Raw genomic sequence first — 41,142 nt, forward strand, 5'->3', positions numbered from 1 at the left:
GACGCGGCCATGGACGAAGTGCTGCACGCTTATGAACAGGCGCGCTCCATCGAGGTGCTGAAGATCCAGAGCGCGGCGCGCAATTCGATGGAGTGGTTCGAGAACGTCGACCGCTACACCGGCATGGAGGCGGAACAGTTCGCCTATTCGCTGCTGACCCGCAGCCAGCGCATCTCGCATGAAAACCTGCGCCTGCGCGATCCCGGCTATGTTGAGCGCTTCGAGCGCTGGATCGCGCGGCGCGCCTTCGATCAGGCCGGCCTGCCCATGCCGGAAGGCGGCGGGCCCATCCCGCCGATGTTCACCCCGTTCCGGGTGCGCGGCACGGTGCTGAAGAACCGCATCGTGGTCTCGCCGATGGCGCAGTATTCGGCTGTCAATGGCACGCCGGGCGACTACCACCTGGTGCACCTCGGCAGCCGGGCGCTCGGCGGAGCCGCCATGGTGTTCGCCGAGATGACCTGCGTCTCGGCCGACGCCCGCATCACCCCGGGCTGCCCCGGCCTGTACCGGCCGGAGCATACCGCCGCCTGGAAGCGCATCGTCGACTTCGTGCACAGCAGCACTGATGCGAAGATCGCGATGCAGATCGGCCATGCCGGCGCCAAGGGTTCCACCCGCTGCGCCTGGGATGGCATCGACCTGCCGCTGGACGACGGCAACTGGCCGCTGGTGTCGGCCTCGCCGCAGCAGTACATCGAAGGCGTGTCGCAGCGCTCGCGCGAGGCCACGCGCGAGGACATGGAGCGCATCCGGGACGATTTCGTGCGCGCCGCCCGGGCCGCCGAGGAGGCCGGCTTCGACTGGCTGGAGCTGCACTGCGCCCACGGTTATTTCCTCTCCAGCTTCATCTCGCCGCTCACCAACCGCCGCACGGACGAGTACGGCGGCTCGCTGGAAAACCGCTGCCGCTATCCGCTGGAAGTGTTTGCCGCCATCCGCGAGGTGTGGCCGCAGGACAAGCCGATCAGCGTGCGCATCTCGGCCCACGACTGGGTGGAGGGCGGCATCACGCCGGGGGATGCGGTACGGATCGCCCGCCTGTTCAAGGCGGCCGGCGCCGACATGATCGATTGCTCCTCCGGCCAGGTCAGCAAGCAGGAGCAGCCGCTGTTCGGCCGCATGTTCCAGACGCCGTTCTCCGACCGCATCCGCAACGAAGCCGGCATTCCCACCATCGCCGTCGGCTCCATCTTCGAAGCCGACCATGCCAACAGCATCATCGCCGCCGGCCGCGCCGACCTGTGCGCGGTGGCGCGGCCGCATCTCGCCAACCCGGCCTGGACCCTGAACGAGGCGGCGCGCATCGGCTACACCGACATGCCTTGGCCGAAGCAGTACCGCGCCGGCAAGCTGCAGCTGGAGCGCAATCTGCAGCGGGAACGGCAGCTGGCCGCCGCCAACGCCGGCCTGACGCCGCAGCAGATCGCGGCCAAGCTGCTGGAAGGCTGAGCATGGAAGCCCTGCGCGAACTGGCAGGCCGGCATGCTTTCATCACCGGCGGCGGGCGCGGCATCGGCGCCGCCATCGCCGCCGCCCTGCTGCGCCAGGGCGCCCGGGTGACGCTGGCGGGGCGGGACGCCGCCACGCTGGAGGCGACCGCGGCTTCGCTGCGCGGCCAGGGCGAGGTGAACGCCGTCACGCTCGATGTCGCCGAACCCGCCTCGGTGGCGCAGGCCATGGCGAGCGCGGCACAAGCCTTCGGACCCATCGCCATCCTGGTGAACAATGCCGGCCAGGCGTCGTCCGCGCCCATCCTCAAGACCGACGCCGCGCTGTGGCAGCGCATGCTGGACGTGAACCTGAGCGGCACCTTCCACGGCATCCAGGCGGCGCTGCCTGGCATGCTGGAAGCCGGCTGGGGCCGCATCGTCAACGTCGCCAGCACCGCCGGCCTGACCGGTTACGCCTACGTGTCGGCCTACTGCGCCGCGAAGCACGGCGTCATCGGCCTGACCCGGGCGCTGGCGCTGGAACTGGCGCAGAAGGGCGTCACCGTGAACGCGGTCTGCCCCGGCTATACCGACACCGACATCGTGCGCGAGGCGGTGGCCAACATCGCCGCCAAGACCGGCCGCAGCGCCGAGCAGGCGCGCGGCGAGCTGGCCCGCGCCAATCCGCAGGGCCGGCTGGTGCAGCCGGACGAAGTGGCGCAGGCGGTGGCCTGGCTGTGCTCACCCGGCTCCTCCGCCATCAACGGCCAGGCGATCGCGGTGGCCGGCGGCGAAGTCATGTAAGCGAAGAAGAACATCTGGAAAAGGAAGCGCCATGCCCCGCAGCTCAAACCTCAAGATCGACGACCCGTCTCCGGCGGACGATGCGATGCTCGACCTGGAGTCGCGCCTCACCGCCGACCACCACCAGTCGCTGCGCCTGTGGCTGCGCCTGCTGTCGACCACGCTGATGGTGGAGAACGAGATCCGCGGCCGGCTGCGCGGCGAGTTCGACATCACCCTGCCGCGCTTCGACCTGATGGCGCAGCTGGAGCGGCATCCGGAAGGCTTGCGCATGGGCGAACTGTCGCGGCGGATGATGGTTACCGGCGGCAACATCACCAGCATCACCGACCAGCTGGAGCGGGAAAACCTGGTGCAGCGGGTGCCGGACCCGACCGACCGCCGCGCCTACAGCGTCAAGCTCACGCCCGCCGGCCGCCGCGCCTTCGCCCGCATGGCGCAGGTGCATGAAGCCTGGATCGAGGAGCTGTTCTCCGGCATCGGCGCGGGCGACAAGGACAGGCTCTACGGCCTGCTGTCGCGGGTGAAGCAGGAACTCGGCCGCAAGCTCGGCCGGGAAGAATGAAATCAGCTGAACAGCTAAAGGACACAGACATGCGATACCTCCAGGGCCTGCCGCACCAGCTGCCCGGCAACCGCCAGCAGCTCGCCGCCTACCAGGCGCGCCACTTCCGCTTCGAGATGGAGAGCGGGGTGGCCACCGTCACGCTCGACCGTCCCGAGCGCAAGAATCCGCTCACCTTCGAGTCCTATGCCGAGCTGCGCGACCTGTTCCGCAGCCTGGCCCAGGCGGAGGACGTGCGGGCGCTGGTACTGGCCGGCGCCGGCGGCAATTTCTGCTCCGGCGGCGACGTGCACGACATCATCGGCCCGCTCACCAAGCTCGACATGCCCGGCCTGCTCACCTTCACCCGCATGACCGGCGACGTTATCAAGGCGCTGCGTGCCTGCCCGCAGCCGGTGATCGCGGCGGTGGACGGCGTCTGCGCCGGCGCCGGGGCGATCCTGGCGATGGCGTCGGACATGCGCCTCGGCACCGCCCGCAGCAAGACCGCCTTCCTGTTCAACCGGGTCGGCCTGGCCGGCTGCGACATGGGCGCCTGCGCCATCCTGCCGCGCCTGATCGGCCAGGGCCGCGCCTCGGAGCTGCTGTACACCGGCCGCTCCATGGGCGGGGAGGAGGGCGAGCGCTGGGGCTTCTTCAACCGCCTGTGCGCGCCGGAAGACCTGCTGCCGCAGGCCCGGGCGCTGGCGGCCGAGATCGCCGCCGGTCCGGCCTTCGCCAACGGCATGACCAAGAAGATGCTGCATCAGGAATGGAGCATGGGCGTGGACGAGGCGATCGAAGCCGAAGCCCAGGCCCAGGCGATCTGCATGGCGACCAACGACTTCCACCGCGCCTACCACGCCTTCGCGGCGAAGCAGAAGCCGGTGTTCGAGGGGGATTGAGCATGGCCGACACCCGTTATCTCGACTGGCCCTTCCTGGAAGACCGGCACCGCGCCCTGGCGCGGGAACTTGATGCCTGGGCCGCGCGCCATGTCGACCAGGAGCATGAGCACGACGTCGACGCCGCCTGCCGCGACCTGGTGCGCCGGCTCGGCGAGGCCGGCTGGCTGCGGCATGCGGTCGGCGGCACCGCCCTTGGCGGCGCGGGGGAAGCGATCGATACCCGCGCCATCTGCCTGATCCGGGAAACCCTGGCGCGGCATGCCGGCCTGGCCGACTTCGCGTTCGCCATGCAGGGTCTGGGCTCCGGCGCCATTTCCCTGTTCGGCAGCGACGCCCAGAAGCAGGCCTGGCTGCCGCGGGTGGCGGCCGGCAATGCCATCGCGGCCTTCGCGCTGTCGGAGCCGGAAGCCGGTTCCGACGTCGCCGCCATGCAGTGCGCTGCCGTGCCGGATGGCGACGCCTATGTGCTCAACGGCGAGAAGACCTGGATCTCCAACGGCGGTATCGCCGACTTCTATGTGGTGTTCGCCCGCACTGGAGAAGCACCGGGGGCGCGCGGCATCAGCGCCTTCATCGTCGAGGCTGGAACGCCCGGCTTCGAGATCGCCGAGCGCATCGAGGTGATCGCGCCGCATCCGCTGGCGCGGCTGCGCTTTACGAACTGCCGCGTTCCGGCGGCGTGCCGCATCGGCGAGGCGGGGCAGGGGTTCAAGGTGGCGATGGCGACGCTCGACGTGTTCCGCACCTCGGTGGCGGCGGCGGCGCTCGGCTTCGCCCGCCGCGCGCTGGACGAGGCGCTGAATCGCGCCACCGGCCGCCGCATGTTCGGACAGGCCCTGGCCGACTTCCAGCTCACCCAGGCCAAGCTGGCGCAGATGGCGGCCGGCATCGACGCCGCCGCGCTCCTGACCTACCGCGCCGCCTGGATGCGCGACGGCGGCCACAAGGTCACGAAGGAAGCCGCCATGGCGAAGATGGGGGCCACCGAGACGGCGCAGCAGGTGATCGACAGCGCGGTGCAGCTCTTCGGCGGGCTGGGCGTGGTGAGCGGGCAGCCAGTGGAACGGCTCTACCGCGAGATCCGCGCGCTGCGCATCTATGAAGGGGCGACCGAGGTGCAGCAGCTGATCATCGCGCGCGAACTGCTCAAGGAAGCGCAGGCTCAACAACAATGAAAGGACCAGGTTCATGATGCAGATACTTCAGCCGCCCGGCTGGGCCCGCCCGCGCGGCTATAGCAATGGCATCGCCGCCAGCGGCCGTCTGGTGTTCGTCAGCGGCATGATCGGCTGGGACGCCGAATGCCGCTTCAAGGCCAGGGACTTCGCCGGCCAGGTGCGGCAGGCGTTGCTGAACGTGGCGGCGGTGCTGGCCGAGGCCGGCGCCAGACCGGAGCATATCGTGCGCATGACCTGGTACGTGGTGGACAAGCAGGAGTACGTATCCTCCTATGCCGCCATCGGCGAAGCCTACCGCGAGATCATCGGCCGCCACTATCCGGCCATGACGGCGGTGCAGGTGATGGCACTGGTGGAGGACGAGGCGAAGGTGGAGATCGAGGTGACGGCGGTGGTGCCTGAAAAATGAGCAGGCTGCGGCGATAGACGCTGCAAGATTTGGTTACATCATGCATGCCTCTGTGATGTGTCAATGCGAACATAAGTGCCTGGAATACAGTAGTACCGGGCAGTAAGCAAGAGCACTTCACTTCACAGGACGATCATGACACTACAACAGGAAAAGCTGGAAACCGGCAGATTCGATCCCGACAATCTGCTCGACACCCTGATCCAGAAGATGGGTCTCAAGAACGATGCCGCCCTCTGCCGGGCGCTGGAGATCTCCCCGCCGATCATCAGCAAGATTCGCCATGGCCGCCTGCCGGTCAGCGCGTCGCTGCTGATCCGCATGCATGAGGTGTCGGGCATGAGCGTGCGCGACCTGCGCGACCTGATGGGCGACCGCCGCATGAAATACCGCATCAGCGATGTCCAGGGCAAGCCCAAGTCGGCCGCCAACGATGCTGCCCAAGCCAAGCAGATGATGGCCTGAGCATGGCATGCTCCGGGGCGGACGCCTTGATCCGCCCGGCATGAGTCGATCTCCTGCGCGGCGCCGGCACCCCAGTCCTTGCGCCGCATCAGTCCTTTTCCCTTTGTCTTCCCCTCTTCGGCGTTGAGCCGCCAGGTGCAGCTGTTTCCCTGCCGTCCGGCAACGTCATTTTCTTCGATGCGGGTTTGGTACCGAGCAGGCCTGACCGTGGATGACTTGGATGAGGTTCCAAGCCCGGAGCAAGACCCAAGGCAAGCCCCGATGGCGGTGTCGCCCAGCAGGGCAGGCTTCCTCCTCCGAAGCGAAGGACCGGGATGCGGCGCGGTTTCGCGACGCCACGCGTCGCGAAACCGCTGCTACGCCGCTTCCACCTCTCTCGTCAGCGGCCCGTTCCCGCTGAACCGATCCAGATACAGGTAGATCACCGGCGTGATGTAGAGCGTGATCACCTGCGAGAACAGCAGGCCGCCTACCACCGCCAGGCCGAGCGGCTGGCGCAGTTCGGCGCCGGCGCCGAGGCCGAGCGCGATCGGCACCGCGCCCATGAGGGCGGCAAAGGTCGTCATCAGGATGGGCCGGAAGCGCAGCACGCAGGCTTCACGGATCGCCTGCGCCGGCGCCATGCCGCGGTTGCGCTGCGCGTCCAGGGCGAAGTCGATCATCATGATCGCGTTCTTCTTGACGATGCCGATGAGCAGCAGGATGCCGATGGTGGCGATCAGCGTCAGTTCCATGTTGAACAGCTTGAGCATCAGCAGCGCGCCCACTGCTGCCGACGGCAGGCCGGCGAGGATGGTGAGCGGGTGGATGAAGCTCTCATAGAGCACGCCGAGCAGCACGTAGATCACCAGGATGGCCACCACGAGAAGCACCGCCTGGCTGCCCTGGGAATCCTTGAACACCGCCGCGTCGCCGCCATAGGAAGTGATCACGCTCGCCGGCAGGCCGATTTCGCCCTTGATCCGGTCCAGGCGCTGGGTGGCTTCGCCCAGGGGCGTGTCCGGCGCCAGGTTGAAGGACAGCGTCACCGCCTGCAGCTGGCCCTGGTGGTTCACCGCCGTCGGGCCGACGGTGCGTTCCACGGTGGCGAAGGTGGAAAGCGGCACCAGGCTGCCGGCCTTGCCGCGCACGTTGATGCGGTCGAAGGCGGTCTCGTCGCGGCGGTAGGGTTCCGCCACTTCCATGATCACCCGGTAGTCATTGGTGCTGGTGTAGATGGTCGACACCTGGCGCTCGCCGAAGGCGCTGTAGAGCGCATTGCGCAGGTCCTGCATCTGTACGCCCATCAGGTTGGCCTTGTCGCGGTCGATGCGCAGGCTGGCTTGCAGGCCCTTGAGCTGGGAGTCGCTGGTGACGTCGCGGAAGCCCGGCTCGCCGCGCATGCGCTCCATCATGCGGTTGCTCCATTCGTTCAGCTCCTCCGCCTTCACGCTCTGCAGGGTGAACTGGTATCGGCTCTTGCTGGCGCGGCCGCCGAGCTGCAGATTCTGCACCGGACGGAAGTAGACGTTGATGCCGGGCACGGCGCGCACGCGGCGGCGCAGGCTTTCCAGCACCTTCGGCATCTTGTCCCGCTGCGACTGCGGCTTGAGGTTGACGAACATGCGGCCGCTGTTCAGGGTCGAATTGTTGTTGCTGCCGACCGCCGAAGCCACGCTTTCCACGTTCGGGTCGCCGGCCACGATGTCGGCCACCAGCGCCTGCTTGGTCTGCATGGCGGGGAAGGAAATGTCCTCCGATGCTTCGGTGGTGACGCTGATCTGGCCGATGTCTTCCTCCGGGAAAAAGCCCTTCGGAATGGTCACGAACAGATAGGCGGTGAGGGCGAAGGTGCCGACCGCCACCACCAGCACCACGGGACGGTTGCGCAGGCCCCAGTCCAGGGTCCGGGCATAGCCGTTCAGCGTCGCCTCGAAGCCGCGCTCGAAAATCCGGCTGATGAAATTTTCCTGGTGGCCATGCTCCGACTTCAGGTAGCGGCTGCACAGCATCGGCACCAGGGTCAGCGACACCACCGCCGACACCAGGATGGACAGCGCCACCACCACCGCGAATTCATGGAACAGCAGGCCGATCACGCCCGGCATGAAGAAGATCGGGATGAACACGGCCACCAGCGACACCGAGATCGAAATGATGGTGAAGCCCATTTCCCTGGCGCCCACCAGCGAGGCCTTGAACGGCTCCATGCCGTCCTCGACGTGGCGCACGATGTTTTCCAGCACCACGATGGCATCGTCCACCACCAGGCCGACCGCCAGGGTGATGCCGAGCAGGGAAACGTTGTCGAGGCTGTAGCCGAAGGCGTAGAGCAGGGCCACCGCGCCGATCAGCGACACCGGCAGCGACATGGTCGGAATCAGGGTCGCCACCAGCCGCCGCAGGAACAGGAAGATGACCAGCACCACCAGCGCCACGGTGATGCCGAGCGTGATGTTGACGTCGTGCAGCGCCTCGCGGATGGAGACCGAGCGGTCGTTGAGCTGGTTGATCTGGATGGAGGCCGGCAGCTGCGCCTTGAACACCGGCAGCATCTTCTTCACCGAGTCCACCACCGCCACCGTGTTGGCGTTCGGCTGGCGCAGAATGGCCAGCACGATGGAGCGCTCGCCGTTGAAGCGGCTGGCGGTCTTCACCGACTCGTAGCTGTCCTCCACGTCCGCCACTTCGCGCAGCTTGACCGGCGCGTTGTTGCGGGTGGCGACGATCAGGTCGGCGAACTGGGCGGCATTCTGCAGCTGGCGATTGGCCTGAATCGTCAGCGTCTGCTGCGGGCCTTCCAGCACGCCGACCGGGGTGTTGGCGTTGGCGGCGCGGATGCCGTTCATCACGTCGTCCAGCGACAGGTTGCGCGAGGTGAGCATGGCCGGATTCACCCGCACCCGCACCGCGAAGCGCTTCTGGCCGAAGATGTTGACCTGGGCCACGCCGTTCAGCGTCGACAGGCTGGGCGAGATCAGGTTCTCGGCGTAGTCGTTCAGCTCCGACAGGTTGAGCGACGGCGAGGTCAGCGCCAGCAGCAGCACCGGCGCGTCGGCCGGGTTCACCTTGCGGTAGGACGGCGGCGTGGTCATTTCCACCGGCAGCTGGCGCTGGGCGCGCAGCAGCGCCGCCTGCACGTCGACGGCGGCGGCATCGATGTCGCGGTCGGGACTGAACTCCAGCGTGACCGAGGTGGTGCCCAAGGTGTTGGTGGAGCTGATGACGTTCAGTCCGGCGATGGTGGAGAACTGCTTTTCCAGCTGCAGCGCGACCGAGGACGCCATGGTTTCCGGGCTGGCGCCGGGCAGGGTGGCGGTGACGTTGATCACCGGCGTGTTGTAGCTCGGCAGCGCCGCCACCGGAATCTTCAGATAGGCCAGGATGCCCGCCACCACCACCGACAGGCTCAGCAGCACGGTCATCACCGGCCGCCGGATGCAGAGTTCCGAGATGTTCATGGCGCGATCTTCTGGGCGACGGTCTGGCCGCGTCCTTCTTCCTTGTTTTCCGCCTTGCTGCGGCCCTTGCCGCCTTGTCCGCCGGCTTCCGCTTCGCGCACCTTGCTGCCGGGGCGCAGGTTCTGCTTGCCGTCCACCACCACGATCTCGCCGGCCTTCACGCCGTTGACCACGGCGTCGGTGCCGAAGGAATAGATGACCTCGACGCGGCGCGGCTTCGCCGTCTTGTCGGCATCCACCACGTACACCACGCGGCTGTCGATGCCGGTGATGATGGCGGCCTGCGGGATCACGACCCCGTCCTTGATTTCGCGCACGGTGGCGCTGATCGGCACGTACTGGCCGGGCCACAGCGCCTGCTCGGCATTGGGGAAGATGGCCTTCACCTTCACCGTGCCGGTCTGGGGGTCGATGGCGTTGTCGACGAAGCTGAGCTTGCCTTCCAGCGGCGCGGGCCGTCCGGCGACATTGGCCGCCACCTTCACGCTGCCGCCCGCCTGGCCGTTGCCCAGCAGCGCCTGCAGCTCGGTTTCGGGCAGGGTGAAGGTGACGGCGATTGGGTCGAGCTGGGATATGGTGACCAGCGGCGCAGCGGTCGGGCTGGGCTGGACCAGGCTGCCCGGGAAGACGCTGATCACGCCGGCGCGACCGTTGGAAGTCGCGCGGATGACGTCATAGCTCAGCGCCACCCGGGCCGCCGCCACCGCCGCCTCGTCGGCGCGCAGGGTGGCGCGCTGGGCCTCGACCTGGGTCGCCACGGTATCGACCGCGCTCTGCGAGATGAAGCCCTTGGAGAACAATTCCTTGCTGCGGGCCAGCTGGCGCTCCTGGTCGGCCAGGGTGGCCTTGTCCTTCTCCAGCTGCGCCTCGGCCTTCTGCAGGTTGACCCGGTCGGCTCGGTCGTCGAGGGAGAACAGCACCTCGCCGGCCTTGACGAACTGGCCTTCGCGGAAATGCACCTTGACGATGGTATTGGTTACCTGCGGACGGATGTCCACGCTGTTGAGCGAGCTGACGTTGCCGTTGGCGGTGAGGCGCACCGGCACGTCCATCTGCCTGGCGGCGGCGGTGCCGACCGTGACTGCGGGCGGCTGCGCCGGCTTGGCGGACTGCTTTTCTGTCTCCTGCATGGTCTTTCCGTACCAAACAGCGCCTGCGCCCGCGAAGGCAACGACGATCGCGGCGGCGATCAGTTTCTTCTTCATGATGGCAAACCAGAAAGTGTGGGTTCTTCCCGCTCCCGTTCCGTTCCAGCATCGGAATTCCATGCTGTCCAGGCCTAAAAGTTGAGAACCGTCATTAGTTAACAATAGCAAGCATTCTAGCATCCGCTTACAATGATGAGTCTCAAGTTTCGGGGCGATTTTCGATGAAGATGAGCGAAATTTCGGTGCAGGAGCAGTTCGGGATCGCGATCGGCGAAGTCAGCCGGGCGTGGCGCCTGAATCTCAACAAGCGCCTCAAGCCGCTCGGCATGAGCCAGTCGAAGTGGCGCGCGCTGCGCTATGCCGACCGCGCCGGCGACATCGCCCAGGCCGATCTGGCGGCTCTGCTCGGCATCGAGGCGCCGGCGGTCACCCGCCTCATCAAGCAGATGGAACAAGAGGGCTGGATCACCCGCCAGGCCCGGCCCGACGATGCCCGGGTCAAGCTGGTGCGCGTCACCGCCAAGGCCCGCAAGATCATCGCCCGCATCGACCAGGAAGTCGCCCGGCTGCGCGCCGATACGGTGGCCCGGCTGCCCGCCGCCGAGGCGGCCGCCGGCTTGCGCGCCATGCTTACGCTGCAGCAGCTTCTGCAAGCGCTCTAGTCCTCCGCGATCCGGTACGTCCCGGAACCGGTTCCCAAGGCGCCTGGCGGCATGGCATTGCCGCCTTTCCTTCCCCCGCCTCCCCGCCATTTCGCACGGCTCCCCCGTCGTCGTTTTGCAATCAACCAGGGCCAAGCTGCCCGTCCGCCTGTTAGTTTTTTGATCATGATCAAGCCGGCAACCGGGTGGGTTGTGATTCCATGATAGCCAGTGGCACTGCTGCACCAGCCTGCAATGATGATGTTTTGCTAGCAGTCGGGCGTTATCAGGTTTATATTTCCCTGGCGTGTTTCACAGCGAGAAGGTCGCTCACTTCAATTAATCGGATTTTTCTGGAGAATCAAATGAATGATGTCGTTATCGTCGCGGCCGGTCGCACTGCAGTTGGCAAATTCGGCGGCACGTTGGCCAAGACGCCCGCCGCCGACCTGGGCGCCCATGTCATCAAGCACCTGCTGGCCAAGAGCGGCATCGCGCCCGAGCTGGTGAGCGAAGTCATCATGGGCCAGGTGCTTACCGCCGGCGTCGGCCAGAACCCGGCGCGCCAGGCGGTGATCAAGGCCGGCCTGCCCGACATGGTTCCCGGCTACACCATCAACAAGGTATGCGGCAGCGGCCTGAAGGCCACCCACCTCGCGGCGCAGGCCATCATGTGCGGCGACGCCGACATCATCATCGCCGGCGGCCAGGAGAACATGAGCGCCTCGCCGCACGTGCTGAACAATTCCCGCGACGGCTTCCGCATGGGCGACGCCAAGCTGATCGACACCATGATCGTCGACGGCCTGTGGGACGTCTACAATCAGTACCACATGGGCGTCACCGCCGAGAACGTCGCCAAGAAGTACGGCGTCTCGCGCCAGGAGCAGGATGAATTCGCCGCCGCTTCCCAGAACAAGGCGGAAGCGGCGCAGAAGGCCGGCAAGTTCAAGGACGAGATCATCCCGCTCGAGATCCCGAGCAAGAAGGGCTCGGTGGTGTTCGACTCCGACGAATTCATCAAGCCCGGCGTCACCGTCGAATCGCTGGCCAGCCTGCGCCCGGCCTTCGACAAGAACGGCACCGTCACCGCCGGCAACGCCTCCGGCATCAACGACGGCGCCGCCGCCGTCATCATGATGTCCGCCCGCCGCGCCGAGGAACTCGGCCTCAAGCCGCTGGCGCGCATCAAGGCCTATTCCTCCGCCGGCGTCGATCCCACCATCATGGGCATGGGCCCCGTCCCGGCCACCCAGCTCTGCCTGAAGAAGGCCGGCTGGACGCACAACGACGTCGACCTCATGGAAATCAACGAAGCCTTCGCCGCACAGGCCATCGGCGTCAACAAGGAGATGGGCTGGGACATCAGCAAGATCAACGTCAACGGCGGCGCCATCGCCATCGGCCACCCGATCGGTGCATCCGGCTGCCGCATTCTGGTGACCCTGCTGCATGAAATGATCCGTCGCGATGCAAAGCGTGGCCTGGCCAGCCTCTGCATCGGCGGTGGTATGGGAGTTGCTCTGGCAGTGGAGCGCTAAGAAAGGCCTTGGTACGGCCGGCAGCAAAGGCAGTTGCATCAATCGTCAACCCATCAGGAATAGAGAGAGAGAACAACATGGCACGAATCGCGTTGATTACCGGCGGCATGGGAGGGTTGGGTGAGGCCATCTGCATCAAGATGGCGGCATTGGGTTATCAGGTGGTGACCACCTACTCCCCCGGCAATACCAAGGCGGAGCAGTGGCTGGCATCGATGAAGGAGCAGGGCTACGACTTTCGCGCCTATCCCTGCGACGTGGCGAGCTTCGAGTCGGCCCAGGAGTGCATCGCGCAGATCACCCGCGAGATGGGTCCGGTGGACGTGCTGGTGAACAATGCCGGCATCACCCGCGACATGACCTTCAAGAAGATGGACAAGGTCAACTGGGATGCGGTCATCAAGACCAACCTGGACTCGGTGTTCAACATGACCAAGCAGGTGTGCGACGGCATGATGGAGCGGGGGTGGGGGCGCATCATCAACATCTCCTCGGTCAATGGCCAGAAGGGTGCCTTCGGCCAGACCAACTACTCCGCCGCCAAGGCCGGCATGCACGGCTTCACCAAGGCGCTCGCCCTGGAAGTGGCGCGCAAGGGCGTGACCGTCAATACCATCTCGCCGGGCTACATCGGCACCAAGATGGTGATGGCGATCCCGAACGAGGTCCTGGAGAGCAAGATCCTGCCGCAGATTCCGATGGGCCGCCTCGGCAAGCCGGAAGAAGTCGCCGGCCTGGTCGCCTATCTGGCATCCGACGAAGCCGCCTTCCTCACCGGCGCCAACATCGCCATTAACGGCGGCCAGCACATGCACTGAGCATCGTCGCCGGCCGCGGCCGGAATTCGCGACAAGGGCGGCCGGGTGCCGCCCTTTTTCTTTTCCGCTCCTCCCGGTTTCTGCCGTAGGCGAGGCGTTACAAACGCATACAACTTGACGTCAACAGCGTTCATGCGGGCTTCGTTAAACCGCCACGTAGAACACTTCTACGACACCCACTCAAACCAAGAGGACACAGCATGAACAAACTGATCGCCACCGTCATCGCCGCCACCTTCGCCATGGGCACCGCATTCGCGCAGACCGCGGCGACGCCCGCCACGCCGGCTACCCCGGCGGCACCGGCGGCTTCCTCTGCCGCGCCCGCCGCCCCCGCCGCTGCTTCCGATGCCGCCAAGACCGATGGCGCCAAGGCCAGCACCAAGGCCGGCACCAAGAAGGTAGCCAAGGCAAAGAAAGCGAAGAAGGCCAAGGCCAGCGCTGCCAAGGATAGCGCTTCCGCCAAGACCACCAGCGCCGCACCGGCTGCTTCTTCCGCGCCGGCCGCTTCCACCGCGAAGTAAATCGCCCCGCTGCCCCGCCTTCGGCGTACGAAGGCGGATACCAGCCGGCAGCGAGCCGCTGCAATGAAAAAACCCCGGGATGCATGGACGATGCGCCCGGGGTTTTCATTTTGCGGCCACGCATCGTGAGCCATGCGTCGCCTGCGCTCACGATGCGCCGCTCGATGCGCCGGCAAGATCAGTGCGGCGCATCCTCGGCCAGCAGCTGCTGCACGACATCGCGCAATGCGTCCGCCTTCATGTAGCCGGCGCAGACCAGGTCCAGCCGGTCGTCACGCGCCAGCACCAGGGTCGGGAAGCCGCGCACGCCCCAGCGCTGGGTTTGCATGAAGTCGGCGCGGGCGGCCGCCTTGCTGCTTTCCGCCTGCCACAGCTGGTGGAAGGCTTCGGCATCCACATCGAGGCCGGCATCCCGCAGCACCGCGCTGCAGATATCCGCCAGCAGCATCGGGTCGGTCACGTCCCGGCCTTCGGCATAGAAGGCGCGCTGCATCGCCAGGAAGGCCGGCAAGGCTGCCGCCGGCGACAGGCTGCGCACCGCCACCACCGCGCGACAGGCGGGCTCGGTGTCGTACACGAAGCCGGGGCGGCTGAGGGCGGCATCGTCGAAGGGCAGGCCGCTGCGTTCGGCGACGTGGTGCCAGTGCTCGAGGATGGTGCGGCGCTGCTCCTCGCCCATGGCCTCGGTGTTATAGGCGCGCAGTCCGCCGACGACGACATCGACCGGGATGCCGCCCATGCCGGCGCGCAGCGCCTCGAGTTCGGGACCGAAGCCGTAGCACCAGGAGCACATGGGATCGGCGATGTAGAGAAGACTGGTCATGAAAGGGAGCCTTGAAAGGGAAGCGGACCACCTTAGCACAGCGCCGTTCAGGCGGCCACGGAAGCATAGTCGGAAGAAAGCTTGCGCCAGTTCGCCTTTCGAGCATGGGCATCGAACTAATGCAAAACGCAAGCATCTACTGGCGGTAATTCGCTCTTGTGGATTACCCCTGGAAAAGAGCGCCGCTCGCGCTGCCGCCAGCGTTTGAGCAGACCCAGCGGGGCCGACGCTTTTTGCTGTCTTTCTGCCTGACCAGAATTCATTCATTCAGCCTGATTTTCGGAGAAGTCCATGCGCGGCGAGTATCACCAGAAATTCAATCCCGAACTTGTAGAAATGAACGAGAAGCTGCGCAAGGACGCCATGCGCACGCTCGAGCAGTATGGGCAGAAGCAGATTTCCGACCTGCCGGAGATGTCCGAGGGTGAGCGCTCGAAGTGGTTCTTCTGGAACATGCATGAAAACCTGGAGGAGTTCCGCCGGCTGGAACCGACCCTGATCGGCCAGGTGATGAGCACCCAGATGGTCATTACCGAGGGCCAGCAAACCGAATCGGGCCGCAACGCGGTGGAGAAGAAGGTGGTGCTGCAATGCCGCTGGCATCTGCGCGTGGCGTACGCCGGGATACAGAACGAGGAAACCTATCAGATCGGCGACGGCAAGGCCGAACTGACGGTGTGCGACGGCGGGCCGCCGCCGAATGCCTCGCTGCAGGACAACCAGCGCGGTTATCTGCATTCGGACAGCTCGCTCTATCCGAACCAGCTCTTCCTCGGCGGCTGGATCAGCGAAGGACTATGGAACGAGGTCCGGCAGCATCTGTACAGCGGCCTGCCCAACTGCCATACCGACATCCTGCTCAAGGACAATTATCTTTTCCCGGTGCGGGCCGGCTTCGATTTCGTGGTCGGGCCGCCGGCGTCCATCGGCATCACCAATATGGATTTCTGCGTCTCATCCTCTTCCGGCGAGCGCCGCAACAGCCGGCGCAGCGAATCCCTGCCACGCTGAGCGGGCGATTCCACTTCTCTATTGCAACGCACAAAAAATGAGCCTGTCGCAGCGCGTCTTTGCTATACAATAGACGCTGCTGCTGCGCAGCATATTTGCTGCATTCACTTCATCAAGCCTTGCAATCCGCATCCATTTTTTAGGAGAAGCCATGTTTCCGGCCCAACAGAATCCGTTTGCCAGCGCCGCCCGTAGCGGCATGGATAATCAGATCGCTTTCTACAATGCCCTCACCAGCACCGCCATCGAAAGCATGGAAAAGCTGGCGACGCTGAACCTGACCGCCATGCGCGCCTCGATCGAGGAATCCGCCGAAGCTACCCGCCAGCTGCTCGGCGCGAAAAATGTGCAGGAGTTCGTTGCGCTGCTCGCCTCCCAGGCACGCCCCACCATGGAAAAAGCCGTCGCCTACAGCGGCCATGTCAGCAATATCGCCACTGGCGCCCAGGCCGAACTGGTGAAAGCCACCGAACAGCGGTTTTCCGATGTCGGCCGCCGCACCACGCAGGCAGCCGCCGAAATGATGACCAAGCTGCCCGTTTCCCTGGACGACCTGACGGCGTACATCAAGGCCGGCTTTGAGAATGCCAATCCGAATCGCCTGTTCGCGGCCGCGATGCCTGCCGCCCGCGCCGCCCAGGAAGTGGTCAGCGCCAGTGTCACGCCGATGACCCAGGCTGCCGCGCAGACGGCTCAGGCCGCGTCGACCGCTGCCGACAAGAAGGACGGCACCTCCGCCTGAGCACTGCCAGCCGGATGAGATACGGGCCGCACATGCGGCCCGTTTTTTTTCATTGGAGGTGGAAGCATGGCGCCGCCTCGGCGCGCGGCTGGCGTGCCGGCTCAGCAGGCCAGCTGTGCCGTGCCGCCGCGCTGCCGGCGAACGGCGCGCGACCGGGTGAGCGGCCGCACCTTGAACCGGCCTTCGGCAAAAACGCGCGACAGGATGCGGTAAGTCTCGGGGTCGAATGCGGGCCGCGCCGGCGCATCTTCCAGCAGCGACCAGATGCCGCCCTCGTCGCGCGCCGTGCCGAGATGCCGCCAGTTGTCGAACACATGAATGTCCTGCCGGCCATCGGTGCCGGCCTCGATCACCGCCACTGCGCCGGCATGCGGCCAGGGCTGCAGGCGCATGCCGCGCAGCGCAGCCCTCAGGCGCTCGCCGTGGCCGTGCTGTTCGCCTTGCCCGGCGCAGGCCGGGCAGTGATGCAGGGAACGCTCGGTGAACGGCAGCGGCGGCGCTTCCCGTCCCGGCTCCAGTCCGAGCAGCACCGGGCACAGGCCGTCGCGCTCGGCCAATCCGCGCAGCGCCGCCTGCGCCTTGCGCGGCGACTGGAACAGGCCGTACAAGCCATCGTCCGGATCGAAGTCGTCATCGTCGGCACACACCAGGCGCGGCTCCAGCCCGCCCTGCGGCGAGGGTTGCAGCTGCCAGGCGCAGAATTGCGCATCCTGGAGCAAGGCGAGGTTGTGCACCGGCTGCAGCATGTGCGCCAAGCGCGCTTCCAGCAGCGCCGCGCCGAGTTCGCCCGCCGTTTCCTGCCAATCGATGCGCCGCAGCTGGCGCGCCAGCTGCGCATCCTTGTACGACTGGCGGCTGCTGGCGAAGTGGGCCATGACCCGCGCCCGCAGCTGGCTGCTGCGCCCGATGTAGAGCGGCACGTCATGCTCGCCATAGAAGAGATAAATGCCGGGGCCGTCGGGCACGTCGTCGAGCAGGTCGGCATCGAGATGGGCCGGCAGCGCCGGCTTCTGCAGCAGCGCCCGCACCGCTTCATGCATCGCTTCGGCCGGCACCGCGCGCTCCAGCTTGCGCCAGTACTGCCATAGCAGGTCGGCGTCGGCCAGCGCCCGGTGGCGCTCGGCGGCATGCAGCCCATGGCGGGCGATGATGGCATCCAGGTTGTGCTTCGGTTCCGCCGGAAACAGCCGCCGCGACAGCTTGACGGTGCACAGCGTCTCGGCGCGGAAGGTCATGCCGAGGCGCCTGAAGGCATGGCGCAGGAAGCCGTAGTCGAAGCGGGCGTTATGGGCGATCAGCAAGGCTCCCTCGAGGCGGCGCAGCAGTTCAGGCGCCACGTCGGCGAACGCCGGCGCATGGCGCACCATGGCGTCGCTGATGCCGGTCAGGCGCTGCACCGGCAGCGGCAGCGGCCGCTCCGGGTTGACCAGGGTGGACCAGCGCTCCACGCCTGTGGCGCTCACCTCGACGATACCGATTTCGGTGATGACATCGGTGGCCGGATTCACCCCGGTGGTCTCCAGGTCAATGAAAAGCAGTTTGCCGTAATGGTCGAACATCGGGCGAATCCATCCGCGCAAGGAAGGGGAAAAAGGCCAAGCTAATTCAGACCATGGCGCGGCGGCGGAGTTCACCCGAAAGGCGAATTCCGGAGCAGGGGAAAGCAGATCAGGGAGAGAGCGTCCGGCGGACCGGACGCGGAGGGGATAAAGGAAGCAGGAAGCTGCCGCGAAGAAACGAAGCAGTTGCCGGACTAGCCAGCCTTGACCGCAATGCGGGCATCGCCCACGGCCACCACCTGGCCGGCGCGGACCTTGCAGGTCTTGCGTAATTCCTGCTGGCCATCGACCGACACCGCGCCGCTGGCCACCATGGCCTTGCCCGCGCCGCCGCTGTCGCACAGGCCGGTGAGCTTCAGCAATTGATTGAGTTCGATGAATTCGCCATCGAGGATGAATTCGAGTTTTTGCATGTCAGGTTCCGTGGAGTTGCTGTCGCGCCTTCTGCAGCCAGATGGCGAGGTTGGCTTGCAGGTCTTCTTGGCTGAACGAGCAGCTCTCTTCGGTGAACAGGCTGCCGGCTTCCATCCGGCCCAGCATGTCTTCCATGACCGCCGTGTAGCGTGGCGGCAGCCGGGCCAGCAGAGCCGATTGCGTCCGCCATAGGCTGCAGAAGGCCGCGATCGACAGCCGCCCCTGCTTCAGGTCGGACAGGGATTGCTCCAGCAGCGGCAGGGATTCATGAACGGACATGGAGACTCGGGAAGACATTCGGCAAGCGGGTGGCGATTCTACCAGCCCCGCCTCACAACTGCTGCGCCTCGAAGGTGTTGCAGGCGGTGATCTGCCCGGTCTGGATGCCGCGCCGGAACCAGCGCACCCGCTGCGCCGAGCTGCCATGGGTAAAGGAGTCCGGCACCACATGGCCGGTGGCCTGGCGCTGCAGTGCATCGTCGCCGATGGCGCTGGCGGCATTGAGCGCAGTCTCGATGTCGCCCTGCTCCAGGATGTTGCGCGCCCGGTCGGCGTGGTAGGCCCACACGCCGGCGAAGCAGTCGGCCTGCAGTTCCAGCCGCACCGACAGGGCATTGCCCTGGGCTTCGGAGGCACGGCGCCGGGCGGCGTCGACCCTGCCGGATATGCCCATCAGGTTCTGCACGTGGTGGCCGACCTCGTGCGCGATGACGTAGGCCTGGGCGAATTCGCCGGATACCTTGAAGCGCTGCTGCATCAGGCGGTAGAAGCTGAGGTCGATGTAGATGCGCTGGTCGCCCGGGCAGTAGAAGGGGCCGGTGGCCGTCTGCCCGGTGCCGCAGGCGGTCGGCGTCGCGCCGGAGAACAGCACCAGCTTGGGATTGACGTACTGGCGGCCGCTCTGGCGGAACAGGCCGGTCCAGGTATCTTCGGTGTCGGCCAGCACGGTGGAGACGAAGCGCGCCATCTGGTCGTTGGCCGGCGGCCGGTGCGCCGGCGCCTGCTGCACCGGCGCTACCTGTCCGCCGCCGCCGCTGAGCAGGTTGAGCAGGGTGACCGGGTTGATCCCGAGGAAATAGGACCCGACCAGCGCCACCACGATGGTGCCGATGCCGATCGAGCGTCCGCCGAAGCCGAAACCGCCGCCGCCACCGCCGCCGTAGTCATCGCCGCGGCGGTCCTCCACGTTGTCGCTCTCGCGATTGCCTTCCCATCTCATGTCATTCTCCGGAATCGATAGGCGCGTGTGCGCCGGCAGGGATTGTTTACCAATGTGGGTGAATAAACAAGTTCCGTGCCCGTGGCCGCGAGGAAAGACTCACCTGCGATTCATGGAAGGGGCTCAGAGCGAGATGCGGTCGCGTCCGGCTTCCTTGGCCCGGTAGAGCGCGGCGTCGGCGGCGGCGATCAGCTCCGGCGCCGACTGGTCCAGCTGGAAGGTCGCCACGCCCAGCGACGCCGTCATGTGCGGCAAGGGCAGGCGCATGTCGGAAAAAATTACTGACTGGCGCAGCCGCTCGCGCAGACGTTCGGCCACCATCATGCCGCCGGCTTGGCCGGTGCCGGGCAGAATCACCATCAGCTCCTCGCCGCCGTAGCGCACCGCGAAATCGGTCGGGCGCAGGGCGCCGGTGATCGCCTTGCCGGCGGCCTTGAGCGCCTCGTCGCCGACCAGGTGGCCATGCTCGTCGTTGAAGCGCTTGAAGTGGTCGAGGTCGATCAGGATCACCGACAGCGGATTGCCGCCGGCTTGCGCCTCGTCCACCATGCCGGGGAAGTGGCTGTCCAGCCAGGCCCGGTTCTGCAGGCCGGTGAGGCCGTCGACCATGGACAGCTGGCGGTAGAACTCCCCCAGCTTCTGGCGCCGGCGCAGCTGGGCGTTGGCGGCGCGGATGCGGAAGGAAAGCAGGCGCAGCAGGTTGCGCGCCACGCCGTTGGAGGCATCAATCAGGCGCCATACGGTGGGGGCGTCGATCATCAGCAGTTCCGACTCCTGCAGGGCGCGGATGCGCTCGGCGCCGCTGTCCTCTTCCAGCACCGAAAGCTCGCCGGTGCATTCGCCCGCCAGCACCCGGCTGCTGCTGCCGTCGCTGCGCTCGTCGTCGGTGCCGACTTCAAGCGCGCCGCTCAGCACCACGTAGAGCCGCGCCGGCTGGTCGGCGCCACGTTCCAGCCGGGTTCCGGCGGCGATGCGCAGCACCGGGCAATGTGCGAGCAGCGGCGCCACGTCGGCGAGCGAGGCGCCGTCGAACAGTTGAACGCCTTGCAGGCTGTAGGTGCCGGTGCCGAAAGTGGACGGCGTTTTCGCCGGATGGGTAAGGTCGAGCATCAGAACACCTGGCGCGTGACCGCGACCTTGATGATGTAGGCGAACACCGCCAGCGCCGCGAAGAAGGCGGCGATGCGGATCTTTTTGGTCTTGCCGCGCCTGAGGGCGACGGTGCCGAGCAGGATGTAGAGGATCAGGCCGACCACCTTGGCCGTCAGCCAGCCCTGCGCAAAGGGATATTGCCCGCTCCAGACGGCCAGGGCGATGGCGGCGGCCAGCAGTAGGGTGTCGTTCACATGCGGCACGATGCGCACCCAGCGCCGCTGGAGCAGGGTGGAATCGCTCATCATCCACAGCCCGCGGATGAAGAAAAACATCCCGCTCAGCACGGCGAAGGTGATGTGAAGATGCTTGACAGCCAGATAACTCATCCGGAACTCCGTTGGCCGCTCATGGCGTGGTTTCTTGAATGCAAGTCATCATTCTAGCAATGGCGGCGTCCGGAAATCCGCGCCGCAAAAGAAAAAGGCAGACGCTGTCGCATCTGCCCCAATGTTGGCGAGCCGATCGAGCTCAGTCGTCATGCTTGTGCTTGTGCTTTTCCTTGTCGTGGCCATGTCCATGGCCGTGTCCGTTGCCGTGGCCATGCTGCTCGCGCCACGGGCGGCCGTAGTTCTGTTCGACGTAGACATGCTGGGTGTAGGGACGCTCGGTCTGCAGCACCACCGGCACGCCGCTGGTGACGTAGCCTTGGAACTGCACCGGCAGGTTGACGCCGACCTGCCAGCTGCCGCCATTGAGCCAGAACCAGCTGCGGGTGTCGGGGGCGTAGTAGACCTGCTGCGCCGGATAGTAGACATAGTTGTACTGGCGGCGAGCCGCTTCCTTGGCGCGGTGGCCGTGGGCCGGCGCCCAGGGCGGAGGATCGGCCTGGGCCGGATTGCCGGCGCCGAGGCCGAGCACGAGGACGGCGGGAAGGGCGATGCGTAGTGATTTGATCATGATGGCTGCGGAAATGAACCGGCGATGGTTCTTCAGTGAAACATATCCGCATTTTGCCGCATCCCTCCCCTGTTGGGGGAAACGGCGCGGTGAAAGCTGTAACAAAGGTGTATGTGTCTCTATCCAGCCCCAATCCAGCGGAAGGTGAGGTTGATGCGTGGCCCGCAAGGCGCGCTTTCCCTGGGCACCGCATGGCGCCAGAAGCGCTGCACGCCGCTTTCCATCAGCAGCAGGCTGCCATGGCTGAGCGCCAGCGAGAGCGGCCGCAGGTCGCGGCGGCGCGCATGGCGCAGGCGGAAGCTGCGGGTGGCGCCGAGGCTCAAAGAAGCGATCGCCGGGTCCGGGCCCAGTTCCGGCTCGCTGTCGCTGTGCCAGCCCATGGCGTCGGCTTCGTTCCGATAGAGGTTGAGCAGCACGCTGTTGTAGGCATGGCCGCTGGCAGCTTCCACTTGCTGGCGAATGCGGGCCAGCGTCGGCGACCAGGCGCGGGCTGCCAGGCTCAGGCCGGAATAGGCATAGCCGACGTCCCCGATCCAGGCGCACAGCCGCGGCTGCTGCCGCGCCTGGCCGGCGATCACGACGCTTTCCTGGCGCCAGTCGGTTTCCTTCAGCAGCAGGTCGAACAGGCGGTCGGCCTCGGCCGGGTCATAGAAGCGCGGCATGAAGCGCATCCTGGCGTCGGCCAGTTCGATTTCCTCGAAGCCCGGTGCCGCCGGATCGAACAGGCCGGCTTGCCGAGTCATTGGCGCGGCCAGAGGATCATCTGGGTGCAGCGGAAGGTGGCGATGAGCTTGCCGCTGTCGCGGTGGGTCACGAGAGCGTCCCATACCTGGGTGGTCTTGCCGAGGTGGACCGCCTTCGCTTCGCAATCGATGGTGCCCTCGGTGGCGGTGCCGAGGAAATTGCTCTTCAGCTCGATGGTGGTGAAGCTGCTCGCGCCGTGCGGCAGGTGGGCGACGCAGGCATAGCCGCAGGCGGTGTCGGCCAGGGTGACGATGGTGCCGGCATGGAGAAAGCCATTGGGCGCCATGTGGTCCCGGCGCAGGGCGAGTTCCGCGGTGAGCCGTCCTTCGCCGATCTCGCCGACGACGAGCCCGAGGTAGGCCGGCAGGTGATCCTGGCCGATGCGGTTGAAATAGGCAGCGTCCCTGGTCTGCGTCATGTCGTTCCTCCTGGCTGTTGTGCGGTCGATTGTACGCAGGATCGGCCGCCGCCGCCGGATTGAACTCGGCCAAGGCATCTTGCTCCAATGGCAAGCAATGCGACGGGAGGACAATATGGGACATCAGCCAGAGATGAAGCAGAGCAAGGCAAGCACGCGCAGCAGCGGCAACCGGACGGCCTGGGCGGCCGGCGTCGGCGCCGTCCTGGCGCTGGCGGCAATGACGGTGCGCCGCCAGACCAAGGCGGTGGAATGGGACAACCCGCCGCTGGGGCAATTCATCGACGTCGAGGGCATGCGCCTGCATTACCTCGAGCGCGGCAGGGGCCGTCCGGTGGTCCTGCTGCATGGACGCGGCGTGACGCTGCAGGATTATGCGATCAGCGGCTTGCTCGACAAGGTGGCCCGCAACTACCGCGCGATCGCCTTCGACCGTCCCGGCTACGGCTACAGCGCCAAGCCGGGTTTCGCCGGCTGGCAGCCGATGGCGCAGGCGCAATTGCTGCATCATGCCCTGGTCAGGCTCGGTATCGAGAACCCGATCGTGGTCGGCCATTCCTGGGGGACCCTGGTGGCGCTTGCCATGGCGCTGGAGTTTCCGGCGTACGTGGGCGGTCTCGTGCTGGCCTCCGGCTACTACTTCCCGACGCCGCGCCTCGATGCCATTCCGCAGGCGGTGCCGGCGATCCCGCTGTTCGGCACGCTGATGCGGCACACCGTGTCGCCGCTGCTCGGCCGCCTGATGTGGCCCGCCATCATCCGGCAGGCGTTCGCGCCGGCGGACGTGCCGCAGCGCTTCGAACAGTTCCCGCCCTGGATGGCGCTGAGGCCGGATCAGCTGCATGCCAGCGCCGCCGAAGCGGCGCTGATGGTGCCGGCCGCCATGCAGCTGAGCAGGCGCTACCGGGAACTGCGGCTGCCGCTGGCGCTGCTGGCCGGCGCCGAGGACAGGGTGGTGGATACCGGGGTGCACACCGAGAGCCTGCATCGGCTCCTGCCCCACGGCGACCTGCGCATCCTGCCGGGCGTGGGCCACATGCTGCATTACGCCGCGCCGGAGGAAATCGTGTCGGCCATCGATGCTGTCGCCCGGGCCGGTACGTCGGCCGCCCGGCGCGGCATGCAGATGCATCCGGCTCCGGCGGCGCTGCACTAGCCGTTCGCCGGCTCGTGGCAAAAGGGAAGGGACATCCTCCCTTCCTTGCCGCGCTCACTCGCCGCCCCTGGCCATGGGCGCCGCCCGTTCTCCGATCGCACCACGAAGCGCTGGTCAATACGAGGCGCGGTAGCGGTGGCCCCGGTAGTTGAGGATCATGCCGCTGCTGGTGATGCTTTCCAGCCTGAGCCCGGGCGCGACTTCCTCGCCTTCATGCATCAGCTTCTGGTTGATCAGCACCGAGCGGTCGGCCTTATTCGGTGAATAAAGGAAGCCGTTGACGGAGAAGGCCGGAATCTCGCGCTGCACCTGTTCCGGCAACTGCTGGAAAGTGCCGGCCGGCGGCGGCGCCGGTTCGGCCGGCCTTGCCGCCAGGGCCGCTTCCTTTTTCGCCTGTGCCTTGGCGCGGGCTTGCGCCTCCTTCTCTTTTTCCTTCTCTCTTTCCTTCTGCCGGTTGCGTGCCGCCTCGCGCCGGGCGGCCGCATCGGGGCCCGGCTGCGATGCGGCCGCGTTCCTGTCCGCCGGTGCGCTTTCCGGCGCGGCCGGTGGCTGCGGCGCCGCCTGTGCCACCGGGGGAGGCGGCGTCGTGGCAGGCGGCGGCGCGGCGATTGCAGGGGCGGACGGGGCTGCGGGCGCGGCGGACGGCGCGGAGACGGGTGCCGGGGTCCGCGCGCCCTGGTTCAGCCAGATGCCGGCGGCAAGCATGGCGGCGCCTGCCGCGCCGAGGATGAACAGCCTGGCGCGGCGTCCCGCCGAAGCCGGCGCTGGCCGCCGTCCGGAGGCGATCTGCGGCTGGGCCTGCAGGTCGGGCACCTTGCCGGCGTCGCGTTCCGATTCCGCCTTCTTCAAGGCGTCCAGAATGAAAGACATGCGTTATTCCTCGGATGAAGCAGTGATCAATGCGGCGACCGGCCGCAGGCGCGGCTCCTTTGCGCCGGTGGCGCGGGCGAGCTGCATCAGGGTGACCGGTCCGGCCACGCCGTCGACCGGCAAGCCCTGCATTTGCTGAAACTCCCGCACCTGTTTCTGCAGCGCCGCGTCGAATTCCTTGCTGCCGGCGGGGCGGCTGCCGTTGAGCCGGGCCAGCCGCTGCGCCAGCCACTCGACCTCGGGGCCGGCATCGCCCAGCCTGAGGATCTGGCGCGGGCCGGCATCGGCGCGCCAGAAAGTGTCGAAGTCGCCGCTGAAGTAGCGCGAGAACACCGGCAGGGCCAGGGTCTGGCTGATGTCGCCGGCGCGCAGGGTGGCGCTGGTTTCGTTCAGCTCGGTGAGCAGGGCGAAGTAGATGCCGTTGGCGGCATCATGCATTTCGACCACCGCGGGGCGGTCGATCTGGCGCAGGGCGGCGAAGCCGGTGCCGTGCAGGCAGTGCAGCTTCGCTTCCTCCGCCTGTTCACAGGGGGCCTCGCCGTCTTTGAGGGTCGCGCCCCACAGCGCGGCGAGCTGACGCTGGCCGTCCTGCTTGCGCGGCAGGCCATGAATCGAGCGTCCGCCCTCTTCTGCCAGCACCTGCGGGCGCGGGCGGCTGCCGGTTGAGGGGGCCGGCTGGGCATTGGCGGCGGCTGCCGGCTCGCCCGCCGGCGTGGAGGGGGGCGGTGCGGACGCCTCCGCCGGCTTGGCCGCAGGGCCGGGCTGAACGGGATTCGCAGGACTTGCCGCGGGAGCTTTCGCCACGGTCTGCCCACCGTTGCGCAGCAAGGCCTGCAGGCGCCCGTCCCGCGCCACGCCGACGGCCAGCGCCAGCACGCCGCATGCCACCAGGCCCCAGGCAGCGTAGCCAGCCAGCGCGCTCTGCGGACGGCTGCGGGCGCCGTGTCCGGCTTCGGCGTCGAACACTTCGGCCGCCGCATATTCCAGCGTAGCCCGGTCCACGTCCTTCCTACCCTGGGCATAGGCGCCGAGCAGGGCGCGGTCGCACAGCAGGTTGATGCGGCGCGGAATGCCGCCGGTGAGCGATCGGATCCTGGCAAACAGCTTGTGCGGAAAGGGCGAGGCGGCCTTCAGCCCGGCCACCGACAGCCGGTACTGCACATAGCTTTCCACTTCCTGCTCGCTCAGGGCCTTCAGGTGGAAGCGGGCGACGATGCGCTGGGCCAGCTGCTCCAGCCGCGGCTGCGCCAGCATTTCGCGCAGCTCCGGCTGGCCGATGAGGATGATCTGCAGCAGCTTGCGCTCGTTGGTCTCCAGGTTGGTCAGCAGGCGCAGCTGTTCGAGCACGTCCGGCGCCAGGTTCTGCGCCTCGTCGATGATCAGCACGCTGTTGCGGCCGTCGGCATGGGCCGCCAGCAGGTGACGCGTGAGGGCATCGATATGCGCCTTCACGCCCTGGCCGGGCGTGACCGCGATGGCGAACTCGTCGCAGATGGTCTGCAACAGCTCCAGCACCGTCAGCTTCGGATTGAAGATGTAGGCGATGTTGCAGTTGGCCGGCACCTGCTCCAGCAGGCAGCGGCAGATGGTGGTCTTGCCGGCGCCGATCTCGCCGGTCAGCAGCACGATGCCGCCGCCGCTGCCGATGCCGAACAGCAGATGCGCCAGCGCTTCCCGGTGGCCTTCCGTCATGAACAGATAGCGCGGATCGGGGGCGATGGAGAAGGGGGCTTGCCTGAGGCCGAAGAAGTCGTTGTACATGGAGAGACGGCAATGGACCGGACATGTCCGGCGTGCCGGCAAGGCTAGCACAAAAGCCGCCCAGAGCGATGCCGACGGCTGCGGCGCGCCGTTGCGGATCTCAGTTCGTGCCGAGCGCGCTGGAAGGCGAGGTGCCGGACAGACCGGCGCCCGTGCCGATGGCCGTTCCGGTGCCGGTGGCCGCTCCGGTGCCTGTTCCCGTCGCGGCGCCCGCCTGCAGCAGCAGCTGGCCGCGCAGTTCGCCGAACGGCGCGGCGGCGCTCAGCACGTTGACGTACATGTTTCCGGATCGCAGCGACGTCAGTTCGGATGCCGTCAGGGTGGCCTGGCCGATCCAGACGCCGCTGCCGGTCAGGGTTTCGGTCAGCGCAAGCACGACGCTGCCGGTCTGGCCGGGAGGCGCCTCCTGGATGCGCACGCCGGTGGCAAAAATGCCGCCGACGCTGACGGTGGCCGAAAGGGCGCGCGTCCCCAGGTCGACGACCACGCTGGCGCTGCCCTGGCCCAGGCTGGCATTCGGCGGCACCGACTGGGCGCCGGTAAGGAAAGCGGAAAACTGCAGCGGCTGCTGCGGCACCGGGGTGGTGCTGGCGCTGTTGAGCGCCGCCGCGCCGATGCCGCTGCTGCCTTCGCCGCCCCCGCCGCCGCATGCATTGAGCAGGGCAAGGGACAACGCCAGCAGCGGCCCGGCCAGCGCACGTCGCTGACGCGCGGAATATCGCCTTGATCGCATGATCGCTCCTGAGCCGGCCCGCCAAGGCCGGCCATCCCCACTATGCAATGCCTTGCGCCCGCCGGCCTTGAGCGGGCATAAGGCGCTTGCCCGGGCCGTTGCTTCGGCAGCCGGCCGACCTGCCAAACGTCATCTTCACGCCTGCATCGGCCCCGCTGATGATTTATGCCTGCCGGCCAATGCGATCGGCGAACGGTCGGCATGGGAACAATCAGAAGGAGCCAGCATGGATCTGAAACGGGCAGTGCGCGATTTCGGCTTGGGTGTGATCGCTGCCGTCCTGGCGGCGGGGCCGGCCTTCGGCGAGACGGTGCGCTGGGGCGTGAATGCCGCCGCCGGCGGTTCGGTGTCGCTGTTCAACATGCGGGACGATTATCGGCCGCTGATGGACAAGGTGGGCCGCGATACCGGCACCGGGCAGACGGTGATGCCGATCTTCAGTGCCATGGTGAACGGCGCGCTGGAACGGGGCAGCCACCCCGTTTTCCTGGTGCATGCCGATGCGGCCGCGCCTTACCTGGCGGACAAGCGCTACCGCCTGGTGGCCGTCAGCGCCGCCGCGGATAGCGACCGCATCGCCTTTCTGGTGAAGAAGGAGTCGAATGCGAAGACCCTTGCCGATGCCGCCGGCAAGTGCGTGGTGGCTGGCGCAACCTTCGACGCGGCCGCCGCCGACCTGCTGCTGGCCCAGGCCGGCGTGCGCGGAAAGATCAAGGAATTGCGCCCGGTCCGCGAGGCGGAAGCGGTGACCTTCTTCGTGAGCAACGGGATCTGCGACATCGGCGCGACCCGCTCGGCGGCCGAGATCGCGAAATGGGAAGCCCGGGGCGGCAGGGCGATCTTCCGCTCGGAGCGGCTGCCGGTGTATGCGGTGATCGCTTCATCGCAGCTGGATGCCGGGTTCGTGCGCAAGCTGCAGGCCAGCCTGCTGTCCTTCCATCCGGGCGCCGAGTCGGCCTTCGTGCGCGCCACCGGGATCGAAGGCTTCCTTCTGCCCGACGCCCGGGTGGAAAGCCTGCTCGCCGCCTTCCGGGACCGCAGCGCAGGGCGCAACGCGGCACAGCGGCCGGCGGAGAGCGGCGCCAACAGCCGCCCCGCGCAGCCGGCCAAGCGCCCGGAGGGCACCTGATCCGACGCGGCAGCCGGGCTTTATTTCGCCCAGCTGTCCTTGAGCGTGACGATGCGGTTGAACACCGGCTTGCCGGGACGGGAATCGACCCGGTCGGCGACGAAATAGCCGTGGCGCTCGAACTGGAAGCGGTCGTCGGCATTCGCCGAGGCGGTGCCCGGCTCCAGGTAGGCGGTGATCACCGACTTGGAATCCGGATTGAGCGCCGCCTTGAAATCCTTGCCGCCCGCATCCGGGTGCGGGTCGGAGAACAGCCGGTCGTATAGCCTCACCTCGGTTTCCAGCGCATGTGCCGCGCTGACCCAGTGAATGTTGCCCTTGACCTTGTAGTTGTTGGCGCCCTCGGTGCCGCTCTTGCTGTCGGCGAAGTAGTCGCAGTGCACCGCCACCACGTTCCCGTTTCCGTCCTTGTCGCAGCCGGTGCATTCCACCACGTAGCCGTAGCGCAGCCGCACCCGTCCGCCCGGCGTGAGCCGGAAGAAGCCCTTGCTCGGCGTCTCCATGAAGTCGTCGGCCTCGATCCAGAGTTCCTTGCCGATCGGGAAGCTGCGGTTGCCACGCTCCGGATGATGCGGATGCGCCGGGGCGCTGCACGCCACCGTCTCGCCTTCGGGGAAGTTGTCGATGATCAGCTTGAGCGGGTTGAGCACGGCGACGGCGCGCGGCGCCTTTTCGTCGAGATCGTCGCGCAGGGCGGCTTCCAGGATGCCCATGTCGATCCAGCTGTCGGCCTTGGCCACGCCGATGCGCTCGCAGAACAGCTGGATCGATTCCGGCGTGTAGCCGCGGCGGCGGATGCCGACGATGGTCGGCATGCGCGGGTCGTCCCAGCCGTCGACGATCTTTTCTTCCACCAGCTGCAGCAGCTTGCGCTTGCTGGTGATCGCATAGGTCAGGTTGAGGCGCGCGAATTCATACTGCTGGGGCAGCGGCTTCCTGAAGAAGCCGCCCTCGGTCAGTCGCTCCAGGATCCAGTCGTAGAACGGCCGGTGGTCCTGGAACTCCAGGGTGCACAGCGAGTGGGTGATGTTTTCCAGCGCATCCGAGATTGGATGGGTGTAGTCGTACATCGGGTAGATGCACCACTTGTCGCCGGTGCGGTGATGGTGCGCGTGGCGGATGCGGTAGATCGCCGGGTCGCGCATGTTCATGTTGGGCGAAGCCATGTCGATCTTGGCGCGCAGGATGTGCTCCCCATCCTTGAATTCGCCCGCCTTCATGCGCCGGAACAGGTCGAGCGATTCCGCCGCCGGCCGGTTGCGGAAGGGCGAATCCTTGCCGGGCTCGGCAAAGCTGCCGCGGTTGGCCGCCATCTCTTCCGCCGACTGGCTGTCGACGTAGGCGTGACCGGCGCTGATCAGGTACTCCGCCATCTCGTACAGCCGGTCGAAGTAGTCGCTGGCGTAGTAGAGGTGGTCCTGGTTTCCATGCTGCCAGCTGAAGCCCAGCCACTGCACGCTGTCGAGGATGGTGTCGACGTACTCCTGCTCTTCCTTGGTCGGGTTGGTGTCGTCGAAGCGCATGTGGCAGCGGCCGGCGTAGTCGCGCGCCAGGCCGAAGTTGAGGCAGATCGACTTCGCATGGCCGATGTGCAGGTAGCCGTTCGGCTCCGGCGGAAAGCGGGTGATCACGGCGGGCAGCGGCGCGCCGGAGGAATCGGCGCGGCCGGCGTACTTGGCTTCGGCATTGTCGCTGTCGATGATGCCGCGCAGGAAATTGGAGGCGGGAGCAGGCGCGCTGTTACGGGATTCGTTGCTCATGGGTGATGTGCTTGCAATGCCCTGAAGGGAAAACGGGCATTTTACCGTAGCGGCATGCGTCAGTCTGTGGCCTCATGGGGAGGCCGTTCCCCTTTAACCGGCTCCAGGCGGAACACGCCCATGGCGTGCGCCAGTTCCCGCGTTTGTTCGCGCAAGGCGAGGGCTGCGGCGGCCGCCTCCTCCACCAGGTTGGCATTTTCCCGGGTGGTCCGGTCCATGTCGCGGGCCGCCTGATGCACCTGCGCCACGCCGGCGGTCTGCTCCCGGTTGGCCGTGGCGATGCGGCCGATGATGTCGGCCAGCTGGCTCACGCCGGCTATGATGCTGTCCATCGCGCGGCTGGCGGATTCCACCTGGCGTGCGCCGTTGGCGGTGCGGTTCGCCGACGCATGGATCAGGCCCTTGATCTCGCGCGCCGCGGCGGCGCTGCGCTGGGCCAGGGTGCGCACTTCCGCCGCCACCACCGCGAAGCCGCGCCCCTGCTCGCCGGCCCGCGCCGCTTCCACCGCCGCATTCAGGGCCAGCATGTTGGTCTGGAAGGCGATGCCATCGATCACGCCGATGATCTCCCCGATGCGCTGCGCCGACTCGCTGATCAGCCCCATGGTGGCCGACATGTCGGCCACCGCGCTGCCGCCGCGGGCGGCGGCGTCCGACGCGCGCGCCGCCAGCTCGCTGGCACGGCGCACGTCGTCCGCGTTCTGCATAACGGCCGAGGCGATCTGCTCCATCGAGGCGGCGGTCTGCCCGAGTGCCCCGGCCTGCTTTTCGGTGCGGTTGGCCAGGTCGCTGTTGCCCGAAGCGATGCGCGCCGTCGCCAGCGCGATCTCGTCGCTGCCGGCCTGCACCCGGCGCACGATATCCCGCAGGCTGAGGGTCATGTGCTGCAGGGAGCCGAACAGCTGCCCGACCTCGTCCGCCGACCGGACCTCGATGCGTGCCGTGAGGTCGCCCTCGGCGATGCGGCGCGCCACGCCAACCGCTTTTCCCATCGGCACCGTCACCGAGCGCATGATGGCCAATGCCATCCAGGCGCAGACGGCGCTGAGCCCGAGAAACAGCGCCAGCAAGGCGATGCGGCTGCGTAGCAGCGCCCCCGCCCGCGCCTTGTGCAGACTGTCCAGGCGTTCGATGGCGCTGTCCTGGAGCTTGAGCTGCAGGTCGATGGCGCCGGTGTACAGGCTGAAGAAGCGGGCCGCCGGAAAAACCAGCTGGTCGGCACCCAGGATTTCCTTCTGCGCCAGGGCGACGACCTGCTTTCCAGCATCCAGGCTTTGCTGCAGGACGGGCCCGAGCGCCGGTTCGAGATCAGGCCTGCGGGCCAGGGCGGCGCGAAGGGCGCCTTCGACGCCGGCATAGCCTTCCTGCACGCGGGCCAGCATGGCGCCGATGTCTATTCGATCCTCCACCGAGGCGGCATGGCGGGTGAGCAGGCCGGCGCCGCGGCCGCGCGTGCGCGCCAGGGCTTCCATCAAGCGCGGCGACCGCATCAGGGCCGCTTCGATCAGGTAGTGGCTGTCGGCCTCGCTGTCGAAGCGCAGGTGGTAGTGCTCGAGCAACCGGTCGTCGAAGTCCAGCAGTTCCTGGACCAAGGCGGTATGCCGGGCGAAGCTGTCCGGCGCAGGCAGGCTCATGGCGCCCGCCTGCGTCGCCAGCGCCTGCCAGCGCGACTGGATGTGTTGCCATCGGTCGCCAAGCGCACGCTCCTCCTTTCCGCGCAGCAGGGCGGCGACGTCGGCATAGGCCTGGTCCGCTTCGAGTTGCTTGGCCTGGCGCGCCGGGCCGGTGTCGCCGTCGGTCAGGAGGATGTTCGACAGGCCCCGATGCTGCTGGGTCAGGGCCAGCGCCCGCAGCGTCTGGCGTACCGGTTGCAGGCCGGCGGATTCATGGGTCAGCTCGCGCACCCGGTTGAGGGATTCGGCGACATACAAGCCGAGCGGGATCGTGCCGAGCAGGATGGCCAGCAGACTCAGCAGGGCGAACTTCTGCCAGAACAGCAGGCGGTCGAGAAAGGTTTGCATGCAGGCTCCGGTCGGTGGGCGTTCCCGGAACCCGGTGGCGGAGGGCGCGGCGCCGGCAGGCATGGGGCGGTCGGCCGGGAAAGGCGGGAAAAAGACGCGTCAGCCCGTGTTATAGCAACCGGGGCGGACCGAAACAAGTACAAAAACGGACGTGAAAAACGGCAGATTGCGGCCGCATCTACATCTGGCGGAACAGGTGCGCGAACAGGCGGCTCACCGGCAGCCGCCGCTCGTGGCCGTGCAGGCTCAGGCTCAGCCTGCCGCTGTCGTCGCGGTGGGCCGCCTGCACCTCGCGCACGTTCACCACCGTGCCGCGGTGGACCTGCCAGAAGCGCTCCGGGTCGAGCTGCGGCAGGAGTTCCTTCAGGCTGGTGCGGATCAGCGCCTCGCCGTCGGCGCACACCACATTCACGTACTTGTCCGCCGCCTCGAAGTACAGCACTTTCTCCACTGGGATCAGGCGCACCTGGCTGCCGACGGCGGCGCGCACCATGTCCAGCTTGGCGGCGGGCTGGGCCGGCGCCGCAGGCAGCAGCGTGCGCAGCTGGCCGACGACCCGTTCCAGCTCCTGCCGGCGGGCGTCGGCGCTTTCCAGGCGCTGGCGCAGGCGGGCGATGGTCTTTTCCAGGCGGGTGTCATTAACCGGCTTGAGCACGTAATCGGCCGCCGCCTGTTCGAAGGCCTGCAGCGCGTATTCATCGTAGGCGGTGACGAACACCACCAGCGGAAACGGCCGCTCCTGCGGCCAGGCCTCGGCCAGCTCGCGCGCCACCTCGATGCCGCTCCTGCCGGGCATCTTGATGTCCAGGAACAGCACGTCCGGCTTGCACGCGAGGCTCTCGCTCAGCGCCGTCACGCCATCGCCGGCGACGGCGCAGATTTGCAGTTCCGGCCACAGGCGGTACAGGGAACGCGCCAGCATTTCGGCCAGAATGGGTTCGTCTTCGGCGATCAGGGCGCGCGGCGGAATGTGATGCATGGTCGTCTCCCGTTCTTCGTTTTCACAAGGGCAGGGTGATGGTGGCCCGCGTGCCTTCAGGCGCGTTGGGCTGCAAGGTCAAGCCGGCGCCGCCGCCGGCCAGCGCCCGCAGCCGCTCCCGCACGTTGTCGAGGCCGATGCCGCTGCCCCGGGTGGCGCCGGCGGCTTGCAGGCCGAGCCCGGTGTCGGCCACCGTCAGCCGCAGGTTCGGACCATCCACGGCAGCGGAAATGTCGACCCGGCCGGCGCCGACCTTCGGCTCCAGGCCGTGACGGATGGCATTTTCCACCAGCGGCTGCAGCAGCATCGGCGGGATGCGGCGCGCCGCCAGTTCCGCCGGCAGGTCGAGCGAATAGGCGAGGCGCGTTCCCATGCGCACCGCCATCAGCGACAGGTAAGCCTCCAGCAGCCGGAATTCCTCCGCCAGGGTGACGGTGTCGGCGCGGGAGGAAGCCAGGGTGGCGCGCAGGTAGACGATGAGCTGATCCAGCATCTGCTGCGCCCGCGCCGTGTCGATGTCGATCAGCGCCTGCAGGTTGGCCAGGGTGTTGAACAGCATGTGCGGCTCGATCTGCGCCTGCAGCAGCTGCAGCTGGGCCAGCAGCGCGCGCTTCTCGGTGGCCTCGGCGCGCGCCGCCAGTTCCGCCATGCGGCTGCGGCTCCAGAACAGCCAGCTGCCGATGAAGCAGGCGAGCAGGGTGAGCACCAGCAGGCTGGTTCGATGGCTGGCGAGCGACAGGCGCAGGTCGGAATAATAGGGATTGAGCAGCAGGTAGCCGAGGCTCGTGCCGCCGAAATAGGCCACCGGCCCCGCGGCGGCCAGCAGCAGCATGAACGGCACGCCCGCCGGGCGCTTGCAGCCCCAGAACAGCAGCCGGCCGCCATCGATCAGCAGCTGGGCCAGCAGGCCGATGCACATCGAGAACACCAGGCTGACCACGAAACTGCTGGCGCGCAGAACGTAGGTCACCACCAGCGCGCAGACGAAATCGATGGCAAGGCCGACCAGCAGGTTGCGCGGCAATTGCCGCGCCAGCTCCGGCAGGTTGGCATCGAACACCGCCCGCAGGCTGAAGGAGGAAGTCGTGGTCATCGGGTTTCCGGAAAGTCAGAGCAGGCCGAGCGCGCCCCACAGCATCTGGCCGAGCACGCGCTGCGGCATCAGCGTGAACAGGCCGGCGATCGCCAGTCCCGCGTAGGTGCCGGTCATCGCCCGGCGATGAACCGAGACCTTGCCGCGCATGATCGCCGCAACGGCAAGCGTAATCGAAATCAGCACATAGAGCGACAGGCCATGGATCCACGAGAAATGCCCGTCGCTGCGGATGAAGAAGGAGGAGAGGGCGGTGGCGAACATGCAGGCCGCCCACAGACGGCCGAGCATTCGATGCCGGGGCGTGCCGCGCCGCATCAGCAGCACCGCGCCGCCGATCAGGATAGCCCCGCCGGCGCCAAGCGCGTGGAACAGGATGATGCCGGAAAGGGGCGCGGTTGCCATGATTGCCTCCTGCTGAATGATGAGTACAGGGGCAGTGTGGCGCCGCGCCGCGCCGGACAACAGCGGCATGCGACGAAACGCCGGATTCGCGTCGCCAGCCGCATGCCGGCGGCGCGAACGGCATGCGGCCTCCGGGACATGGCTCAGGCTTTCAGATGACGCCCCGGGCGCGAAGCTCGGCGATTTCCTCGTCGCTCTTGCGCAGCAGGTCGGCCAGCACCTCCGCGGTGTGCTGGCCCAGCAGCGGCGGGGGAAGATCGTAGCGCGGCGGCGTGGCCGACATCTTCATCGGGCTGCCGACCAGACCGACCTTGCCGGCGGTGGGATGCGGCAGGTCGACCCGCAGGCCGCGCGCCTGCACCTGCGGGTTCTCGAACACCTCGTCCAGCCGGTTGATCGGGCCGCAGGGCACGCCGGCGGCTTCCAGCGCGTCTATCCATTCTTGCTTGGTCCTGGTCTTCACCATCTCGGCCAAGAGCGGCACCAGGATGTCGCGATGGCGCACCCGCATCGGGTTGGTGGCGAAGCGCTCGTCCTGCGCCAGGTCCGGCCGGCCGCCGGCATCGACGAACTTGCGGTACTGGCCGTCGTTGCCCACCGCCACGATGATGTGGCCGTCGGCGGTGGCGAAGGTCTGGTAGGGCACGATGTTCGGATGCGCATTGCCCCAGCGCACCGGCGGCTTGCCGCTGGCGAGGTAGTTGGTGCCCATGTTGGCCATCATCGCCACCTGCACGTCCAGCAGCGCCATGTCGATGTACTGGCCTTCGCCGGTGCGGTCGCGGTGGGCGAGGGCGGCCATCACCGCGATGGTGGCGTACATGCCGGTCATCAGGTCGGAGATCGCCACCCCGGCCTTCTGCGGCCCGCCGCCGGGCAGGTCGTCGCGCTCGCCGGTGATGGACATGAAGCCGCCCATGCCCTGGATGATGAAGTCGTAGCCGGCGCGCTGGGCGTAGGGGCCGGTCTGGCCGAAGCCGGTGACGGAGCAGTAGATCAGGTCCGGCTTCTCCTGCTTCAGCGATGCATAGTCGAGGCCGTATTTCTTCAGCTGGCCGACCTTGTAGTTCTCCAGCACCACGTCCGACTGCCGCGCCAGCTGGCGCACGATCTCCTGGCCGTCGGGGCTGGCGATGTCCAGCGTCACCGAGCGCTTGCCGCGGTTGGCGGCGAGATAGTAGGCGGCTTCGGTGGTGTCGTGCCCCTGCTCGTCGCGGAGGTAGGGTGGGCCCCAGGAGCGGGTGTCGTCGCCGGCGCCGGGGCGCTCGATCTTGATCACGTCGGCGCCGAGGTCGGCCAGGTTCTGGGCGCACCAGGGGCCGGCCAGCACCCGGGTCAGGTCGAGCACGCGGATATGGCCGAGGGCGGTCTTCATGGGATGGTCTGGCATGGTCGTGAAGGGAAGCATCGGAAAAGAACGAGCGGTCGATTCTACCCGCAAGCGCGCCGAGGGAAGAACGGCAATCGGCATTACACTGGCAGCTCGTCAACCTCTCGTCCTTCCATCATGTGGCCCTACCCGAGCATCATCGCCCATCGCGGCGGCGGCACCCTGGCGCCGGAAAACACCCTTGCCGCCCTGCGCTGCGGCCTGGCCCACGGGTTCCGCGCGGTGGAGTTCGACGTCATGCTGGCGGCCGATGGCGTCCCGGTGCTGATGCACGACCCGGTGTTCGGCCGCACCATCCGCCAGGAAGGTTCGGTCAGCGCCTCCACCGCCGCCGAGCTGGCCGCCATGGATGCCGGCGCCTGGTTCGGGCCGGCCTTCGAGGGCGAACCGGTGCCGCGTTACGAGGAGGCGGTGCGCTTCTGCCGCCTGCATGGCATCTGGATGAACGTCGAGATCAAGCCGGCGCCGGGAGCCGAGGCGGAAACCGGCCGCATGGTGGGGCAGCTGACGCGGCAGTGGTTCGGCGACCTACTGGCCGCGGGTGCGGCTGCGGCGCAGCTGCCGCTGTTTTCTTCCTTTTCCGAGATCGCCATGGAAGCGGCGCTGCAGGCGGCGCCCGACATTCCGCGCGGATTGCTTGTTGAGAGGGTGCCGGAGGACTGGCTTCAGCGACTGCAGCGTCTGCAGGCGGCGGCCTTGCATGTGAACCATAGATATTTGACGCCGGACCAGACGGCGGCGGTGAAGCAGTCCGGCCATGGCCTGTTCTGCTACACCGTCAACGATCCGGCGCGCGGCCGGGAACTGCTGTCCTGGGGCGTGGACGCCTTCTGCACTGACCGCATCGACGTGATCGGGGCAGAATTCCGTTAGCCGCAGGCAAGCTTGAGCGGTAGAGATTATCGTTTTGACATCCCCGCGCGGGCGGCCGTCTGCCCTGCCGGCGGCCCGCCTCCATCGCAGGGCCTATCACGTATAATCAATGGTTTGCATGTTTCGCATTCACCTTTGCCCACGTCCATGAACTCGTCAGAAATCCGCGAAAAATTCCTGAAGTATTTCGAATCCAAGGGCCACACCATCGTGCGCTCTTCCAGCCTGGTGCCCGGCAACGATCCGACCCTGCTGTTCACCAACTCCGGCATGGTGCAGTTCAAGGACGTCTTCCTCGGCCAGGACAAGCGCAGCTACAGCCGCGCCACCAGCTCGCAGCGCAGCGTGCGCGCCGGCGGCAAGCACAACGACCTGGAAAACGTCGGCTACACCGCGCGCCACCATACCTTTTTCGAAATGCTGGGCAACTTCTCGTTCGGCGACTACTTCAAGCGCGACGCCATCCACTTCGCTTGGGAACTGCTGACCGGGGTCTACCAGCTGCCGAAGGAAAAGCTGTGGGTGACGGTGTACCAGGACGACGACGAGGCCTACGGCATCTGGGAAAAGGAAATCGGCGTGCCGGTGGAGCGCATCGTGCGCATCGGCGACAACAAGGGCGCCCGCTACGCCTCCGACAACTTCTGGCAGATGGCCGACACCGGCCCCTGCGGCCCCTGCTCGGAAATCTTCTATGACCACGGCCCGGATGTCTGGGGCGGCCCCCCGGGCTCGCCGGACGCCGACGGCGACCGCTACATCGAAATCTGGAACCTGGTGTTCATGCAGTTCAACCGCGACGAGCAGGGCGTGATGCATCCGCTGCCGCGCCCCTGCGTCGACACCGGCATGGGGCTGGAGCGCATCGCCGCCGTGCTGCAGCATGTGCACTCCAATTACGAGATCGACCTGTTCCAGCACCTGATCAAGGCTGCCGCCCGCGAAACCGGCTGCGCCGATCTGGCCAACAATTCGCTGAAGGTCATTGCCGACCACATCCGCGCCTGCTCCTTCCTGATCGTCGACGGCGTCATTCCCGGCAATGAAGGCCGCGGCTACGTCCTGCGCCGCATCGTCCGCCGCGCGCTGCGCCACGGCTACAAGCTCGGCCAGACCAAGCCCTTCTTCTACAAGCTGGTGCCGGACCTCGTCAAGGAAATGGGCGCCGCCTATCCGGAACTGGCCGAGGCCCAGACCCGCGTCGAGCAGGTGCTGAAGCAGGAAGAGGAGCGCTTCGGCGAGACTCTGGAGCACGGCATGAAAATCCTGGAAGCCGCGCTGGCCAAGGACGCCAAGCGCCTCGACGGCAAGACCGCCTTCACCCTGTACGACACCTACGGCTTCCCGCTGGACCTCACCGCCGACATCTGCCGCGAGCGCAATGTCGAGCTGGACGAGGCCGGCTTCGAAGCCGCCATGGAAGAGCAGCGCAAGCAGGCCCGCGCCGCCGGCAAGTTCAAGATGGCCGCCGGCATCGAATACAGCGGCGAGAAGACGGAGTTCGTCGGCTACGACAAGCTGGAGCAGGAAGGCAAGGTGGTCGCGCTCTACGTCGGGGGCAGCGCGGTGCAGCGCATCGAGGCCGGCCAGGAAGCGATCGTGGTGCTCGATACCACGCCGTTCTATGCCGAGTCCGGCGGCCAGGTCGGCGACTCCGGCCTGCTGGAATCGGCCGGCGCCGCCTTCGAGGTGGCCGACACGCAGAAGATCCAGGCCGACGTCTACGGCCACCACGGCAAGCTGGCGCGCGGCGCGCTCGCCATCGGCGACGGCGTCACCGCCAAGGTCGATGCCGAGGTGCGCGCCCAGACCATGCGCAACCACTCCGCCACCCACCTGATGCACATGGCGCTGCGCCAGGTGCTGGGCGGCCACGTGGCGCAGAAGGGCTCCCTGGTGGATGCGGAGAAGACCCGCTTCGACTTCAGCCACAATGCGCCGCTGACCGCCGACGAGATCCGCCGCGTGGAGGAGATCGTCAACCGCGAGATCCTGGCCAACGAATCCACCCAGGCCCAGCACATGGGCTATGACGACGCCATCAAGTACGGCGCCATGGCGCTGTTCGGCGAGAAGTATGGCGATCAGGTGCGCGTGCTCGGCATCGGCAGTTCGAAGGAACTGTGCGGCGGCACCCACGTCAACCGCACCGGCGACATCGGCCTGTTCAAGATCGTGTCGGAAGGCGGCGTCGCCGCCGGCATCCGCCGCGTCGAGGCGGTGACCGGCGAGGCGGCCCTGGCCTTCGTGCAGAACCTGGCGGCGCGCGTCAGCGAAGCGGCCAGCGCGCTCAAGGTGCAGCCGGAGGAGCTGACCCAGCGCATCACCCAGGTCCAGGACCAGGTGAAGTCGCTGGAGAAGGAGCTGGCCGCGCTCAAGTCCAGGATGGCTGCGAGCCAGGGCGATGAACTCGTCGCGCAGGCGGTGGATATCAACGGCATGAAGGTGCTGGCAGCAACGCTGAATGGCGCCGACGTCGCCACCCTGCGTGAAACCATGGACAAGCTGAAGGACAAGCTGAAGACCGCGGCCATCGTGCTGGCGGCGGTGAACGAAGGCAAGGTCAGCCTGATCGCCGGCGTCACCAAGGATGCCATCGGCAAGGTCAAGGCCGGGGATCTGGTCAACTTCGTCGCCCAGCAGGTCGGCGGCAAGGGCGGCGGCCGCCCGGACATGGCCCAGGCCGGCGGGACCGATCCGAGCAAGCTCGGCAGCGCGCTGCAGGGCGTGGCCGACTGGGTGCGCGAACGCGCCTGATGGAGCTTCGCTTCTGTCCGGCATGCGCCGCGCCGCTGGTCGAGCGCGCGGACGAGGGCGAGGGCGGCAAGGTCCGCCTCGCCTGCCCGGACGGGCACTGGACGCATTGGGACAATCCCCTGCCGGTGCTGGCGGCGCTGGTGGAAGTCGACGGCCGCATCCTGCTGGCGCGCAATGCCGCCTGGCCGGAGAAGACCTTCGCTCTGATCACCGGCTTCATGGAGCGCGGCGAAACGCCGGAGCAGGGCGTGGCGCGCGAACTGAAGGAAGAGACCAATCTCGACGCCGACGAGGTAAGGCTGATCGGCGTCTATGAATTCATCCGCAAGAACGAGGTGATCATCGCCTACCACGTGAAGGCCTCGGGCGAGATCCGCCTGTCGCCCGAACTGCTGGAGTACCGCCTGATCGAGCCGCAGCGGCTGCGGCCGTGGCGCGCCGGCACGGGATACGCCATGGCCGACTGGATGCGGGCGCGGAACTTGCCAGTCGAGTTCATCGATTGGCCGGGCAATGCCGCTGGCAACGCTTCGAAAGCCAGCAAATAGGCTTGTTGCGCCGCACAACCCGAATGCCCTTTGGGGTAGAATTTCCAGAATAGGTTTCACTTTCCGAGGAATGTCATGGAATTTCAAAAGGAAGTCGATGCGCGCGGCTTGAACTGTCCGCTGCCCATCCTGCGCGCGAAAAAGGCGCTGGCTGAGCTGAGCAGCGGCGAAGTGCTGCGCGTCATCGCTACCGACCCCGGCTCAGTGCGGGACTTTCAAGCCTTCGCCAAGCAGACCGGCAATACGCTGCTTGAGCACAGCAGCAGCAACGACGAATTTGTATTCTTTATGAAGCGCAAGTGAGCGCCTCATTTCTCCGGCGTGATTCTCATCGCGCCTTTCCAGGCAGATTCTTGATGTTCGAGTCGCTTTGAATTCAGGCTTGCCGCTCCGTATTTCCTTTCCTTGAGATAAGACAGAACCCGACCCGAGGAAGCGTTTAAAACGCTTTAGTGCGCCGGCTCTAGCCCTGAATAGAACGATCGTGCTAAATTTCTGCGTGTTGCCGCAATCTCTTCTATAATCTGCGGGTTCCGCTTTACGTTTACGTCAATATTTTTCCAAAGGCAAACTCATGAAAGTCCTGGTTCCAGTCAAGCGCGTGGTCGACTACAACGTCAAGGTGCGGGTGAAGTCGGACGGCACCGGCGTGGATATCGCCAACGTCAAGATGTCGATGAACCCGTTCGACGAGATCGCGGTGGAAGAAGCGACCCGCCTGAAAGAAGGCGGCAAGGTCACCGAAGTCGTGGCCGTGTCCTGCGGCGTGACCCAGTGCCAGGAAACCCTGCGCACCGCCATGGCCATCGGCGCCGACCGCGGCATCCTGGTC

The 41,142-nt window shown here is 66.9% G+C and carries 41 protein-coding genes (1 of these 41 running past the window's edge); 20 read left to right on the forward strand and 21 right to left on the reverse strand.

Translation table 11 applies throughout. The features are described 5' to 3' along the window. The 7 genes from CHB88_RS18600 to CHB88_RS18630 form a co-directional block, all read left to right on the forward strand. Nucleotides 1-1,452, forward strand: partial view of a bifunctional salicylyl-CoA 5-hydroxylase/oxidoreductase gene (locus CHB88_RS18600; protein WP_089400848.1) — the 3' portion only. The gene continues 942 nt to the left of window position 1, outside the view; only the last 1,452 of its 2,394 coding nucleotides appear in the window; its start codon lies off the left edge, out of view; the stop codon is at nt 1,450-1,452. 2 nt (nt 1,453-1,454) lie between these two features. After that, nucleotides 1,455-2,237 carry an SDR family NAD(P)-dependent oxidoreductase gene (locus CHB88_RS18605; RefSeq protein WP_089400849.1) on the forward strand — a complete coding sequence of 261 codons (783 nt, stop codon included), beginning with the start codon at nt 1,455-1,457 and terminating at the stop codon, nt 2,235-2,237. 31 nt (nt 2,238-2,268) lie between these two features. Beyond that, nucleotides 2,269-2,802, forward strand: coding sequence for a MarR family winged helix-turn-helix transcriptional regulator (locus CHB88_RS18610; RefSeq protein WP_089400850.1), 534 nt, complete (start codon nt 2,269-2,271; stop codon nt 2,800-2,802). A 29-nt stretch (nt 2,803-2,831) separates the two neighbouring features. After that, nucleotides 2,832-3,686, forward strand: a complete 855-nt coding sequence (locus CHB88_RS18615; RefSeq protein WP_089400851.1) for an enoyl-CoA hydratase family protein — start codon at nt 2,832-2,834, stop codon at nt 3,684-3,686. A 2-nt stretch (nt 3,687-3,688) separates the two neighbouring features. After that, a complete protein-coding gene (locus CHB88_RS18620) occupies nt 3,689-4,864 on the forward strand; it encodes an acyl-CoA dehydrogenase family protein (protein ID WP_089400852.1) in 1,176 nt (391 codons plus the stop codon). A gap of 16 nt (nt 4,865-4,880) precedes the next feature. After that, nucleotides 4,881-5,276, forward strand: coding sequence for a RidA family protein (locus CHB88_RS18625; RefSeq protein ID WP_089400894.1), 396 nt, complete (start codon nt 4,881-4,883; stop codon nt 5,274-5,276). A gap of 135 nt (nt 5,277-5,411) precedes the next feature. Further along, nucleotides 5,412-5,741: a helix-turn-helix domain-containing protein gene (locus CHB88_RS18630; RefSeq protein ID WP_089400853.1), complete on the forward strand. Its 330-nt coding sequence runs from the start codon at nt 5,412-5,414 to the stop codon at nt 5,739-5,741. 356 nt (nt 5,742-6,097) lie between these two features. On the opposite strand, the gene CHB88_RS18635 is transcribed toward CHB88_RS18630, so the two are convergent. Then, complete coding sequence (locus tag CHB88_RS18635) at nt 6,098-9,181, reverse strand: efflux RND transporter permease subunit (protein ID WP_089400854.1); 3,084 nt, start codon at nt 9,179-9,181, stop codon at nt 6,098-6,100. After that, entirely contained in the window at nt 9,178-10,386 is a 1,209-nt protein-coding gene (locus CHB88_RS18640; protein WP_089400855.1) for an efflux RND transporter periplasmic adaptor subunit, read from the reverse strand. Before CHB88_RS18640 ends, CHB88_RS18635 begins: the two co-directional genes overlap by 4 nt. Nucleotides 10,387-10,550: 164 nt before the next feature. Between CHB88_RS18640 and CHB88_RS18645 the strand changes: the two genes are divergently transcribed. The 4 genes from CHB88_RS18645 (at nt 10,551) to CHB88_RS18660 (ending at nt 13,853) form a co-directional block, all read left to right on the forward strand. Continuing rightward, complete coding sequence (locus tag CHB88_RS18645; RefSeq protein WP_089400856.1) at nt 10,551-10,991, forward strand: MarR family winged helix-turn-helix transcriptional regulator; 441 nt, start codon at nt 10,551-10,553, stop codon at nt 10,989-10,991. 344 nt (nt 10,992-11,335) lie between these two features. After that, nucleotides 11,336-12,511: an acetyl-CoA C-acetyltransferase gene (locus tag CHB88_RS18650; RefSeq protein ID WP_089400857.1), complete on the forward strand. Its 1,176-nt coding sequence runs from the start codon at nt 11,336-11,338 to the stop codon at nt 12,509-12,511. 77 nt (nt 12,512-12,588) lie between these two features. Further along, a complete protein-coding gene (phbB, locus tag CHB88_RS18655) occupies nt 12,589-13,329 on the forward strand; it encodes an acetoacetyl-CoA reductase (protein ID WP_089400858.1) in 741 nt (246 codons plus the stop codon). Between the two features lie 200 nt (nt 13,330-13,529). After that, nucleotides 13,530-13,853 (forward strand): hypothetical protein, encoded by a 324-nt coding sequence (locus CHB88_RS18660; protein ID WP_089400859.1) that lies wholly within the window; start codon nt 13,530-13,532, stop codon nt 13,851-13,853. A gap of 178 nt (nt 13,854-14,031) precedes the next feature. Here CHB88_RS18660 and CHB88_RS18665 read toward each other — a convergent pair whose 3' ends face one another. Next, nucleotides 14,032-14,676, reverse strand: a complete 645-nt coding sequence (locus CHB88_RS18665) for a DsbA family protein (RefSeq protein WP_089400860.1) — start codon at nt 14,674-14,676, stop codon at nt 14,032-14,034. Nucleotides 14,677-14,967: 291 nt separating this feature from the next. On the opposite strand from CHB88_RS18665, the gene CHB88_RS18670 reads away from it, so the two are divergent. Both CHB88_RS18670 and CHB88_RS18675 read left to right on the forward strand, forming a co-directional pair. Continuing rightward, entirely contained in the window at nt 14,968-15,687 is a 720-nt protein-coding gene (locus CHB88_RS18670) for a hypothetical protein (RefSeq protein WP_089400861.1), read from the forward strand. Nucleotides 15,688-15,838: 151 nt separating this feature from the next. After that, on the forward strand, nt 15,839-16,429 hold the full coding sequence (locus tag CHB88_RS18675; protein ID WP_089400862.1) for a phasin family protein: 591 nt from the start codon (nt 15,839-15,841) through the stop codon (nt 16,427-16,429). Nucleotides 16,430-16,530: 101 nt separating this feature from the next. Here CHB88_RS18675 and CHB88_RS18680 read toward each other — a convergent pair whose 3' ends face one another. The 9 genes from CHB88_RS18680 to CHB88_RS18720 form a co-directional block, all read right to left on the reverse strand. Beyond that, a complete protein-coding gene (locus CHB88_RS18680; RefSeq protein WP_089400863.1) occupies nt 16,531-17,988 on the reverse strand; it encodes a 3'-5' exonuclease family protein in 1,458 nt (485 codons plus the stop codon). Nucleotides 17,989-18,182: 194 nt separating this feature from the next. Beyond that, a complete protein-coding gene (locus CHB88_RS18685) occupies nt 18,183-18,401 on the reverse strand; it encodes an RNA-binding S4 domain-containing protein (protein ID WP_089400864.1) in 219 nt (72 codons plus the stop codon). Nucleotide 18,402: 1 nt separating this feature from the next. Next, nucleotides 18,403-18,681 carry a hypothetical protein gene (locus CHB88_RS18690; protein ID WP_089400865.1) on the reverse strand — a complete coding sequence of 93 codons (279 nt, stop codon included), beginning with the start codon at nt 18,679-18,681 and terminating at the stop codon, nt 18,403-18,405. Nucleotides 18,682-18,733: 52 nt separating this feature from the next. Then, nucleotides 18,734-19,621 (reverse strand): KPN_02809 family neutral zinc metallopeptidase, encoded by an 888-nt coding sequence (ypfJ, locus tag CHB88_RS18695; RefSeq protein ID WP_089400866.1) that lies wholly within the window; start codon nt 19,619-19,621, stop codon nt 18,734-18,736. Nucleotides 19,622-19,744: 123 nt separating this feature from the next. Then, nucleotides 19,745-20,731, reverse strand: a complete 987-nt coding sequence (locus tag CHB88_RS18700) for a GGDEF domain-containing protein (protein ID WP_089400867.1) — start codon at nt 20,729-20,731, stop codon at nt 19,745-19,747. Continuing rightward, on the reverse strand, nt 20,731-21,102 hold the full coding sequence (locus CHB88_RS18705) for a SirB2 family protein (protein WP_089400868.1): 372 nt from the start codon (nt 21,100-21,102) through the stop codon (nt 20,731-20,733). Before CHB88_RS18705 ends, CHB88_RS18700 begins: the two co-directional genes overlap by 1 nt. 142 nt (nt 21,103-21,244) lie before the next feature. Beyond that, on the reverse strand, nt 21,245-21,673 hold the full coding sequence (locus CHB88_RS18710) for a hypothetical protein (protein WP_089400869.1): 429 nt from the start codon (nt 21,671-21,673) through the stop codon (nt 21,245-21,247). Between the two features lie 119 nt (nt 21,674-21,792). Beyond that, entirely contained in the window at nt 21,793-22,416 is a 624-nt protein-coding gene (locus CHB88_RS18715) for an alpha-ketoglutarate-dependent dioxygenase AlkB family protein (RefSeq protein ID WP_089400870.1), read from the reverse strand. After that, the gene (locus CHB88_RS18720) at nt 22,413-22,835 is read right to left on the reverse strand and encodes a PaaI family thioesterase (protein ID WP_089400871.1); all 423 of its coding nucleotides are present in this window, start codon (nt 22,833-22,835) and stop codon (nt 22,413-22,415) included. Before CHB88_RS18720 ends, CHB88_RS18715 begins: the two co-directional genes overlap by 4 nt. Nucleotides 22,836-22,950: 115 nt before the next feature. On the opposite strand from CHB88_RS18720, the gene CHB88_RS18725 reads away from it, so the two are divergent. Next, entirely contained in the window at nt 22,951-23,991 is a 1,041-nt protein-coding gene (locus CHB88_RS18725) for an alpha/beta fold hydrolase (RefSeq protein WP_089400872.1), read from the forward strand. Nucleotides 23,992-24,105: 114 nt separating this feature from the next. On the opposite strand, the gene CHB88_RS18730 is transcribed toward CHB88_RS18725, so the two are convergent. The 3 genes from CHB88_RS18730 to CHB88_RS18740 all read right to left on the reverse strand — a co-directional run bounded on the left by CHB88_RS18730 (nt 24,106) and on the right by CHB88_RS18740 (nt 27,355). Further along, nucleotides 24,106-24,861 carry a general secretion pathway protein GspB gene (locus CHB88_RS18730; protein WP_089400873.1) on the reverse strand — a complete coding sequence of 252 codons (756 nt, stop codon included), beginning with the start codon at nt 24,859-24,861 and terminating at the stop codon, nt 24,106-24,108. Between the two features lie 3 nt (nt 24,862-24,864). Then, a complete protein-coding gene (locus tag CHB88_RS18735; RefSeq protein WP_089400874.1) occupies nt 24,865-26,622 on the reverse strand; it encodes an ExeA family protein in 1,758 nt (585 codons plus the stop codon). A 100-nt stretch (nt 26,623-26,722) separates the two neighbouring features. Further along, nucleotides 26,723-27,355, reverse strand: a complete 633-nt coding sequence (locus CHB88_RS18740) for a CHRD domain-containing protein (protein ID WP_089400875.1) — start codon at nt 27,353-27,355, stop codon at nt 26,723-26,725. A 226-nt stretch (nt 27,356-27,581) separates the two neighbouring features. Here CHB88_RS18740 and CHB88_RS18745 point away from each other — a divergent pair, with 226 nt between their 5' ends. Beyond that, nucleotides 27,582-28,484, forward strand: a complete 903-nt coding sequence (locus CHB88_RS18745) for a PhnD/SsuA/transferrin family substrate-binding protein (RefSeq protein ID WP_176442549.1) — start codon at nt 27,582-27,584, stop codon at nt 28,482-28,484. 20 nt (nt 28,485-28,504) lie between these two features. On the opposite strand, the gene CHB88_RS18750 is transcribed toward CHB88_RS18745, so the two are convergent. The 6 genes from CHB88_RS18750 to CHB88_RS18775 form a co-directional block, all read right to left on the reverse strand. Then, entirely contained in the window at nt 28,505-30,244 is a 1,740-nt protein-coding gene (locus tag CHB88_RS18750; protein ID WP_089400877.1) for a glutamine--tRNA ligase/YqeY domain fusion protein, read from the reverse strand. A gap of 59 nt (nt 30,245-30,303) precedes the next feature. After that, entirely contained in the window at nt 30,304-32,265 is a 1,962-nt protein-coding gene (locus CHB88_RS18755; RefSeq protein WP_089400878.1) for a methyl-accepting chemotaxis protein, read from the reverse strand. A gap of 178 nt (nt 32,266-32,443) precedes the next feature. Beyond that, nucleotides 32,444-33,244, reverse strand: a complete 801-nt coding sequence (locus tag CHB88_RS18760; RefSeq protein ID WP_089400879.1) for a LytR/AlgR family response regulator transcription factor — start codon at nt 33,242-33,244, stop codon at nt 32,444-32,446. A gap of 22 nt (nt 33,245-33,266) precedes the next feature. Then, nucleotides 33,267-34,337 (reverse strand): sensor histidine kinase, encoded by a 1,071-nt coding sequence (locus CHB88_RS18765; RefSeq protein WP_089400880.1) that lies wholly within the window; start codon nt 34,335-34,337, stop codon nt 33,267-33,269. A gap of 15 nt (nt 34,338-34,352) precedes the next feature. Continuing rightward, nucleotides 34,353-34,742: a DUF2306 domain-containing protein gene (locus CHB88_RS18770; protein WP_176442550.1), complete on the reverse strand. Its 390-nt coding sequence runs from the start codon at nt 34,740-34,742 to the stop codon at nt 34,353-34,355. A 151-nt stretch (nt 34,743-34,893) separates the two neighbouring features. Next, nucleotides 34,894-36,117 carry a CaiB/BaiF CoA transferase family protein gene (locus CHB88_RS18775; protein ID WP_245845070.1) on the reverse strand — a complete coding sequence of 408 codons (1,224 nt, stop codon included), beginning with the start codon at nt 36,115-36,117 and terminating at the stop codon, nt 34,894-34,896. 132 nt (nt 36,118-36,249) lie between these two features. Here CHB88_RS18775 and ugpQ point away from each other — a divergent pair, with 132 nt between their 5' ends. The 5 genes from ugpQ to CHB88_RS18800 form a co-directional block, all read left to right on the forward strand. Further along, nucleotides 36,250-37,005, forward strand: coding sequence for a glycerophosphodiester phosphodiesterase (gene ugpQ / locus CHB88_RS18780; protein WP_089400882.1), 756 nt, complete (start codon nt 36,250-36,252; stop codon nt 37,003-37,005). Between the two features lie 147 nt (nt 37,006-37,152). Then, complete coding sequence (alaS, locus tag CHB88_RS18785) at nt 37,153-39,762, forward strand: alanine--tRNA ligase (protein ID WP_089400883.1); 2,610 nt, start codon at nt 37,153-37,155, stop codon at nt 39,760-39,762. Continuing rightward, a complete protein-coding gene (locus CHB88_RS18790; RefSeq protein ID WP_425436128.1) occupies nt 39,762-40,310 on the forward strand; it encodes an NUDIX domain-containing protein in 549 nt (182 codons plus the stop codon). The genes alaS and CHB88_RS18790 overlap by 1 nt, the downstream gene beginning before the upstream one ends. Before the next feature lie 75 nt (nt 40,311-40,385). Further along, nucleotides 40,386-40,613 (forward strand): sulfurtransferase TusA family protein, encoded by a 228-nt coding sequence (locus CHB88_RS18795; RefSeq protein WP_089400885.1) that lies wholly within the window; start codon nt 40,386-40,388, stop codon nt 40,611-40,613. Between the two features lie 271 nt (nt 40,614-40,884). Beyond that, on the forward strand, nt 40,885-41,142 hold a 258-nt coding region (locus CHB88_RS18800), incomplete at its 3' end, for an electron transfer flavoprotein subunit beta/FixA family protein (RefSeq protein WP_425436129.1).

This window comes from Noviherbaspirillum humi (assembly GCF_900188095.1).
GTDB lineage: Bacteria > Pseudomonadota > Gammaproteobacteria > Burkholderiales > Burkholderiaceae_D > Noviherbaspirillum > Noviherbaspirillum humi.

Coding starts and splice junctions, on each gene's coding strand:
- CHB88_RS18690 (WP_089400865.1), bottom strand. CDS start 18,681: ATGTCCGTTCATGAATCCCTGCCGCTGCTGGAGCAATCCCTGTCCGAC.
- CHB88_RS18735 (WP_089400874.1), bottom strand. CDS start 26,622: ATGTACAACGACTTCTTCGGCCTCAGGCAAGCCCCCTTCTCCATCGCC.
- CHB88_RS18635 (WP_089400854.1), bottom strand. CDS start 9,181: ATGAACATCTCGGAACTCTGCATCCGGCGGCCGGTGATGACCGTGCTG.
- CHB88_RS18645 (WP_089400856.1), top strand. CDS start 10,551: ATGAAGATGAGCGAAATTTCGGTGCAGGAGCAGTTCGGGATCGCGATC.
- CHB88_RS18685 (WP_089400864.1), bottom strand. CDS start 18,401: ATGCAAAAACTCGAATTCATCCTCGATGGCGAATTCATCGAACTCAAT.
- CHB88_RS18740 (WP_089400875.1), bottom strand. CDS start 27,355: ATGCGATCAAGGCGATATTCCGCGCGTCAGCGACGTGCGCTGGCCGGG.
- phbB (WP_089400858.1), top strand. CDS start 12,589: ATGGCACGAATCGCGTTGATTACCGGCGGCATGGGAGGGTTGGGTGAG.
- CHB88_RS18710 (WP_089400869.1), bottom strand. CDS start 21,673: ATGATCAAATCACTACGCATCGCCCTTCCCGCCGTCCTCGTGCTCGGC.
- ugpQ (WP_089400882.1), top strand. CDS start 36,250: ATGTGGCCCTACCCGAGCATCATCGCCCATCGCGGCGGCGGCACCCTG.
- CHB88_RS18675 (WP_089400862.1), top strand. CDS start 15,839: ATGTTTCCGGCCCAACAGAATCCGTTTGCCAGCGCCGCCCGTAGCGGC.
- CHB88_RS18620 (WP_089400852.1), top strand. CDS start 3,689: ATGGCCGACACCCGTTATCTCGACTGGCCCTTCCTGGAAGACCGGCAC.
- ypfJ (WP_089400866.1), bottom strand. CDS start 19,621: ATGAGATGGGAAGGCAATCGCGAGAGCGACAACGTGGAGGACCGCCGC.
- CHB88_RS18615 (WP_089400851.1), top strand. CDS start 2,832: ATGCGATACCTCCAGGGCCTGCCGCACCAGCTGCCCGGCAACCGCCAG.
- CHB88_RS18755 (WP_089400878.1), bottom strand. CDS start 32,265: ATGCAAACCTTTCTCGACCGCCTGCTGTTCTGGCAGAAGTTCGCCCTG.
- CHB88_RS18770 (WP_176442550.1), bottom strand. CDS start 34,742: ATGGCAACCGCGCCCCTTTCCGGCATCATCCTGTTCCACGCGCTTGGC.
- CHB88_RS18775 (WP_245845070.1), bottom strand. CDS start 36,117: ATGAAGACCGCCCTCGGCCATATCCGCGTGCTCGACCTGACCCGGGTG.
- CHB88_RS18750 (WP_089400877.1), bottom strand. CDS start 30,244: ATGAGCAACGAATCCCGTAACAGCGCGCCTGCTCCCGCCTCCAATTTC.
- CHB88_RS18665 (WP_089400860.1), bottom strand. CDS start 14,676: ATGACCAGTCTTCTCTACATCGCCGATCCCATGTGCTCCTGGTGCTAC.
- CHB88_RS18765 (WP_089400880.1), bottom strand. CDS start 34,337: ATGACCACGACTTCCTCCTTCAGCCTGCGGGCGGTGTTCGATGCCAAC.
- CHB88_RS18670 (WP_089400861.1), top strand. CDS start 14,968: ATGCGCGGCGAGTATCACCAGAAATTCAATCCCGAACTTGTAGAAATG.
- CHB88_RS18700 (WP_089400867.1), bottom strand. CDS start 20,731: ATGCTCGACCTTACCCATCCGGCGAAAACGCCGTCCACTTTCGGCACC.
- CHB88_RS18640 (WP_089400855.1), bottom strand. CDS start 10,386: ATGAAGAAGAAACTGATCGCCGCCGCGATCGTCGTTGCCTTCGCGGGC.
- CHB88_RS18610 (WP_089400850.1), top strand. CDS start 2,269: ATGCCCCGCAGCTCAAACCTCAAGATCGACGACCCGTCTCCGGCGGAC.
- alaS (WP_089400883.1), top strand. CDS start 37,153: ATGAACTCGTCAGAAATCCGCGAAAAATTCCTGAAGTATTTCGAATCC.
- CHB88_RS18630 (WP_089400853.1), top strand. CDS start 5,412: ATGACACTACAACAGGAAAAGCTGGAAACCGGCAGATTCGATCCCGAC.
- CHB88_RS18705 (WP_089400868.1), bottom strand. CDS start 21,102: ATGAGTTATCTGGCTGTCAAGCATCTTCACATCACCTTCGCCGTGCTG.
- CHB88_RS18625 (WP_089400894.1), top strand. CDS start 4,881: ATGCAGATACTTCAGCCGCCCGGCTGGGCCCGCCCGCGCGGCTATAGC.
- CHB88_RS18730 (WP_089400873.1), bottom strand. CDS start 24,861: ATGTCTTTCATTCTGGACGCCTTGAAGAAGGCGGAATCGGAACGCGAC.
- CHB88_RS18715 (WP_089400870.1), bottom strand. CDS start 22,416: ATGACTCGGCAAGCCGGCCTGTTCGATCCGGCGGCACCGGGCTTCGAG.
- CHB88_RS18725 (WP_089400872.1), top strand. CDS start 22,951: ATGGGACATCAGCCAGAGATGAAGCAGAGCAAGGCAAGCACGCGCAGC.
- CHB88_RS18605 (WP_089400849.1), top strand. CDS start 1,455: ATGGAAGCCCTGCGCGAACTGGCAGGCCGGCATGCTTTCATCACCGGC.
- CHB88_RS18720 (WP_089400871.1), bottom strand. CDS start 22,835: ATGACGCAGACCAGGGACGCTGCCTATTTCAACCGCATCGGCCAGGAT.
- CHB88_RS18795 (WP_089400885.1), top strand. CDS start 40,386: ATGGAATTTCAAAAGGAAGTCGATGCGCGCGGCTTGAACTGTCCGCTG.
- CHB88_RS18660 (WP_089400859.1), top strand. CDS start 13,530: ATGAACAAACTGATCGCCACCGTCATCGCCGCCACCTTCGCCATGGGC.
- CHB88_RS18680 (WP_089400863.1), bottom strand. CDS start 17,988: ATGTTCGACCATTACGGCAAACTGCTTTTCATTGACCTGGAGACCACC.
- CHB88_RS18790 (WP_425436128.1), top strand. CDS start 39,762: ATGGAGCTTCGCTTCTGTCCGGCATGCGCCGCGCCGCTGGTCGAGCGC.
- CHB88_RS18760 (WP_089400879.1), bottom strand. CDS start 33,244: ATGCATCACATTCCGCCGCGCGCCCTGATCGCCGAAGACGAACCCATT.
- CHB88_RS18650 (WP_089400857.1), top strand. CDS start 11,336: ATGAATGATGTCGTTATCGTCGCGGCCGGTCGCACTGCAGTTGGCAAA.
- CHB88_RS18745 (WP_176442549.1), top strand. CDS start 27,582: ATGGATCTGAAACGGGCAGTGCGCGATTTCGGCTTGGGTGTGATCGCT.